This window comes from Streptomyces spororaveus, from assembly GCF_016755875.1.
GTDB classification, from domain to species: Bacteria; Actinomycetota; Actinomycetes; order Streptomycetales; family Streptomycetaceae; genus Streptomyces; species Streptomyces spororaveus.
Map to the genome: position 1 here is coordinate 7,529,159 of NZ_BNED01000005.1, position 54,651 is coordinate 7,583,809.

General features: G+C 73.3%; 55 protein-coding genes and 3 pseudogenes (2 of these 58 only partly in view). 23 read left to right on the top strand and 35 right to left on the bottom strand.

The genetic code is table 11. The features are described 5' to 3' along the window. A protein-coding gene (locus Sspor_RS36375) for a SpoIIE family protein phosphatase (RefSeq protein ID WP_202202907.1) crosses the window boundary here: on the top strand, positions 1-699 show its final stretch. Its footprint begins 1,374 nt before the window's first position; 699 of the gene's 2,073 nt are visible here — the last part of the coding sequence; its start codon lies beyond the left edge, outside the window; it ends in the stop codon at positions 697-699. Between the two features lie 99 nt (positions 700-798). Here Sspor_RS36375 and Sspor_RS36380 read toward each other — a convergent pair whose 3' ends face one another. The 3 genes from Sspor_RS36380 to Sspor_RS36390 form a co-directional block, all read right to left on the bottom strand. Next, a complete protein-coding gene (locus Sspor_RS36380; protein ID WP_202202908.1) occupies positions 799-2,799 on the bottom strand; it encodes an ABC transporter permease in 2,001 nt (666 codons plus the stop codon). A 144-nt stretch (positions 2,800-2,943) separates the two neighbouring features. Beyond that, positions 2,944-3,735 (bottom strand): molybdate ABC transporter substrate-binding protein, encoded by a 792-nt coding sequence (modA, locus tag Sspor_RS36385; RefSeq protein ID WP_202202909.1) that lies wholly within the window; start codon positions 3,733-3,735, stop codon positions 2,944-2,946. Positions 3,736-3,892: 157 nt separating this feature from the next. Then, the gene (locus Sspor_RS36390; RefSeq protein ID WP_030772813.1) at positions 3,893-4,288 is read right to left on the bottom strand and encodes a TOBE domain-containing protein; all 396 of its coding nucleotides are present in this window, start codon (positions 4,286-4,288) and stop codon (positions 3,893-3,895) included. A gap of 134 nt (positions 4,289-4,422) precedes the next feature. Between Sspor_RS36390 and Sspor_RS36395 the strand changes: the two genes are divergently transcribed. Continuing rightward, complete coding sequence (locus Sspor_RS36395; RefSeq protein WP_202202910.1) at positions 4,423-4,809, top strand: RNA-binding S4 domain-containing protein; 387 nt, start codon at positions 4,423-4,425, stop codon at positions 4,807-4,809. 23 nt (positions 4,810-4,832) lie between these two features. Here the strand turns inward: Sspor_RS36395 and Sspor_RS36400 are convergent, their stop codons facing one another. The 11 genes from Sspor_RS36400 to Sspor_RS36450 form a co-directional block, all read right to left on the bottom strand. Then, positions 4,833-5,225, bottom strand: a complete 393-nt coding sequence (locus Sspor_RS36400) for a PTS-dependent dihydroxyacetone kinase phosphotransferase subunit DhaM (protein WP_202204071.1) — start codon at positions 5,223-5,225, stop codon at positions 4,833-4,835. 83 nt (positions 5,226-5,308) lie between these two features. Further along, positions 5,309-5,923 carry a dihydroxyacetone kinase subunit DhaL gene (dhaL, locus tag Sspor_RS36405; protein WP_202202911.1) on the bottom strand — a complete coding sequence of 205 codons (615 nt, stop codon included), beginning with the start codon at positions 5,921-5,923 and terminating at the stop codon, positions 5,309-5,311. Positions 5,924-5,974: 51 nt separating this feature from the next. Continuing rightward, the gene (gene dhaK, locus Sspor_RS36410) at positions 5,975-6,979 is read right to left on the bottom strand and encodes a dihydroxyacetone kinase subunit DhaK (RefSeq protein WP_202202912.1); all 1,005 of its coding nucleotides are present in this window, start codon (positions 6,977-6,979) and stop codon (positions 5,975-5,977) included. A 171-nt stretch (positions 6,980-7,150) separates the two neighbouring features. Further along, positions 7,151-7,753, bottom strand: a complete 603-nt coding sequence (gene thpR, locus Sspor_RS36415) for an RNA 2',3'-cyclic phosphodiesterase (RefSeq protein ID WP_202202913.1) — start codon at positions 7,751-7,753, stop codon at positions 7,151-7,153. Between the two features lie 62 nt (positions 7,754-7,815). Then, complete coding sequence (locus Sspor_RS36420) at positions 7,816-9,165, bottom strand: vWA domain-containing protein (protein ID WP_202202914.1); 1,350 nt, start codon at positions 9,163-9,165, stop codon at positions 7,816-7,818. Continuing rightward, positions 9,162-10,448 carry an AAA family ATPase gene (locus Sspor_RS36425; protein ID WP_202202915.1) on the bottom strand — a complete coding sequence of 429 codons (1,287 nt, stop codon included), beginning with the start codon at positions 10,446-10,448 and terminating at the stop codon, positions 9,162-9,164. The genes Sspor_RS36420 and Sspor_RS36425 overlap by 4 nt, the downstream gene beginning before the upstream one ends. A gap of 78 nt (positions 10,449-10,526) precedes the next feature. Continuing rightward, entirely contained in the window at positions 10,527-11,957 is a 1,431-nt protein-coding gene (locus Sspor_RS36430; RefSeq protein WP_202202916.1) for a hypothetical protein, read from the bottom strand. Between the two features lie 52 nt (positions 11,958-12,009). After that, positions 12,010-13,395, bottom strand: coding sequence for an MFS transporter (locus Sspor_RS36435; protein ID WP_202202917.1), 1,386 nt, complete (start codon positions 13,393-13,395; stop codon positions 12,010-12,012). A gap of 149 nt (positions 13,396-13,544) precedes the next feature. Continuing rightward, on the bottom strand, positions 13,545-13,958 hold the full coding sequence (locus Sspor_RS36440; RefSeq protein WP_202202918.1) for an ArsR/SmtB family transcription factor: 414 nt from the start codon (positions 13,956-13,958) through the stop codon (positions 13,545-13,547). 95 nt (positions 13,959-14,053) lie between these two features. Then, positions 14,054-14,887, bottom strand: coding sequence for a CbtA family protein (locus Sspor_RS36445; RefSeq protein WP_202202919.1), 834 nt, complete (start codon positions 14,885-14,887; stop codon positions 14,054-14,056). Positions 14,888-14,899: 12 nt separating this feature from the next. Continuing rightward, positions 14,900-15,127, bottom strand: coding sequence for a CbtB domain-containing protein (locus Sspor_RS36450; protein ID WP_189733983.1), 228 nt, complete (start codon positions 15,125-15,127; stop codon positions 14,900-14,902). Positions 15,128-15,493: 366 nt separating this feature from the next. On the opposite strand from Sspor_RS36450, the gene Sspor_RS36455 reads away from it, so the two are divergent. Both Sspor_RS36455 and Sspor_RS36460 read left to right on the top strand, forming a co-directional pair. Then, entirely contained in the window at positions 15,494-16,801 is a 1,308-nt protein-coding gene (locus Sspor_RS36455; protein WP_237404184.1) for an MFS transporter, read from the top strand. A gap of 62 nt (positions 16,802-16,863) precedes the next feature. Further along, positions 16,864-17,499, top strand: coding sequence for an alpha-ketoglutarate-dependent dioxygenase AlkB (locus Sspor_RS36460; protein ID WP_202202920.1), 636 nt, complete (start codon positions 16,864-16,866; stop codon positions 17,497-17,499). A gap of 42 nt (positions 17,500-17,541) precedes the next feature. On the opposite strand, the gene Sspor_RS36465 is transcribed toward Sspor_RS36460, so the two are convergent. Both Sspor_RS36465 and Sspor_RS36470 read right to left on the bottom strand, forming a co-directional pair. Then, entirely contained in the window at positions 17,542-17,838 is a 297-nt protein-coding gene (locus tag Sspor_RS36465) for a DUF1232 domain-containing protein (protein WP_202202921.1), read from the bottom strand. Between the two features lie 55 nt (positions 17,839-17,893). After that, complete coding sequence (locus tag Sspor_RS36470) at positions 17,894-18,358, bottom strand: MarR family winged helix-turn-helix transcriptional regulator (protein ID WP_202202922.1); 465 nt, start codon at positions 18,356-18,358, stop codon at positions 17,894-17,896. Between the two features lie 122 nt (positions 18,359-18,480). On the opposite strand from Sspor_RS36470, the gene Sspor_RS36475 reads away from it, so the two are divergent. After that, positions 18,481-19,044, top strand: a complete 564-nt coding sequence (locus tag Sspor_RS36475) for a DoxX family protein (RefSeq protein WP_202202923.1) — start codon at positions 18,481-18,483, stop codon at positions 19,042-19,044. A gap of 73 nt (positions 19,045-19,117) precedes the next feature. Here Sspor_RS36475 and Sspor_RS36480 read toward each other — a convergent pair whose 3' ends face one another. Beyond that, positions 19,118-19,753, bottom strand: coding sequence for a VOC family protein (locus tag Sspor_RS36480; RefSeq protein ID WP_202202924.1), 636 nt, complete (start codon positions 19,751-19,753; stop codon positions 19,118-19,120). A 277-nt stretch (positions 19,754-20,030) separates the two neighbouring features. On the opposite strand from Sspor_RS36480, the gene Sspor_RS41205 reads away from it, so the two are divergent. Beyond that, entirely contained in the window at positions 20,031-22,586 is a 2,556-nt protein-coding gene (locus tag Sspor_RS41205) for a galactose oxidase family protein (RefSeq protein WP_272934858.1), read from the top strand. A gap of 60 nt (positions 22,587-22,646) precedes the next feature. After that, entirely contained in the window at positions 22,647-24,431 is a 1,785-nt protein-coding gene (locus Sspor_RS36490) for a glycoside hydrolase family 15 protein (protein WP_202202925.1), read from the top strand. A 15-nt stretch (positions 24,432-24,446) separates the two neighbouring features. Here the strand turns inward: Sspor_RS36490 and Sspor_RS36495 are convergent, their stop codons facing one another. Further along, positions 24,447-26,672, bottom strand: a complete 2,226-nt coding sequence (locus tag Sspor_RS36495) for a SpoIIE family protein phosphatase (protein WP_237404440.1) — start codon at positions 26,670-26,672, stop codon at positions 24,447-24,449. 187 nt (positions 26,673-26,859) lie between these two features. On the opposite strand from Sspor_RS36495, the gene Sspor_RS36500 reads away from it, so the two are divergent. Next, the gene (locus tag Sspor_RS36500) at positions 26,860-27,597 is read left to right on the top strand and encodes a class I SAM-dependent methyltransferase (protein WP_202202927.1); all 738 of its coding nucleotides are present in this window, start codon (positions 26,860-26,862) and stop codon (positions 27,595-27,597) included. A 26-nt stretch (positions 27,598-27,623) separates the two neighbouring features. Here Sspor_RS36500 and Sspor_RS36505 read toward each other — a convergent pair whose 3' ends face one another. Further along, positions 27,624-28,532, bottom strand: coding sequence for an alpha/beta hydrolase fold domain-containing protein (locus Sspor_RS36505; RefSeq protein WP_237404185.1), 909 nt, complete (start codon positions 28,530-28,532; stop codon positions 27,624-27,626). Between the two features lie 212 nt (positions 28,533-28,744). Between Sspor_RS36505 and tdh the strand changes: the two genes are divergently transcribed. The 3 genes from tdh (at position 28,745) to Sspor_RS36520 (ending at position 32,087) form a co-directional block, all read left to right on the top strand. After that, positions 28,745-29,773 (top strand): L-threonine 3-dehydrogenase, encoded by a 1,029-nt coding sequence (tdh, locus tag Sspor_RS36510; RefSeq protein ID WP_202202929.1) that lies wholly within the window; start codon positions 28,745-28,747, stop codon positions 29,771-29,773. 142 nt (positions 29,774-29,915) lie between these two features. Further along, positions 29,916-31,124: a glycine C-acetyltransferase gene (locus tag Sspor_RS36515; RefSeq protein ID WP_033214013.1), complete on the top strand. Its 1,209-nt coding sequence runs from the start codon at positions 29,916-29,918 to the stop codon at positions 31,122-31,124. A gap of 48 nt (positions 31,125-31,172) precedes the next feature. Next, the gene (locus Sspor_RS36520) at positions 31,173-32,087 is read left to right on the top strand and encodes a LysR family transcriptional regulator (RefSeq protein ID WP_202202930.1); all 915 of its coding nucleotides are present in this window, start codon (positions 31,173-31,175) and stop codon (positions 32,085-32,087) included. 44 nt (positions 32,088-32,131) lie between these two features. Here the strand turns inward: Sspor_RS36520 and Sspor_RS36525 are convergent, their stop codons facing one another. Further along, positions 32,132-32,959, bottom strand: a complete 828-nt coding sequence (locus Sspor_RS36525; RefSeq protein WP_202202931.1) for an MBL fold metallo-hydrolase — start codon at positions 32,957-32,959, stop codon at positions 32,132-32,134. Beyond that, entirely contained in the window at positions 32,956-33,735 is a 780-nt protein-coding gene (locus Sspor_RS36530) for a DeoR/GlpR family DNA-binding transcription regulator (RefSeq protein WP_202202932.1), read from the bottom strand. Before Sspor_RS36530 ends, Sspor_RS36525 begins: the two co-directional genes overlap by 4 nt. Before the next feature lie 236 nt (positions 33,736-33,971). Between Sspor_RS36530 and Sspor_RS36535 the strand changes: the two genes are divergently transcribed. From Sspor_RS36535 to Sspor_RS36545, 3 genes are read left to right on the top strand one after another with little or no spacing between them, the layout of a single operon-like run. After that, positions 33,972-34,874 carry an SIS domain-containing protein gene (locus Sspor_RS36535; protein ID WP_202202933.1) on the top strand — a complete coding sequence of 301 codons (903 nt, stop codon included), beginning with the start codon at positions 33,972-33,974 and terminating at the stop codon, positions 34,872-34,874. Then, on the top strand, positions 34,871-35,707 hold the full coding sequence (locus tag Sspor_RS36540; RefSeq protein WP_202202934.1) for a class II fructose-bisphosphate aldolase: 837 nt from the start codon (positions 34,871-34,873) through the stop codon (positions 35,705-35,707). Before Sspor_RS36535 ends, Sspor_RS36540 begins: the two co-directional genes overlap by 4 nt. A 21-nt stretch (positions 35,708-35,728) precedes the next feature. After that, entirely contained in the window at positions 35,729-36,268 is a 540-nt protein-coding gene (locus Sspor_RS36545) for a hypothetical protein (protein WP_202202935.1), read from the top strand. Positions 36,269-36,301: 33 nt separating this feature from the next. Here Sspor_RS36545 and Sspor_RS36550 read toward each other — a convergent pair. After that, a pseudogene (locus tag Sspor_RS36550) lies at positions 36,302-36,850 on the bottom strand (DinB family protein); the annotation flags it as partial. Positions 36,851-36,972: 122 nt separating this feature from the next. On the opposite strand from Sspor_RS36550, the gene Sspor_RS36555 reads away from it, so the two are divergent. After that, a complete protein-coding gene (locus Sspor_RS36555) occupies positions 36,973-38,163 on the top strand; it encodes an acyl-CoA dehydrogenase family protein (RefSeq protein WP_202202936.1) in 1,191 nt (396 codons plus the stop codon). Positions 38,164-38,330: 167 nt separating this feature from the next. Here Sspor_RS36555 and Sspor_RS36560 read toward each other — a convergent pair whose 3' ends face one another. From Sspor_RS36560 to Sspor_RS36570, 3 genes are read right to left on the bottom strand one after another with little or no spacing between them, the layout of a single operon-like run. Further along, positions 38,331-39,428, bottom strand: coding sequence for a hypothetical protein (locus tag Sspor_RS36560; protein ID WP_202202937.1), 1,098 nt, complete (start codon positions 39,426-39,428; stop codon positions 38,331-38,333). 27 nt (positions 39,429-39,455) lie between these two features. Further along, complete coding sequence (locus Sspor_RS40845; RefSeq protein ID WP_237404186.1) at positions 39,456-40,025, bottom strand: hypothetical protein; 570 nt, start codon at positions 40,023-40,025, stop codon at positions 39,456-39,458. Positions 40,026-40,059: 34 nt separating this feature from the next. Continuing rightward, positions 40,060-40,437 (bottom strand): hypothetical protein, encoded by a 378-nt coding sequence (locus Sspor_RS36570; protein WP_237404187.1) that lies wholly within the window; start codon positions 40,435-40,437, stop codon positions 40,060-40,062. A 190-nt stretch (positions 40,438-40,627) separates the two neighbouring features. On the opposite strand from Sspor_RS36570, the pseudogene Sspor_RS36575 reads away from it, so the two are divergent. Further along, positions 40,628-40,759: pseudogene (locus Sspor_RS36575) on the top strand (IS5/IS1182 family transposase); the annotation flags it as partial. A gap of 65 nt (positions 40,760-40,824) precedes the next feature. On the opposite strand, the gene Sspor_RS36580 reads toward Sspor_RS36575, so the two are convergent. From Sspor_RS36580 to Sspor_RS36605, 6 genes are all read right to left on the bottom strand, one after another. Further along, positions 40,825-41,394 (bottom strand): SMI1/KNR4 family protein, encoded by a 570-nt coding sequence (locus Sspor_RS36580; protein ID WP_202202938.1) that lies wholly within the window; start codon positions 41,392-41,394, stop codon positions 40,825-40,827. A gap of 366 nt (positions 41,395-41,760) precedes the next feature. Continuing rightward, positions 41,761-42,339 (bottom strand): hypothetical protein, encoded by a 579-nt coding sequence (locus tag Sspor_RS36585; protein WP_202202939.1) that lies wholly within the window; start codon positions 42,337-42,339, stop codon positions 41,761-41,763. 195 nt (positions 42,340-42,534) lie between these two features. Further along, positions 42,535-43,371, bottom strand: a complete 837-nt coding sequence (locus Sspor_RS36590) for an undecaprenyl-diphosphate phosphatase (RefSeq protein WP_202202940.1) — start codon at positions 43,369-43,371, stop codon at positions 42,535-42,537. Then, complete coding sequence (locus Sspor_RS36595) at positions 43,368-44,069, bottom strand: phosphatase PAP2 family protein (RefSeq protein WP_202202941.1); 702 nt, start codon at positions 44,067-44,069, stop codon at positions 43,368-43,370. The genes Sspor_RS36590 and Sspor_RS36595 overlap by 4 nt, the downstream gene beginning before the upstream one ends. Before the next feature lie 76 nt (positions 44,070-44,145). After that, the gene (locus Sspor_RS36600) at positions 44,146-44,691 is read right to left on the bottom strand and encodes a TetR/AcrR family transcriptional regulator (RefSeq protein WP_202202942.1); all 546 of its coding nucleotides are present in this window, start codon (positions 44,689-44,691) and stop codon (positions 44,146-44,148) included. 152 nt (positions 44,692-44,843) lie between these two features. Further along, positions 44,844-45,494 carry a DedA family protein gene (locus Sspor_RS36605; protein WP_237404189.1) on the bottom strand — a complete coding sequence of 217 codons (651 nt, stop codon included), beginning with the start codon at positions 45,492-45,494 and terminating at the stop codon, positions 44,844-44,846. A 129-nt stretch (positions 45,495-45,623) separates the two neighbouring features. Here Sspor_RS36605 and Sspor_RS36610 point away from each other — a divergent pair, with 129 nt between their 5' ends. The 4 genes from Sspor_RS36610 (at position 45,624) to Sspor_RS36625 (ending at position 48,435) form a co-directional block, all read left to right on the top strand. Beyond that, positions 45,624-46,007 (top strand): BlaI/MecI/CopY family transcriptional regulator, encoded by a 384-nt coding sequence (locus Sspor_RS36610; RefSeq protein ID WP_202202944.1) that lies wholly within the window; start codon positions 45,624-45,626, stop codon positions 46,005-46,007. Positions 46,008-46,015: 8 nt separating this feature from the next. Beyond that, the gene (locus Sspor_RS36615; protein ID WP_202202945.1) at positions 46,016-46,954 is read left to right on the top strand and encodes a M56 family metallopeptidase; all 939 of its coding nucleotides are present in this window, start codon (positions 46,016-46,018) and stop codon (positions 46,952-46,954) included. 135 nt (positions 46,955-47,089) lie between these two features. Next, positions 47,090-47,467: a BlaI/MecI/CopY family transcriptional regulator gene (locus tag Sspor_RS36620; protein WP_202204074.1), complete on the top strand. Its 378-nt coding sequence runs from the start codon at positions 47,090-47,092 to the stop codon at positions 47,465-47,467. Next, positions 47,467-48,435: a M56 family metallopeptidase gene (locus Sspor_RS36625; RefSeq protein ID WP_202202946.1), complete on the top strand. Its 969-nt coding sequence runs from the start codon at positions 47,467-47,469 to the stop codon at positions 48,433-48,435. Before Sspor_RS36620 ends, Sspor_RS36625 begins: the two co-directional genes overlap by 1 nt. 195 nt (positions 48,436-48,630) lie before the next feature. Here Sspor_RS36625 and Sspor_RS40850 read toward each other — a convergent pair. The 3 genes and pseudogenes from Sspor_RS40850 to Sspor_RS36635 form a co-directional block, all read right to left on the bottom strand. After that, positions 48,631-49,108 (bottom strand): annotated as a pseudogene (locus Sspor_RS40850) (DUF1062 domain-containing protein). 246 nt (positions 49,109-49,354) lie between these two features. Further along, positions 49,355-49,780: a VOC family protein gene (locus Sspor_RS36630; protein WP_202202947.1), complete on the bottom strand. Its 426-nt coding sequence runs from the start codon at positions 49,778-49,780 to the stop codon at positions 49,355-49,357. Then, positions 49,777-50,340 (bottom strand): MepB family protein, encoded by a 564-nt coding sequence (locus Sspor_RS36635; RefSeq protein ID WP_202202948.1) that lies wholly within the window; start codon positions 50,338-50,340, stop codon positions 49,777-49,779. The genes Sspor_RS36630 and Sspor_RS36635 overlap by 4 nt, the downstream gene beginning before the upstream one ends. Positions 50,341-50,530: 190 nt before the next feature. Between Sspor_RS36635 and Sspor_RS36640 the strand changes: the two genes are divergently transcribed. Next, the gene (locus Sspor_RS36640; protein ID WP_202202949.1) at positions 50,531-52,390 is read left to right on the top strand and encodes a glycoside hydrolase family 15 protein; all 1,860 of its coding nucleotides are present in this window, start codon (positions 50,531-50,533) and stop codon (positions 52,388-52,390) included. 29 nt (positions 52,391-52,419) lie between these two features. On the opposite strand, the gene Sspor_RS36645 is transcribed toward Sspor_RS36640, so the two are convergent. Next, complete coding sequence (locus Sspor_RS36645; RefSeq protein ID WP_189748212.1) at positions 52,420-52,812, bottom strand: TOBE domain-containing protein; 393 nt, start codon at positions 52,810-52,812, stop codon at positions 52,420-52,422. A gap of 160 nt (positions 52,813-52,972) precedes the next feature. Here Sspor_RS36645 and Sspor_RS36650 point away from each other — a divergent pair, with 160 nt between their 5' ends. Further along, the gene (locus Sspor_RS36650; RefSeq protein ID WP_202202950.1) at positions 52,973-53,878 is read left to right on the top strand and encodes an oxygenase MpaB family protein; all 906 of its coding nucleotides are present in this window, start codon (positions 52,973-52,975) and stop codon (positions 53,876-53,878) included. Positions 53,879-53,904: 26 nt separating this feature from the next. Beyond that, positions 53,905-54,651 carry the beginning of a serine/threonine-protein kinase gene (locus tag Sspor_RS36655; RefSeq protein ID WP_202202951.1) on the top strand. It continues 1,365 nt past the right edge of the window, so 747 of the gene's 2,112 nt are visible here — the first part of the coding sequence; it begins with the start codon at positions 53,905-53,907; the stop codon falls past the right edge of the window.

The following is a 54,651-nucleotide window of genomic DNA, read 5'->3' on the forward strand; positions in this document are numbered from 1 at the left end:
GGCGGGCTGCCGCTCGGCCTGCCGCCCCGCGAGCAGACCGGCACCGGCTCCGGCTACCCCGTCACCAGCCTCGAACTGCACCCCGGGGACACCCTGCTGCTGTGCACCGACGGCCTGATCGACCGTCCCGGCGCCGCCGACCAGGAGAGCGGCATGCGGGAGCTCATGGCGGCGGTCCACAGCGGCCCGATCGACGTGGAGGAACTCGCCGACGTGCTGTGCGACCTGGTGGGCGACTCGGGCGGCGGGGACGACATGGCCATGCTGGTGCTGCGCCGCCGCGGCACCCCCACGGCGCGCGGTGGCGGTCCGCTGGAGCAGCGGCTGGAACCGGGCGACACGAAGGCCCCGGCGCTGGCCCGGCACCTGATCCGGGCGGCGGTGGCCGCCTGGGGCGCGCGGCACCGGGCCGACGAGATCGAACTGGCGGCGGACGAGCTGATGACCAACGCCCTGGTCCACACGGACGGCGGCGGCCACGTCAGCATGCGGCTCACGGCGCAGGGCCGGATCCGGATCGAGGTGGAGGACAGCAGCAGCGCCCTGCCGAGGCGGCGCGAAGCGGGCGACTGGGCGGTGTCCGGGCGCGGGCTGATGCTGGTGGACCGGCTCGCGGACGAGTGGGGCGTGGAGCCCCGGGGCGGTGGGAAGTGCGTGTGGTGCGAGTTCGCCCTGGCCGCCCCGGAGGACGCCGGCTGAGGGCCGGGTGCGGCCGGGCGCCAAGGCCCGCCCGCAGCCTGCCCGGCCCTCGGACCGGCCCGGACCGGCCCCGGGCCTCGGGGCAGCGCGGTCACCGGGTCAGAGGCGTACCAGCGTGACCTCGGTGGCCTTCACGCTCGTCCACACCGCGGCGCCGTCCACGAGGCCCAGTTCGGCGGCCGCGTCGGGGGTGATCTCGGCGACCAGGTCGGGTGCGGCGGCCGAGGCGATCAGCACGCGCAGCCGGCTGCCGACCGCGGTGATCTCCCGTACGGTGCCCGGCCAGACGTTGCGGGGGCTGCCGCCGGGGCGGTCCCGGTGGACCGAGACCGCTTCCGGAGCGATGATCGCCAGTGCCCTCGCCCCCTCGGGCAGCGTCTCGGCGACGACCAGCCGGCCGCCCGCGGCGAGGGCCAGCCCGTCGGCCGACGCGGTGCCGGGCCAGGCGTTGCGCCCCAGCATGCGGGCCACCCACGGGGAACGCGGGTGCCGGGTCACCTCCGCGGGCGGTGCGTCCTGCAGGGCCCGGCCGTCGGCCAGTACGAGGACCCGGTCGGCCAGCGACACCGCCTCGACGGGGTCGTGGGTGACGATGAGGCAGACCCCGCCGAAGCCGGCCAGGTGGGTGCGCAGGGTGTGCCGCACCCGGGCCCGGGTGGTCTGGTCGAGCGCGGCCAGCGGCTCGTCCAGGAGGAGGAGCCGGGGGCGGGCGGCCAGTGCCCGGGCCAGCGCCACCCGTTGGGCCTGGCCTCCGGACAGCTGCGCGGGCCTGCGGCCGGCGAGGTGCCCGACGCCGAGCCGGTCCAGCCAGACCTGGGCCTCGCGGCGGGCCTCCGCGCGCGGCACCCCGCGGGCGCGCAGCCCGTACGCGGTGTTGGCCAGGGCGGTCAGGTGCGGGAACAGCGCGCCGTCCTGCGGCACCCAGGCCACCTGGCGCTTGTGCGGGGGCAGGGCGGTGACGTCGGTGTCGCCGAGCCGCAGTGCGGCGTGGGCCCGCGGGGTCAGGCCGAGCAGGGCGCGCAGCAGGGTGGTCTTGCCGGCGCCGTTCTCGCCGACCACGGCGATCGTGGTGCCGGGTTCCGCGTCGAGGGTGAGCTCGTTGAACCCGGTCACGGTGGCGTGCAGGGGCCAGCGGCCGCTGTCGGGCGGCAGGGCGGTGCCGCCGGCCTCGGTGGCGGGGCCGCCCTCGATGGTGGCCCCGGGGTCGGAGGCGGGCGCTTCCTCGGCGACCGGAGCCGAAGCGGCCTCACGGGCGACCGGGGTGCCCGTCCAGCGTCCGCGCAGGGCGATCAGTACGCCCATGGCGATCGCGAGCAGCAGGAGCGAGACGGAGGTGGCGGCCTCGGGCTTGTCCTGCAGCAGCAGGTACACCTGGAGCGGCAGGGTCTGGGTGGTGCCGGGCAGGTTCCCGGCGAAGGTGATCGTCGCCCCGAACTCGCCCAGCGCGCGGGCCCAGGTCAGTGCCGCACCGGCGATCAGGCCGGGGGCCACCATGGGCAGGGTCACGGTGAAGAACACCCGGACCGGCGAGGCGCCGAGCGAGGCGGCGGTCTCCTCGTAGCTCTGCCTGAGGCCGCCGAGGGCGCCTTCGAGGCTGATCACCAGGAACGGCATGGCGACGAACGTGGCCGCGACGACGGCCCCCGAAGTGTGGAACGGCAGGGTGATCCCGAAGGTGCCCTCCAGCCAGGGCCCGAGCAGCCCGCGCCGGCCGAAGCCGAGGAGCAGGGCGACACCTCCGACGGTCGGCGGCAGCACCATCGGCAGCAGGACGAGGGAACGGACCAGGGCCTTTCCCTTGAACTCGACGCGCGCCAGCAGCCAGGCGAGCGGCACGCCGAGGAGCAGCGAGAGCGCCAGGGCCCACAGGGACACCAGGAGCGAGAGCTTCAGGGCCTCGACCACACCGGGGCTGGTGAGGTGGGCGCCGAGCTCGCCCCACTGCGTACGGACGAGGATGCCGATGAGCGGCAGCAGCAGGAACGCGACGGCGAGCAGGGCGGGGAGCGCCAGGGCCAGCGGGGGCCGGGTGCGGGCACGGGTACGGGTGCCGATGCGTATGCCGGTGCGCGTGCCGGTCCGGGTGCGGAGTCTGCTCATGGGGGTTCCTGGGCTGGGGGTGTCGGCTGCGGGGGAGGCGCGGGCGTCCGGTGGCGGGGCCGGGGGCCGTGCGGGAACACCGAGAGGGGCTGCCTGTCCCCCCGGTGCAGGCAGCCCCTCAGGGGGATGCGTGTCGTACGGCGGTTACGCCTTCTGGAAGCCCGCGTCCTGGAGGATCTTCTGCGCCTCGGGGGTGCTCAGCCAGGCCACGAAGGCGGCCGCGTCCGTGGCGTTCTTGGACTGCTTCAGCGTGGCGGCCGGGTAGGAGGCCACGGCGTTCTGCTCGTCCGGGATGTCCACGGCGACGACCTTGTCGCCGGACTTGGCGGAGTCGGTCTTGTAGACGAGACCGGCGTCGGCCTCACCGAGCTCGACCTTGCTCAGCACGGCACGGACGTTGGGCTCCTGGGAGACCGGCTTCACCTCGATCTTCTGGGCGTCGAGGATCTGCTTGCTGTAGCGGCCGACCGGGACCTCGGGCGCGGCGAGCACGACCTTGATCTTGGTGTCGGCGAGGTCCTTGAGCTCGTCGATCTTGAACGGGTTGGCCTTGCCGGCCGCGATGACCAGGCGGTTCTTGGCGATGATCGTGGCGTCGCCGGTCTCGGCCTTCAGCCCGTCCATGGTCTTGGTGTCGGCGGTGACCAGTGCGTCGGCCGGGGCGCCCTGCTTGACCTGGGCCGCGAGCTCCTGCGATCCGGCGAAGGAGAAGGTGATCTTCGTGCCGGGGTGGCTCTTCTGGTACGCCTCACCCGCGGTCTTGAAGACGTCGGTGAGGGAGGAGGCGGCCAGCACCGTGAGGTTCACGGCCTTCGGCTCGGGGGTGGGGTCGGCGGCGGCCTTCTTGTCGTCGCTCTTGCCGCACGCGGCCAGCGGCACGAGCAGGGCGGCGGTCAGCGCGGCGGCGGTGCGACGGCGGATCGTGATCGGGGACATGAGCAGATGCTCCTCGGTCGGGTCGGCGGCCGGCCTGGTGCCGGTACCGCGCGGTGGTGACCCGCGCCGGTGACGGGCGGAGCGGGTGGGGACCTTCGGTGATGCTGAGCGGGTGGTGCGGGGGACCGCGGGTGGACGGCGGCGGGCGCCGTCCGGATCAGGTGCGGTCGATGTGCACGCTGGTGGACTTCACGCGGGCGGTGGCCTGCATGCCGACCTCCAGCCCGAGCTCCTCGACGGCCTCACGGGTGAGCAGGGAGACCAGACGGTGGGGACCTGCCTGGATCTCGACCTGGGCGGCCACGTCGCCGAGTTTGACGGCCGTGACGATGCCCGGAAAGGCATTGCGAGCCGAGGTGTACGGCTCCCCGTCCTCGATGTGGGCGCCCTGGCCCACCTCGACGGAGAAGGCGGCCAGGTCGCGTCCGTCGATCAGGCGCCGGCCGCCTTCGTCGCGATGGGTCACGACCCGGCCGGCGTCGGCCCAGCGGCGGGCGGTGTCCGGGCTGACGCCCAGCAGGCGCGCCGCCTGTCCGATGGTGTAGGACTGCATGGGCGACAACGTATGGGTACGCGTGGCGCATTTGCAATTCTCTTGGCCTGATCTCCATGGCAGATGCGATACTTCTTGGCGCATCTGCCAAAACTCGTTCCGCTCCGCCGCGCCCGGCTCGCTAGAGTCGGGGCATGGCTGATGAGGTAACGGGGACGGGCACGGTGCGGGTCGACGCGTGGATCTGGTCCGTGCGCCTGACCAAGACCCGCTCGATCGCGGCGACCGCCTGCCGGGCGGGCCACGTGAAGGTCAACGGGGAGCGCGCCAAGCCGGCGCAGCCCGTGCGTGCCGGCGACGAGGTACGGCTCTTCCATGCGGGCCGCGAGCGGATCGTCGTGGTCAGGCGACCCGTGTCCAAGCGGGTCGGCCCCCCGGTCGCCGCCGAATGCCTGATCGACAACAGCCCGCCGCCGCCGACGCCCGTGGAGGCCGCCGTGGTCGGCATCCGCGACCGGGGAGCGGGCCGCCCGACGAAGCGCGAGCGCCGCGAGATCGAAACCCTCCGCGGCCGCCCGTAGCGGGCGTCCCCGCACGGCTGCGGTCAGGTCTTGCGATACGTGTACGCCTCGGCGGCGGCCGCCTCGACCGCCGCCAGGGGGGCTCCCGTGGACGCGGTCACCACGGCCGCCACCGCGCCCTCGACGAACGGCGCGTCCAACAACCGCGACCCCTGCGGAAGTTCGTCCTCCATCAGCAGGGCCTTCACCGTCAGCACCGAGCTCCCCAGATCGGCCAGCAGGGCCACCCCGGCGCCCCGGTCCACCTCGCGGGCGGCCGCGACGATCCGCTCCGCGCTCGTGCCGAGCCCGCCGACGGCCGTACCGCCCGCCGCGGCCACCGGGGCCACGGGTCCGCCCGCCGCCAGCTCGCGTGCCAGCTCGGCCACCGCCTCCGCGACCCGCGCGCTGTGCGACACCAGCACGACGCCGACCAGGGCCGGAGAGGAACCGGAGCCCGGACCGGAGCCGGGACCGGGGCCGGTTTCCGCGTCCTGGGCCGTCCCCGCGTCCTCGGCCGTCACCGCGCGTCCGCCGATTCCGCCACGTCCGCCAGCGCCGCCAGCAGGAGCGCCGAGGAGGTCGCCCCCGGATCCTGGTGGCCGACGCTCCGCTCGCCCAGATAGCTGGCCCGCCCCTTGCGCGCCCGCATCGGCACCGTCGCCAGCGCCCCGTTCTCCGCCGCGCTCGCCGCCGCCCGGTACGACGTGCCCAGCGCGGCCACCCCCGGCTCCAGCGCGTCCAGCATCGTCTTGTCCCCCGGAACCGCCCCGCCCAGCTGCGCCACCGCGCCGACCCCCTCGGACAGGGCCGCGCGCAGCTCCGCGTCGGAGACCTCGGCCGATGCGCCCAGCGCCTTGCCCGTGCGCCGCAGCAGGGTCCCGTACAGCGGCCCCGACGCGCCGCCGACCGTCGAGATCAGCGTCCTCCCGGCCAGCTGCAGCACCGGGCCCGGCGCGGCCGACACCGGCTCCGCCTCCAGAGCGGCGGCCACGGCCGCGAATCCCCGCCGCAGATTGCTCCCGTGGTCGGCGTCCCCGATGGGGGAGTCGAGCTCCGTCAGCCGGTCCGCCTCACGCTCCACCGAGGCGGCGGCGGCCGCCATCCAGCGCCGGAAGAAGTCTGCGTCACGCACCGGATCTCCTCGCCTCGCACCCGTCTGGCCACATCCACCGCCACCCTACGTTCACAGGCCCCAGCGCAGCGCCGCCGTCCGGACGGGCGCGTCCCACAGCCGCAGCAGTTCCTCGTCGGCCCGGCACAGCGTCACCGAACAGCCCGCCATGTCCAGCGACGTGACGTAGTTGCCGACGAGCGCCCGCGCCACCGGCACACCGCGCTCGGCCAGCACCCGCGCCACCTCCGCGTGGAACCCGTACAGCTCCAGCAGCGGTGTCGCCCCCATCCCGTTGACCAGCGCCAGCACCGGCCCGTCGGCCGGACCGATCCGCGCGAGCTCCTCCAGTACGGCGCCGACCGCGACCTCCGCGATCTCCCGCGCCGACATCATCGGGCGCCGCTCCCGGCCCGGTTCGCCGTGGATGCCGATGCCCAACTCCAGCTCCCCGTCCGGCAGGTCGAAGGTCGGGCTGCCCTTCGCGGGCGTGGTGCACGCACTCAGCGCCACCCCGAAGCTCCGCGAGCACTCGTCGACCTGCCGGGCGAGCGCGGCGACCCGCTCCAGCGGCGCCCCCTCCTCCGCGGCCGCCCCGGCGATCTTCTCGACGAACAGGGTGGCCCCGGTACCGCGGCGCCCGGCGGTGAACAGACTGTCGGTCACCGCGACGTCGTCGTCGACCAGGACGCGCTCGATCCGCAGGCCGTCCTCCTCGGCGAGTTCGGCGGCCATCTCGAAGTTCAGTACGTCCCCGGTGTAGTTCTTGACGACGAACAGCACCCCCTGGCCGGAGTCCACCGCCGCGGCCGCCCGCACCATCTGGTCGGGCACCGGGGAGGTGAACACCTCCCCGGGACACGCCGCCGACAGCATCCCGTGCCCCACGAACCCGGCGTGCAGCGGCTCGTGACCGGACCCGCCCCCGGACACCACCCCGACCCGCCCGCCGTCCCGCGCGTCCCGCCGTACGACGATCCGCCGCTCCACGTCGACGTCCAGCTCGGGATGGGCGGCCGCCATCCCCCGCAGGGCGTCGGCGACCACGGTCTGCGGACTGTTGATCAGCATCCTCATGCCACTCCATCCGGTCTCTCGGCGGGTGTTCGGCCCGGACCGGACCAGCGGCGGATGCGCGCGGACGGTCCGTCCGCCGCCACGATACGAGGCCGGGCGGCCCACGGGGAGGAGGCCGGGCGGCCCACGGGGAGGAGGCCGCGGCGCGCACGCGCGGCGGTGGTACCGGGGTCAGCCGCCTCCGCCTCCGCCGTCGTCGCCGTCGAAGGACCAGGCCTGGATGTCGCGGTAGTGGATGGGTCCGGGTCCGCGCCCGGTGTTGCTCCCGACGAGGTGGAGGCGCCGGGTCTCCCAGGGGCGCCCGGCGAAAGCGGCGAGTCCGGCGGCAGCCTCCACGGCGCTGGTGGTGTCGTGGCGGCGGGAGCGCGCCAGGGTCAGATGGGGCCGCAGCGGCCGGCCGTGGAAGGGGATCCCGCAGTCCGTGACCGCCGCGCGCACCTCGTCGGCGAGGAGGTGCAGCCCATCGAGGTCTCCGTCGATCCCCGTCCACAGGACCCGCTCGTCGAAGTGCCCGCCGCCGCGCAGCGCGAGCCGCAGCGGCCGCCGGGAACCGGCGAGCTCCGCGAGCGGCGCCCGCAGGAGTCCCACGGCGCCGACGGGCAGCTCGCCGAGGAAGGCCAGGGTGATGTGCCAGTCCTCGATACGGTTCCAGCGCATGCGCGGGTACGCGGCGTAGGCCGGCAGCAGCCGCTGCTCCAGCTCTTCCTTCGCGTCGTCGGGCGGGGCCAGCGCTATGAACACGCGGACGGTCGCCGCCTGGGTCTTCTCACTCACACGGGTCTTCGTATCCTGCCGGAGCACCTTCCGTCATCTTCGGCCCGGACACACCCGGCCGGTCACCGCGTGCCGTGGCCGGAGCCGATGGTCACCACGCGTGCCCACGCGGGCGGGGAGTCCGGCACGTACTCGGGGTCGTCCTCGCTCCAGCCGCTCCGCGCGTTCCGGTGGAAGAGACCCACCACCGTGCGGCACGGCGGTCGCGTGGCCGGCCAGTCCGTCTGTCCGTCCGTCAGGGCCACGATCACGTCGGGCCGGGCTCCCGAACCGAGGGCCTTGGCGAAGCCCGCACGCAGATCCGTACCTCCGCCGCCGATCAGCGGGATGCCCTCGCCGCTGCACAGCGGGTGCACGATCCGGGCCGCCGCGTCGCACGGCACCACGCTGACCATGTCGCTGCGGCCGCCCACGGCGCGGGCGATCGCGGCGACCTCCAGCAGCGCACTGCCCAGTTCGGTGTCGCTGACCGAACCGGAGGTGTCGATGACCACGCAGACCCGGGGCGGTCGGCGCCGCAGGCTCGGGAGTACGGCGCCGGGCACCGCGGCGGAGCGCCGGGAGGGCCGGGCGTAGCTGTAGTCCTCGCCCGCGCCCGCCCCCGAGGCCGCCGACCGGACCGCCGCGCCCAGCAACTCCCGCCAGGGCTGCGGCGGGTGGAACGCTTCCTCCGCCCACCGCCGCCACCCCGCCGGGGCGCTCCCCGGACGGCCGTTGATCCCCTGCGCCACCCGGAAGCGGACCGCGTCCTGCTCCTGCGCGCTGAGGCCGTGCGCGCCGTCCGGCCCCAGGTCCCAGGCGCGTTCCAGGCCGTCGGCGCCGCTGCCGCAGTCCAGCCAGACCAGGTCCTGCGTCAGCGCTCCGAGCGTGAACCGGCGCAGGTAGTCCTCCATGAGCTGTCCCGTGGGCAGCCCCAGGTACTCCGGTGTCAGCACCCCTTCGGGTTGCACCAGCCCCTCGCCGTACACGTCGTCGTTGATCTCGCAGTCCGCGGCGATGTTCATCCGCAGCCGTTCACCCGGGCCCGTCAGTCCGCGTTCGCGGGCCACCCGGTCCCCGCGCCCGTGGTGGTCGCGCAGCAGGTGCGACACCTCGTGGACCCAGACCCCCGCGAGCTCCTCCACCGGTGTCCGGTCCACGAACCCCGGCGAGACGTAGCACCGCCAGTGCCGGTCGACAGCCATCGTCGGTACCTGCCGCGACGCGACGGTGTGCAGGGCGAACAGGGCCGTCGCCAGATACGGCCGGACCCGCGCGGCATGCAGCCGGGCCGCGAACAGCTTGTCGAAGTCCAGAGCCGCCGCGGGGCGCGCCTTCGCCCTGTGCGTTCCGGCCGGCCGTGTCCCGGCGCCGTCCGTCCCCTCCGTCCCCTCCGTCCCGTCCCGGTCCGTCCCCGTCGTCGGCGCGCTCATCGGCCGGCCCCCGCGGTGACCCCGGTCCGGGCCGCCGCCCGCTCCTGCGACAGGTCGGCCCGCCGGGACAGGGCCACCACTCCGGCGAGCCGTTCGATCGACTCGGGGACGTCCCAGTCCTCCTGACGCAGCGCGGCGAGGGTGGTCGCGGGGACGACCACCAGGTCGGGGGCTCCGGTCTCCAGGGCCCGGACCAGCAGCGCCCATGCCGCGTCCCAGCGCGACCTGTCGGGGCGCCTGCGGACCGCCGCCACCACGCCGTCGAGCGTGGCCTGCCGCCGGTCCCCCCGCTCGGGCAGGTCGGCGCCCGCCGGGTCGGCGAGCAGCTCCTCGGGGTCCGGGAGGTCCATCCGGTCCAGAGCGGCCAGCAGCTCCAGCCCCGGACCGTCCCCCACGGCGCCCCTGACCAGCATGGAGAGCACCTCCCGGGAGGAGCCGGCCGCGTTCGCGAAGGCGAGCAGACGGATCGTCATGTCCCAGCTGCGGGGCGACGGCCACGCACCGCCCCGGCGGGTCTCGCCGCTGGGCAGCCGGTGCACGAGCGCGGGGCGGGCGGTGAGGAGCCCGCACACGGCACGGCGGGCGTGGTCCACGGCCGCCGGGAGGTTCCCGGCGTCGAGGCCCGGCAGCGTGGCCCGGGGCCAGGTCCCGCCGAGCCCGCGGATCACGACGTCGTGGTCGTGGGTCCACTGGAGATGGACGAACCGGTTGGCCAGGGGCGGGCTCAGCTCCCAGCCGTCGGCCGCCGAGCCCCGAGGGTTGGCGGCGGCCACGATCCGTACCCCGGGCGGTAGCTGGAGCGAACCGATCCGGCGTTCGAGCACGAGCCGGAGCAGGGCGGCCTGGACGGCCGGCGGCGCCGTGGACAGCTCGTCCAGGAACAGCAGCCCGCGCCCGGCGCGTACGAGTCGTACGGCCCAGTCCGGCGGGGCCATCGGGATGCCCTGCTCGGCGGGGTCGTCTCCGACGATCGGCAGACCGGAGAAGTCGGACGGCTCGTGCACGCTCGCGATCACCGTGGTCAGCGGCAGGTCCAGGCTCTCCGCGAGCTGTGTCAGGGCCGCGGTCTTGCCGATGCCGGGCTCACCCCACAGGAGTACGGGGAGGTCGGCGGCCACGGCCAGGGTCAGGGCCTCCAGTTGGTCGTCGGGGCGCGGCTCGGTGGTGGTGTCGCGCAGCAGGGCCAGCAGTTGTCCGGCGACGTCGAGCCGGGAGGGCCGGCCGGGCACCGGGAACGGGTCGGCGGGGGCGTCGGTGGCCGTGCGGGGAGTGTGTGAGGGCATGAGTGATCACCTGTGGGTTCGTGAGGAAGGAGTGGGCCGGGTCCGGGGGCCCGGGGGCGGGATTCCAGGGGGCAGCGGTCAGCGGGCGGCGTGCGCCTGGCGGGGGCGGAGCCGGAGGTCCCGTGGGCGGGCGGCTCCGGGGCGGATCCGGCCGGGTCCGGGTCCGACCAGCCCCGACCGGAACAGCCCGTAGGTGATCCGCCGGTGCGCGGCCGCCTCCAGTTCGTCCCGCAATGCCCCGGCGCGCAGCAGGGCGTCGGGGCCGAGCAGCCCTTCCACCACGGCCAGCGCGCCGGCGATGTCGCCGTGGTCCAGCCGTTCGCGGACCCCGGTGAGACAGTCCGGCTGACGGTGCGCGGTGTCGATGGCCCGCAGGCAGGGCAGGGGAGTGCCCGTCAGCGCGGCCAGCAGTTCCTCCCGGCGGATCTCCGCCGGGTCGTGGTCCAGTGCGGACAGCACCCCGTCGACCAGGCCGATACGGTGCCGGGCACCCCGGCAGTCGACGAGGCGGGGCCGCCCCGCGAGGTCGGCGGTTCCGGCCGGTCCGCCCGGCGCACGGCCCGGTACCAGTGCCGAGGCGACCAGCGGGTGCAGCCGCCCGGCCTCGATGGCCCCGGTGCGGATCAGCTCCAGGTCGGGAAGGGTCCGGACGGCCGCGTCGGGCAGGACCGGCAGCGCGGAGGTGCCGTGGGCGGGCGCCGCCCCGATCCGCAACGCGGGCGGCCCCGGGCCGTCCGCGACGAGGTCCAGCAGCAGCCGCTGCCGGGCCCCCAACCGTACGGCGACGGTTCCGGTGGTCCGGCCCCCGTCGCGGAGCAGGATCCCGGCCTCGGCGGCCCACCGGCCGACGGCGCACCGGTGCCCGGGCGGGAGCGCCCGCAGGATCTCGGACTCCTCTGCCGGAAGGGTGCCGGATGACGGCCGGTCGGCTCCGGACCGGACCCGCAACTCTCCGCTCCTGCGGGCGTCCCACAGGTGGCGGTGCAGGTCGAGGCGGAACCGGCGGCCGGGACGGGCCCGTCGGCGCGGGTCCCCCCAGGGGCCGTGCCCGGACCCGGATCCGTCCCACAGGGCGAGGCTGATCCGCTGACCACCGTCCGCCCAGGCGGGCGGAGTCCTGGCCACGAGGTGCAGGGGGTGCGCGGGGCGTTCGGGGTGCACGGCGTACGGGTCGTCCCGTGCGGCCGTGTCGTACCGGGCGAGGGTGACGGTCAGTCCGGGACGCAGCAGTCCGTCGGGAGCGATGCGCGGCATGTGCCAGCGCAACAGGTCGGGTGCCAGATGGCGGAGATCGGCCCGGATCCGGGCCGCGAGGTCGTGGCCGCGCGAGCGCGCCAGCGAACGGAGGTCGAAGTCGACGTCGAACCCTGCGGCGGCGCATGCCCCGGCCCAGTCCCCGGCGGAGCGGCGGGCGGTCGCAGTCTCGATCATGGAAGCCGGCACGGCGTACTCGCGTACGCGGAGCCAGAGGGAGAGGCGGGAATCCCCGTGCACGTCATCGGTGGGCATCAGCGCTCACCTTGCGTGGACGGGACCCCCGATCTGTGAAGGGAGTGAGTGGTCATCGCGGTGATCGTAACGCTCCCCGGTACGACCGGCCAGGCCTTTTCCCGGGCCAGCGGTGGTGGTGCCGGTCGATGACGTAGTGGTGCCCGTGCCGCCAACCGCCCGTGGCCGGGCGGGCGTCGGCGAGGTGCGGGTGACCGGGCGGCAGGTCCGGGTGCACGTGTTCCAGCCGGTACGGGTCCCGGGCCGGCCAGATCACCGCCGCGGCCGTGGCGGCGCTCAGGGCGACGACGGCCAGGACGAGCACGGTCAGCGGCAGCCCCGCCCCCGCGGCGAGCCACCCGGCCAGCGGGTAGGTGAGCAGCCAGCAGCCGTGGGAGAGGGAGAAGCGGGCGGCGAACGCGGCGGGCAGGTCCGCGTCGGCGGTGGAGCGGCGGATCACCCGGCCCCCCGGGGTCAGGACGGCGGAGCAGGCGGCGCCGATCGCGGCCCAGACGGCCAGCAGCGCCGGCCAGGACCACGGGCGGGGGCCGGTCGCCGTGAGCGCGGCCCCGGCCGCCAGGGCCACCGGCAGGGAGAAGGCGGCGCGGAGCATCACGGCGCGGTCGGTGGAGCGTTGCAGGAGCCGGGGCAGGAGCAGCGCGGTCGCCATGGATCCGGCGCCGTACGCCCCGAGGGCGAGCGGGACGGCACCGGCCGGGCGGTCGAGGTGGCCGCGTACCAGGGAGACGGTGTCGACGAGGACGACGGCTCCGGCCGCGGCGACCGCGAGGTCCAGCGCGAGGAGGGCCCGCAGGCGGGGCGTGGCCCGGAAGAGGCGGGTGCCGAAGACGGCCCTGGTGCGCAGTCCGCCGGTCCGCTCGACCGGGGCGGGCCGGGGCAGGGCCGTGGCGAGGATGAGCGCGGCGGAGGCGAGGAAGCCGAGGGCCGTGCCGGCGAACAGCCAGTCGTAGGAGACCAGGCTCAGCAGGGCCGTGGCCAGGACGGGGCTGAAGAGGCTCTCCAGGTCGTAGGCGAGCCGGGACATCGACAGGGCCCGGGTGTAGTCGCGTTCGGCGGGCAGGATCTCGGGGAGCGTGGCCTGGAAGGTCGGTGTGAAGGCCGCCGACGCCGCCTGGAGCAGGAAGACCAGGAGATGGATCTGCCAGATCTCGGTGACGAACGGAAGGGCCGCCGCCGTACCGGCGCGGGTCAGGTCCATGGCGGTCATCAGCACCCGGCGGGGAATCCGGTCGGCGAGCGCACCGATCACCGGGGCGATGGTGACGTAGGCGATCATCTTGATCGCGAGGGCGGTGCCGAGGACCGCCGAGGCGCGCGCGCCCGCGAGTTCGTAGGCGAGCAGGCTCAGTGCGACGGTGGCGAGGCCGGTCCCGGCCAGAGCGATGACCTGGGCGGTGAACAGGCGGCGATAGGGGCCGTTGCGCAGTACGGACAGCACGGTCGTCCCCGTCCGGGTCGGCGGATCGATGACAGCACGTCGGATTCAGCGTAATCAACATGTGCGCACCTGTGCACCTGTTGTGCGCCGTTCCGGGCCTGCGCCGCCGGGGTGCGGCCGGCGGCCGCCGGCGGCTCCGGGCGGCGCGGTCAGTCGTGCGGCGGGAGGGAACCGAGCTGGTGGTCGGCGGCGTTCAGGGCCTCGTCCACCAGCCGCCGCACATGTCCGTGACCCAGGGCGTAGACGACCCGGCGGCCGTCCTTGCGGGTGGTGACCAGCCCGGCCAGACGGAGCTTGGCGAGGTGCTGACTGACGGAGGGGCGGGCGGCTCCGCACGCCTCGGTGAGGGTGGTGACATCGGCCTCGCCCCGTCCGAGGCGCTCCATGAGCGCCAGGCGGGTGCGGTCGGCGAGCAGGGCGAGCACGGACGCGGCGGCCTCCAGCCGGTCACCGCGCTCCTGCGCGCCCGGTGCGACCCGCGCCACCGGTGCGATCCGGGCGGCGGGAGCGACGCGCGCCGACCGCGCCTCATGTGCTCCTGCCGGATGCCTGCCCGCACTCATGCCCACATCGTAGGGCGCCCGTACGCGCCTGTGCCCGGGCCCCGCCACCCCCACAGGGGGTCGGCGGGGCCCGGGCACAGGCGTCGCGGTCCGCGTCAGCCGAGCGCGGGCGCCTCCTGCTGAGCCGGAGCCTTCACTTCCGCGCCCTCGGCACGCGTGGCCAGGAGCCGCTGGGCGAGCACGCCGAAGACGATGGCGAACACCGTCCACAGCACGAGCTGGACGGCGAGCGAGGCGACCCGGAACTCCCACAGCAGAGCCGCGGGGAATCCGGGCTGGACGGCGTCGCTGTTGTCCGGCAGGAACGCGAACGCCAGGGCGGCGGCGACGATGAAGCCCGCGCCCGCGGTCAGCGTCGCGTTCCAGTTGCCCAGGCGCGGTGCCAGCCGTCGCCCGAGGATGATCGCGCCCACCCCGAGCAGCACGCTGAGCAGGATCATCAGGAAGAACAGCGTGGTGCGCTGCCCGATGGTGTCCGGGTTGCCGACCGCAGGCGGGGTGGCCGGGTACTTCAGGAAGGGCACCAGGTAGACGAGGGCGAAGGCGCCCGCCCCGGTGAGCGCGGCCGTGGCCCGCGGGCTGAACCCGCCGACACGGCCGAGGGCGAACGAGAACGCGAGCGAGGCGATGCCGCCCAGCGCGACCCCGTAGACCAGGACGCCGGTGGCCAGGCCGACGGTCGACTGGACCGGCCGGCTGACGAGCTCTTCCTCCTCGGCGGCCTCGCCCGACGCGGCGTCACCACCGTGCCCGGCGTGAGCGCTCGGGGCGCTCGCGGCGTCCTTGGCGGCTGCGGCCTCCTCCACGGCGATGGAGCCCCGTACCGGCGGCTCACCCACCACGTAGGCGACGGCGAAGGCGAACAGCCCTGCGATCAGGCCCGCGAGCATGCCGCGGACCAGAAGTCCTCTGACAGTAGAGGCGTACATGTACGTGGCCTCTCAGTGGCAGGGGAAGCCGAGCAGGTGACGGCCGTCGTGCACCCACTCGTGCACGCCTTCACCGGCGAAGACGGCCGTGGCGCCCTGTTCGGCGCCGACGAAGTACAGGGCGACGAGCATCAGGAGACCGACGAACAGAGCCCAGGGCAGCACCGCGCGCACGGGCAGCGGAGCCGACAGGGAGCCGGCGGGGGTGGATACGGCAGCGGAAGCGAGAGCCTCGGCCATGATGGAACCTCCTCGGGGAACAACGCGTCCCATGTGGTGGTGCAGGACGACGGTCCTCGGGTCTGACTCGCCGCGGCGCCATCGTGGAGATGCCGCCGCAGCACACAGTGGCGCGACCATGCCGGATTCTCACCGGGCTTCCGTCTCGCCGTCGTCGCTATGTGGAAATGTCGCCGTGACGCTACCGTGCGCAGCGCCTGCGGCCAAGACCGTGAGTTCCTGATCACACGCCTACGCTGCGGTAACGCGGGCCAGGCGTGACCCACGGGGCGCGAGATGTCCGTCAACTGGACCGGCAGACTGCTAAAATGACCTCGTCGGCCTTCGGTGACCGTGCCCCCGTGCACGTGCCCGGAGGCTTTTTTCATGCCTTCGTACCGGTCCACCCACCCCGCCGCGTCTCCCGATCCCGCCACCACCGGCTACCGCGCCCTGCTCCGCAACAAGGAGTTCGGCGGCCTCTACTTCAGCTTCACCCTCACTGTCGCCGCGAGTACTTTGTCCGGCTTCGCGCTCGGCACCCTGGTCGACCACCGCACCGGCTCCCCGTTCCTGACGGCCGTGAGCATGTACGGCGCCACCTTCGCGACGGTGCTCGGCGCGCTGACGCTGATGTCCGTCGCGGACGGGAAACGGCCCCGCCGGACCCTCCTGCTGCTCCAACTCGTCGCGCTGGCGGGCGTCGCCGCCCAGGCGATCCCGGGGCTGCCGCTCGCGGCCCGGTTCGCCCTGCTGCTGACGCTGGGCTTCTTCCAGTCCCTCGGCACCGGAACACGGCTGGGTCTGCTCGCCGAAGTCGTGCCCGCCTCCGCCTACGCGCCCGCCCGTTCGCTGATGAGCATCACCTCAAGCGGCACGGTGATCGTCGGCTACGCCGTCGGCGCCGTACTGCTGCACCACCTGAGCCCGTACGGGGTCTTCGTCGTCTCCGCGGCCCTGACCGCCCTCGGGTCGGCCGTGGTGGCCGCCACCGTCCGGGAACACTCGATCCGGCTCACCCGCCGGCCCGGGCTGCGCCGGACCCGGGCGGCGAACGCCGAGCTGTTCGCCCACCCCGGCCGCCGGATGCTGCTGCTGAACCTGTGGGTCCCGAACGGCCTGATCGTCGGCTGCGAGGCGCTGTTCCTCTCCTACGACCCCGGCCGGGCGGGCACCTTGCTCGCCGCCGCCTCGGGGGGCATGCTCCTCGGGGACCTGACCGTCGGCCGGCTGCTCACCGCCGAGCGGCGCCGCCGCCTCGCCTTCCCCCTGCGGCTGCTGCTCGCCGCCCCCTTCCTGCTGTTCGCCGTCCATCCGCCCGTCGCGGTCGCGGCCGTCGCGGTGTTCCTCGCCGCCGTCGGGTTCGCGGCCACCCTGCCCCTCCAGGAGGAGCTCCTCGAACAGACCCCCGAGGCCGTGCGCGGGCAGGTCCAGGGAGTCGAGTCGGCCGGCCGTATGACCTGGCAGGGCATCGGCGCCGCGATCGCCGGGGGCCTCGCCCAGTACGTCGCCCCGGGCACCGCGATCGCCGTCGTCGCGGGGGCCTCCGTGGCCGTCACCCTGCTGTACCGGCCGTCGCGCCGGACGGGGCGGGGCGACGGCGAGGAGTCGGTCGCCCGGTTCGGCCGCTTCCCGCTGCGCCACGACGACCAGGGGACGCCCTTCGGCGTTCACCAGCCACCGCCCGGCGGGTGATGCGGCACGCGCCCACCGCCGTATTCGTGCACATGTTCGATCGATGGGGTTAGGGTGGAGACATGCGCGCAGTCCAGGGCCTTCAGGGTTCCCTCTTCGACCAGGGTGACGAGATCCGGCTCGGCCCCCTCGGCGGCCTGCGGCGCACCGAGCTCGGTGCCGGCGCCTGGGTCGACCACCTGCCCGGCTGGCTGAGCGGCGCCGACACGCTCTTCGAACGGCTGGCCGCCGACGTGCCCTGGCGTGCCGAGCGGCGGCAGATGTACGAGCGCGAGGTGGAAGTCCCCCGGCTGCTCGCCTTCTACGCCGCGGACGAACCGCTGCCCCACCCCTCGCTCACGGCCGCCCGCGAGGCGCTGACCGGCCACTACGCCACCGAGCTCGGCGAGCCCTTCACCACCGCCGGCCTGTGCCTGTACCGCGACGGCCATGACAGCGTCGCCTGGCACGGGGACCGGACCGGCCGCTCGTCGACCGAGGACACGATGGTGGCCATCGTCTCCGTCGGTGACCCGCGGGACCTCGTATTCCGTCCTCGCGACGGCGGGGCCACCCTGCTGCGGCTGCCCCTGGGGCACGGCGACCTCGTCGTCATGGGCGGCTCCTGCCAGCGGACCATGGAGCACGCCGTACCCAAGTCGGCACGCGCCGTCGGCCCCCGCATCAGCATCCAGTTCCGGCCCCACGGCGTCCGCTGATCACGCGGTCGCTGCATGGGCGGTCCGGGCGGCCCGGGCGGCTCAAGCGGCGGCGCCGGGCTCCTTCGTGGCCCCGACGGCCCCGGCGGCCGCGTGCAGCGAACGCAGTGCCAGCAGCAGGAGCCCGATGTCGTCCAGGTACACCGGGTCCGGAATCAGGTCCACCGGCGAGACGGTGTAGGCGACGGCCACCCAGAACAGGGCCTTGTCGCGCAGCGGGATGCCCGCGTCGAGCAGCAGCCGCCGGGCCGCGAAGACCCGTACCAGCAGCACGGCCGCGGCGATCGCGAGTCCCACCGCGACCACCGTGCCCAAAACGAGCCAGACCTTTCCGTCCATGGCGGCCCTATACCCCGAAAACGGTCCGTGCTACCGCGGCGGTGGCCGGATCCGTTCAGGCGCCCTCTCCGCGCAGCCGGCGGCCGACCTCGCCCAGCCCGTCGGCGAGCGCATCGAGCTGCCCGGGGGTGAGGACGTCGACGAGGATCTCCCGGACCGTCGCCACGTGCCCCGGCGCGGCCTCCTCCAGCTTGGCGTGGCCGGCGTCGGTCAGGACGGCGAAGACCCCGCGCACGTCGGAGGGGCAGCTGCGGCGGCGGACCAGGCCGGCCTTCTCCATCTGGGTGACCTGGTAGGTCAGCCCGCTCTTGGAATTGATCAGACCGTTGGCGAGCTCGGTCATCCGCAGCTCGCGCCCGGGCGCCGCGGCGAGGCGTACGAGGATCTCGTACTGGGGGTGTGAGAGCCCGGCGTCGTCCTTGAGCTGTTGGTCGAGACGGCGGTTCACCAGGGCCGATGCGGCGAGGAAGCCGCTCCAGGCGCGCATCTCGCGGTCGTCCAGCCATCTCGGTTCAGCCATGGCCCCAGACTACACGGGTTGTTCCAATTTGAATCAATGGTTAGGGTCGGGGCCTAGCGGTTCGAATTTGAACAACTCTCCTGCCTCCCCACCGAGCCGCCCGACCGGAAGGACCCCCCTCGATGACCAGCCCCTCCGCCACCGCGACGAAGCCGCAGGCTGCCGCACCGGCCGCCGGCCCCGAGCGCACCGCCCTCTCCACCCCGGGTCACGACACCGGCCTGCTCCTCCTGCGCCTGGTCCTCGGTCTGACCATGGCGGCGCACGGCTCGCAGAAGCTCTTCGGCTGGTTCGGAGGCGGCGGGATCAGCGGCACCGGCCAGTTCTTCACCGCCAGCGGCTACCCCGCGGGTGATGCCATGGCGGTCCTCGCCGGCCTCACCGAGACCCTCGGCGGGCTCGGCCTCGTCCTCGGACTGCTCACCCCGCTCGCCGGGGCAGCCGTCGTCGGCACCCTGATCAACGCGATCGCCGTCCACGGCACCGGCGCCTTCTTCGCCCCGAAGGGCATCGAGTACGAGCTGCTGCTGACCGCGGGCGCCGCGGCCCTCGCCCTCACCGGCCCCGGCCGGTACGCCGTCGACCGCTTCCTCCCCGTCCTGCGCGGCCACCGCCTCGCGCACGGCGCCCTCGCCGTCACCCTCGGCGTGGTCCTCGCCGCCGTGCTGCTCCTCGTACGCGACTAGGTTCTGCCCCGAAGAGGCACGCGCCGGCCGGGAGACCCCGGCCGGATGCTCACGCGGGGCGGTCGGGCCCTGGTCAGATCGTGACCGGGCCGTGGGCGGTGGCGAACTCGACCGCGACCAAGCCCGGTTCCTCATCCTCGACCCAGGTGACGTCGATCTGGTCGAGGGGGTGGTCGGCCGGTTCGCCGAGGAATTCGGCGATGGAGGCGGCGTCGCCGGCGATGGAGACGCCGTGGATAGTGGTGGGGGTGCGCGGGTCGGCGCTCGGGCGCTCCTCGACGGGGACCGACCACTGGAGGAAGTAAGGCAGTTGCGGGTCCTCCAGCAGTTCGAGCACGCCGATCTGCTTCCACCTCAGGTCGAACCCGTCGGGGCGGACACGGTGGCCCTCGGCCGCGGTGCGGCCGAGGCGGGCCTCGACCGGGGCGATGTCGTCGACGGAGACCACCCAGCCGAGCCAGCCGCCGCCCTCGGCGGCGCGGCGCGCGACCGCCTGGCCGAAGGGTGCGCGGTCGGCGGCGGGGTGGTCGAGGGTGGTGACGACCTCGACGTAGGTGCCGCCGCTCAGCGGGAGGATGAAATTACGGGTGCCGAACCGCGGGTGCACGCCCCCGTCGACGAACCCGGCTCCGAGGGCCGATCCGATCCACTGGACGGTCGAGACGAAGCTGTCGCGGGCCACCGCATAGGACACGTGATCAAGTCTCACCGCGCCATCATCACCCGGCGACCCGCACAAATCCCGACGCCACGCCCGCCGCCCGGCCGCGTCCGCCGTGGACCAGCCGTGGAACGGATCGGTCACCGCCGTCCCGGCGGGGGAGGCCCGGCCGAAACCGGTCAGCGCGCTGCCGCCTCGTCGAAGCCCACGACCCGCTCGATCGGCCCTTGCGAGGATTTGCGCCAACTCTCTTTGACTCCAGGCGAGTTCATGTGCCGCTCACCTATGTTCTTCGGGGCACACCGGCTCGCCCCAGGAGGTCAGATTGCAGTCCAGGCGCTTCCTCGCCTTTCACCGCGCGATACGCCGCTCCCACCTGCTCATCGCTTTCGGCCTCGGCTCGCTGCTGATCGGCCTGACCCCCTGGATCGGGGTCACGAGCACGGCGGCGGCCGGTCGCGCCCCGGCTCCCCGTCCCGGATCCGTGCCGGTCGGCCAGGAGACGGCGAAACAGTCACCGCACCACGGCATCGCCCCGGCGAACGCGATGGAGCCGATGGCTCCGACCCTCGACCGGGCCGGATGGACGGCCACGGCCGGCGACGAGGAGACGGGCCGCGAGAACGGCCGCGCGGCCAACGTCCTCGACGGGAACACCGCCACCATCTGGCACAGCAAGTGGGCTCCCGCCCCCACCCCGCTGCCGCACGTCATCACCATCGACATGCACCGCACGGAGGTCGTCTCCGCCCTCGTCTACCGGCCCCGCGCCGACGGGGCCAACGGGCGCGTCGGTGAGTACAGCATCAGCCTCAGCACCGACGGGCTGAACTGGGCGACCCCGGTCGCCACCGGCACGCTCGCGGACGACGCCAGTCCCAAGACCCTCGGATTCGCCCCCCAGGGCGCCCGGTTCGTCCGGCTGACCGCGACCAGCGAGGCCGGCGGCCGCGGACCCTGGTCCTCCGCCTCCGAGATCGACCTGCTCGGCGACCCCGGCACCCCTGCGGCCACCGTCGACCTGTCCCGCGCCGGATGGACGGCCGCGGCGAGCGACGAGGAGACGGGCAGCGAGAACGGCCGCGCGGCCAACGTCCTCGACGGCAACGACAGGACCATCTGGCACAGCAAGTGGGCGCCGACCGCCACCCCGCTGCCGCACAGCATCACCATCGACATGCACCGCACCGAGGCCGTCTCCGCCCTCGTCTACCATCCCCGCCCCGACGGCCCCAACGGACGCGCGGGCGCGTACACCATCGCCACCAGCACCGACGGCGTCACCTTCGGCACGGCGGTGGCCGCGGGCACCTGGCGGGACGACGGCACCGTCAAGACCGCGACCTTCACGCGCGCCGTGTCCGCCCGCTACGTCCGGCTGACCGCGACGAGCGAGGCCGGCGGCCGCGGGCCGTGGACCTCCGCGGGCGAGATCCGCCTGAGCGGTCCGGCCAACCCGGCCGTCCACGGCTCCTGGGGCCGGGTCACCGGCTTCCCGCTGGTGCCGGTGGCCACCGCCGCCCTGCCCGGCGACAAGCTGCTGGCCTGGTCCGCGTACGCCGTCGACCGCTTCGGCGGCAGCAACGGCTACACGCAGACCGCGATCCTGGACCTGAAGACGGGCAAGGTCACCCAGCGCCGCATCGACAACACCGGACACGACATGTTCTGTCCCGGCATCGCCATGCTGGCCGACGGCCGGGTCCTGGTCACCGGCGGCAGCAACGCGGAGAAGGCGAGCATCTACGACCCGGCCACCGACAGCTGGTCCGCCACCGCGAGCATGAACATCGCCCGCGGGTACCAGGCCATGACCCTGCTCTCCACCGGCGAGGCCTTCGTCCTCGGCGGATCCTGGAGCGGACCGGCGGGCACCGACAAGGCCGGCGAGGTCTGGTCCCCGGACACCCGCACCTGGCGCAGCCTGCCCGGCGTCCCCGCCGCCCCGGCGCTCACGGCCGACCCGGCCGGCCCCTACCGCGCCGACAACCACATGTGGCTGCACGCCACTTCGGGCGGCAAGGTACTGCAGCTGGGCCCGAGCAAGCAGATGAACTGGATCACCACCGGCGGGCAGGGCGGCATCACCTCAGCCGGCCCCCGGGCCGACAGCCAGGACGCCATGACCGGCAACGCCGTCGCCTACGACATCGGCAAACTGCTCACCCTGGGCGGCTCGCCCGCCTACCAGGACACCCCCGCCACCCAGCGCGCCTACACCGTGGGCATCTCGGGCAGCCAGGTGCAGGCCGCCCGCACGGGCGACATGGCGCACGCCCGCGCCTTCGGCAACAGCGTGGTCCTGCCCGACGGAAAGGTGGCCGTCTTCGGCGGTCAGGCCTATCCGGTGCCGTTCAGCGACGCCACCTCCGTCCTGACCCCCGAACTGTGGGACCCGGCGACCGGCGCCTTCACCCCGCTCGCCACCATGGCCGTCCCGCGCAACTACCACAGCGTGGCCAACCTGCTGCCGGACGGCCGGATCTTCTCCGGCGGCGGCGGTCTGTGCGGCGACTGCGCGACCAACCACGCCGACGGTGCGATCTTCACGCCGCCGTACCTGCTCAATGCGGACGGTTCCCCGAAGCCGCGGCCCGCCATCACCGCGGGCGTGCCTCCCCGGGCGGCGCCCGGCGCCTCGCTCACGGTGAGCACCCAGGGCTCGGTGGCGTCCTTCGTCCTGATGCGGGCCGCCGCCGCGACCCACTCCACCGACAACGACCAGCGCCGGGTTCCCGTGGTGTCCACGGCCGCCGGAGGCGGCACGTACCACGTGTCCGTCCCCGCCGACACCGGTGTGGTCCTGCCGGGGACCTACATGCTCTTCGCCCTCGACGCCCAGGGCGTACCGAGCATCGGCCAGTTCGTCACGATCTCCTGATCGGATCCTGCCCGGGGCCTGCCCTGATTGGCCCCGGGCATTCAGGGGAATAGCGCACAAATGACACAACCCATCGAAGACTACGCACTCATCGGCGACCTGATGACCAGCGCGCTGGTCGGCCGTGACGGGTCCATCGACTGGCTGTGCCTGCCGCGCTTCGACTCGGCGGCCTGCTTCGCCAAGCTCCTCGGCGAAGAGGACAACGGCCACTGGCGTGTCGCACCTCTCGACGCCGCCGACGGCGAGCCCTGCACCCGCCGTGCCTACATCGACGGCTCACTGATCCTGGAGTCGTACTGGGAGACCGAGACCGGGACCGTCAAAGTCACCGACTTCATGCCCCAGCGCGAGGTCGCCCCCGACGTCATCCGCATCGTCGAGGGCATCAGCGGCACGGTCCGGATGCGCAGCACGCTGCGCCTGCGCTTCGACTACGGTCACGTCGTGCCCTGGGTGCGCCGCAGCGACGGCGACCGGGTCGCCGTCGCCGGCCCCGACTCCGCCTGGTTCCGCAGCGAACCCCCGGTCCGCACCTGGGGCGAGGCGAACAGCACCTGCTCCCAGTTCCCGGTCACCGCCGGCCGCCGCGTCGCCTTCGTCCTGACCTGGCACCCCTCGCACCAGCCGCGCCCCGAGCCCTGCGACCCCTTCGACGCGCTGGACCAGAGCCTCGCGGACTGGGCGGAATGGACCTCGCAATGCCGCTACGAGGGCCCCTACCAGGAGGCGGTCACCCGCTCCCTGATCACCCTCAAGGCCCTCACCTACGCCCCGACCGGCGGCATCGCCGCCGCGGCCACCACCTCCCTCCCCGAGGAACTCGGCGGCGTCCGCAACTGGGACTACCGCTACTGCTGGCTCCGCGACTCCACCCTCACCCTCGGCTCGCTGCTGTCCACCGGCTTCCTCGACGAGGCCCGCGCCTGGCGCGAGTGGCTGCTGCGCGCGGTCGCGGGCGACCCCGCCGACCTCCAGATCATGTACGGGATCGGCGGCGAGCGACGGATCCCCGAGAGCGAACTGCCCTGGCTGCGCGGCTACGACGCCTCCGCCCCGGTCCGCGTCGGGAACGCCGCCGTCGACCAGCTCCAGCTCGACGTGTACGGGGAGGTCATCGACTCCCTCTACCTGGCCAGGTCCGCCGGGCTGCCCTCCGAACGCCACGCCTGGCGGATCCAGCTCGCGCTGCTCGACTTCCTCGAACGCAACTGGCACCGGCCCGACGAGGGCCTGTGGGAGGTCCGCGGCCCCCGCCGCCACTTCGTGCACTCCAAGGTGATGGCGTGGGTCGCGGCCGACCGGGCCGTCCGCACCCTGGAGAGCGACCCCTCGCTGGACGGCGAGGTGGAACGCTGGCGGACCATGCGCGACGAGGTGCACCGCGACGTGTGCGCCAACGGCTACGACCCCGAGCGGGGCACCTTCACCCAGTACTACGGCTCCGCGGAGCTCGACGCGGCGACCCTGCTCATCCCCAGGGTCGGCTTCCTGCCGCCCGACGACCCCCGGGTCATCGGCACGGTCGACGCGGTGCGCGCCGAACTCGGCAGCAGCGGACTGGTCCGCCGCTACAGCACCGCGGACTCCACCGTCGACGGACTGCCCGGCGACGAAGGAGCCTTCCTGGCCTGCTCGTTCTGGCTGACCGACGCCCTGCACATGACGGGCCGGCGCAAGGAGGCCCGCGCCCTGTTCGAGCGGCTGCTGACCGTACGCAACGACGTGGGCCTGCTCGCCGAGGAGTACGACCCGCTCGCCGGACGCCAACTGGGCAACTTCCCGCAGGCGTTCAGCCACGTCGGCCTGGTGAACAGCGCGCTCACCCTGGCGAGCCCGGCCTGACCCGCCGGACACCTCCTAGGGGTCCCCGCCGGTACGGCAGGCCAGCAGCAGGGCGATGTCGTCCGGCCGGTCGGCACTGTCGCCCGCCTCGCCGATCAGCCGGTCGGCGGTCTCGGTCAGCGGGGCCGGCCGGGCCGCCTGCAAGGCCCTCCGCAGGCGCTCCACCCCGGCGTCGATGTCGAGGCCCGGCTTCTCCACCAGCCCGTCCGTGTAGAGGGCGAGCACCGACCCCGTCGTCAGCCGCAGCTCCGTGACCGGGTACGAGGCCTCCGGGTCGATGCCGATCACCACCCCGCCCGCCAGGTCCAGCACCTCGGTCCGGCCGTCCGGATGGCGCAGCAGCGGCTGCGGGTGCCCGGCCCGGGCGGCCGTCACGGCGCCCGACGCCGGGTCGAGCAGCATGTAGCAGCAGCTCGCGAACTGGCCCGGATCCAGGTCGATGAGCAGCCGGTTGGTGCCGCTCACCACCTGCTCGGGGGTGCTGCCGCTGAGCGCGAAGGCCCGTACCGCACTGCGCAGCTGGCCCATGGTCGCCGCGGCCGCCACACCGTGGCCCTGGACGTCCCCGATGACCAGGGCCAGCAGGCCGGAGCCCGTCTCGACGACGTCGTACCAGTCGCCGCCGACGTCCATGCCCAGGGTGCCGGGGAGGTAGCGGCCGACGGTGTCCACATGCTCGCGCACCGGCAGCCGGTGGGGCAGCAGGGCCGACTGCAGACCGCGGGCGACCTCCACCTCGCTGTCGTAGCGCCGGGCGCGCGCGAGGGCCTGTGCGATCAGGCCGGCCAGCGCCGTGAGCACCGTACGCTCCTCCGGGCTGAAGCCGCGGGGCGCGTCGAAGCCGAGGATGCACGAGCCGACCGGCCGCCCGGAGGCGATCAGCGGCAGGAAGGCGCGGGCGCCGACATCGGCGTCCAGCGGAATGCCCGGATAGGCGGCGGCCAGGTGCTGCATCGACTCGAAGAACATCGGCCGGCCCGTGGTCAGCGTCTCCACGCCCGGCAGCCGCACATCGAGGGAGACCCCGTCGAACCGGTTGAGGAAGCCCTGGGGGAAACCGGTCTCCCAGGCCAGGTGCAGATGCCGCTCGTCCAGCAGGTAGATGGCCAGCTGGCGGCCGCCGAAGGCGGGCAGCAGCTCCTCGGTGACCACGGCCGACACCTGCCGGGCCGTGATCGCCTCCGTCAGCGCGATGGCGAGGGCCACCGGCCGGTACAGCGCGGAGGCCTCGTCGGCGGACGCGTCGAGACCGGTGGCCGTGTCCATGCCCGGATCCGTGTCCGTGTTCGCGTCCGCGTGCGCCTCCACGGCGGCGTCCGGCCCGCGCCGGGCCCGTGACTCGGGCGCGTAGGCCGGTTTCGCCGAGGTGTTCAGCGTCAGGGTCACGCCGTCCGCCGCGGGGTACAGGTCAACCGACAGCCACTGCCCGGGCGGGTGCCGGCCACGCCGGGCGGAGAAGTGCACCGGCTCGCCGGACATGAAACCGGCCCGGAAGTGGTCCTCGTAGGCGGAATGCCCGAGCCACGGCAGCGCCTCCCACAGCAGCCGCCCCCGCAGACGGGGCCCGTCGAGACCGAGCAGCTCCTCCGCCGCGGTGTTCACGTAGCCGATCCGGCCCTCCCGGTCCAAGGAGATCATCGCCTGTGCGAGCCGGTCCGCGGCCCTGCGGGCGCCCTCGGCCCCGGCCTCGGGCGGCGGCGCCGGCACGCCCACCGGGTCGCCCTCCCACAGCACCGACCCCCCGGCCGCCATGACCGCGGTGAGGTCGGCGGCCAGCCGCTCCGCGGCCAGCCGAAGCCGTTCGCGGTCCGCGGCCCCGACCGGGATCCCCGGGGTCGCCTCGCGCAGCACCACCAGCACGCCGAACCGTTCCGTCCCGGCCGTCACCGGCTCGTACAGCGAGCCGAAGGGGAACGGCAGCCCGGCCATCAGCTGCGGGAAGCGGCTCATGGCCGACTCCGCGTCGGGCAGGTGCACGGCCTGCCCGGAACGGTAGGCCTCGGCGACCGGGTACGGGCGGTACACCTGCATCCGCCACCACGGCCGGAACAGCTGCAGCGGCAGCCCGGTGAACACGGCCATCAGGAGCAGCCCGGTGGTGGGGGAGCGCAGGTAGACGCCGGCCGCGTACCCACCGACGGCCTCCATCGCGTTCACGGCGGCCCGTGCGAGCACCCGGGCCGTCGCATCAGGGGCATCCGTGGTGTCAGAGGCGGCGCCGACGCCGTCCGCTCTCGCCATCACACAGCCAGGATGCGCCTTCGGCCGCGGGCCCTGCATCCCGGCCGGTCGGGGCCCCGCTCCGGCCGATAGGCCGACCGCTTCCCTCGTCCGGGGGACGCACGGGTGTGCGGGACACCCCCGGGACGGCGCCGCGGGGCACGATACGCAGGCGTCCCACCCCCGGTCGGCCCCCGGAAGGCAGAGCATGCGGTTCCAGTACGACACCATCGGCGAGCGCTACGCGGAGTCCACGAGCACGGCGGCCTTCTCCGCGGCCGACACCTACACCCTGCACGGAGCCCTCGACGCCCTCGGCGGGGTGCGCGGGCTCGACGCCCTCGACCTGGCCTGCGGATACGGATACAACACCCGGCTGCTCGCCCGCGGCGGCGCCCGCCGGACCGTCGGCGTCGACGTCTCCGAGGAGATGATCCGGCGGGCCCGCGAGCACGAGGCGACCAAGGACCGGCCCGACGTCGAGTACCACGTCGCCGACGCCGCCGGCCTGCCCCACCTGGGCCCCTTCGACCTCGCGACCGCCGCGTACGTCTTCAGCTACGCGCCCGACCGCAGATCCCTGCACGCGATGTTCCGCTCCGTCCGCGCCCATCTGCGCGCGGGCGGAAAGCTGCTCGCCATCGTCCCGAACGCGGGGGCGTTCCCGCGCGTGGACTGGTCGCCGTACGGGGTGCGCATCCTCGACCGGGTCCGGGACGGCGACGCGCCGCTGCTCAAGGCGCATTTCCTGACCGAGCCGCCGGTGCCCTTCGAATTCCGCGAGTGGGCCCACGCCGACCTCGCCGAGGCCGCCGTCGAGGCGGGCTTCGTCACCGTCGGCTGGCAGCCGAACCGGACCCCGCCCGCCGACGCCGTACGCGACGAGGCGTACTGGACGGCGTACCGCGCCTGGCCGATCAGCTCACTGATGACCTGCACGGCGTAGCGGCGGCAGCCGTCACCGCCGTGCCCTCAGAGCTCCGCCGCGGACCTGATCAGCTCGACGATCCGCTCGCGCGCCGCCCGGCCCTCCGGCACGGGCAGCAGCGGGTACCCGTGCGGCAGCCCCGCCGCCTCGTGGAACTCCACCTCGGCCCCGTCCGCGCGGGCCCGGCGCAGCAGCTCCCGGCTGTCCGTGGTCAGTACGTCCCGGGTCCCGGTGAACACCGTCATCGGGGCCAGCCCGGCGAAGCCGCCGTGCAGCGGGCTCACCCGCGGATCGTCCGCGGCCAGGGTCCCGGCGTACAACCGCCCGGCCTCCAGGAGTCCCGGAACGGCCAGCAGCGGATCGGCCGCCCCGATGGCCGCCTGGTCGGGATGGCTCATGCTCAGGTCCAGCCAGGGCGAGATCAGCACGATCCGGGAAGGCTGGTCCCCGGTGCGGTCGCGCAGCCGCTGAGCGGCCGCGAGCGCCAGCCCCGCCCCGGCCGAGTCCCCGATCAGCACCGTCCCGCCGGAGCCGCCGCTCGCGATCAGACCGCTCAGCAGGTCGGCGGCGACCGGGACGGTCCGGTCGGCGGTACCGCGCGGCGCGAGGATGTACGCCGGTACGACGACCCGCGCCCGCGCCTGCGTGACCAGGGTCCGGATCAGCGCCCAGTGCGGGCGCTCCAGCTCATGGACGTAGCCGCCGCCGTGCACGTACAGCACGTGGGCCGCGGGCTCCGTCCCGAGCGGGGAGACGTCGTACACCGGCCAGGCTCCGACGAAGGTCCGCGAGATGTCGGCGACCCGCCCCAGCCGGCGCGGCGGCAGATGGGAGGCGGGCCGCCGGGCGGACTCCGCGACCCGGGCCCGGACCGCCTCCGCGCTCGCGTAGCGTCTTCGCCGTCCCGCCGCGGTCAGCGCCGCCGACAGCGCTCTGCTGCGCAGACTCGGCACGCCCCTCACCTCCCCTTTTCCCCCGCGCCGTCGCCAGCGCGAGCCCCTTCCCCGTCACGGGAGGAGCATAGGCGTGAAGCTGCGCTGTCGACCCGCTTAAGAAAGTCTCGATGGACTGATCACCGCGCCGATCGGCAGATTGGTGCACGTCACCGCCGCCGTTCGGGCTCATCCGCCCGCGGCGTACCCTTCCGCATGCCTGGAGCCACCCCATGAAGGCACTCGTCAAGCACAAGGCAGAACCCGGCCTGTGGCTCATGGACGTCCCCGAGCCCGAGTACGGCGCCGGCGACGTGCTGATCAAGGTGCTGCGCACCGGCATCTGCGGAACCGACCTGCACATCCGCGCCTGGGACGGCTGGGCGCAGGGCGCCGTCAAGACCCCCCTGGTCCTCGGCCACGAGTTCGTCGGCGAGGTCGCGGCGCTGGGCGCGGACGTCCAGGACATCGAGATCGGCGCGCTGGTCAGCGGCGAGGGCCACCTGGTGTGCGGCAAGTGCCGCAACTGCCTGGCAGGCCGCCGCCACCTGTGCCGCAGCACGATCGGCCTCGGGGTCGGCCGCGACGGCGCCTTCGCCGAGTACGTGGTCCTGCCCGCCCAGAACGTGTGGGTGCACCGCACCGCCGTGGACCTGGACGTCGCCGCGATCTTCGACCCCTTCGGCAACGCCGTGCACACGGCGCTGTCCTTCCCGCTGGTCGGCGAGGACGTACTGATCACCGGCGCCGGACCGATCGGGATCATGGCGGCGGCCGTGGCCCGGCACGCCGGTGCGCGCAACGTGGTCATCACCGACGTCAGCCCCGAGCGCCTGGAGATCGCCCGCAAGGCGGGCGCCACCCTCGCCGTCAACGTCGCCGAGTCCTCGATCGCCGAGGCGCAGACCAAGCTCGGCCTGCGCGAGGGCTTCGACATCGGCCTGGAGATGTCCGGCCGCGCCGAGGCCATGCGCGACATGATCGACAACATGACGCACGGCGGCCGCATCGCCATGCTGGGCCTGCCCGCCCAGGAGTTCCCGGTGGACTGGGCGAAGGTGGTCACCTCGATGATCACGATCAAGGGCATCTACGGCCGTGAGATGTTCGAGACCTGGTACGCGATGACCGTGCTGCTGGAGGGCGGGCTCGACCTCAGCCCGGTCATCACCGGCCGCTACTCGCACCGCGACTTCGAAGCCGCCTTCGACGAGGCGTCGACCGCCCGCAGCGGCAAGATCATCCTGGACTGGACGGCGTAACCACCCGCCGCACCGGCCCCGCCAGGCCGGCCGTCACCCCCACCGAACCATCTCCCTCGGGCCGGGCCCCGCACACCCTCCCCCCTCCGCGGGGCCCGGCCCCCTCCCTCGTCGCCCTCCGCCGCACAAGGAGAACCGCACCATGTTCGAGACCGTCCGCGAGGACCTGCGCTCCACCCTCGACGAGATCCGCGCCGCCGGCCTGCACAAGCCCGAGCGCGTCATCGGCACCCCGCAGAACGCGGCCGTCGCCGTCACCTCGGGCGGGGCCGCCGGCGAGGTGCTCAACTTCTGCGCCAACAACTACCTGGGGCTGGCCGACCACCCCGAGGTCGTCGCCGCCGCGAAGGACGCGCTGGACCGCTGGGGCTACGGAATGGCCTCCGTCCGCTTCATCTGCGGCACCCAGGAGGTGCACAAGGAGCTGGAGGCGCGGCTCTCCGCCTTCCTCGGCCAGGAGGACACGATCCTCTACTCCTCCTGCTTCGACGCCAACGGCGGCGTCTTCGAGACCCTGCTCGGCGCCGAGGACGCGGTCATCTCCGACGCCCTCAACCACGCCTCTATCATCGACGGCATCCGCCTCTCCAAGGCCCGCCGCTTCCGCTACGCCAACCGCGACCTGGCCGAGCTCGAGGCCCGCCTGAAGGAAGCCACCGAGGGCGGCGCCCGCCGCAAGCTGATCGTCACCGACGGCGTCTTCTCCATGGACGGCTACGTCGCCCCGCTCGCGGAGATCTGCGACCTGGCCGACCGCTACGACGCCATGGTCATGGTCGACGACTCGCACGCCGTCGGCTTCGTCGGCCCCGGCGGCCGCGGCACCCCCGAGCTGCACGGCGTCATGGACCGCGTCGACATCATCACCGGCACCCTCGGCAAGGCCCTCGGCGGCGCCTCCGGCGGTTATGTCGCGGCCCGCGCCGAGATCGTGGAGCTGCTGCGCCAGCGCTCGCGCCCGTACCTCTTCTCCAACTCCCTCGCCCCCGTCATCGCGGCCGCCTCCCTCAAGGTCCTCGACCTGCTGGAGTCCGCCGGCGACCTGCGCGAACACCTCGCGGCCAACACCGCGCTCTTCCGTACGAAGATGACCGAGGCAGGCTTCGAGGTGCTGCCCGGCGACCACGCCATCGCCCCCGTCATGATCGGCGACGCGGCCGAGGCGGCCAGGATGGCGGAGCTGCTCCTGGAGCGCGGCGTGTACGTGATCGGCTTCTCCTACCCGGTGGTGCCGATGGGCGCGGCGCGCATCCGCGTCCAGCTCTCCGCGGCCCACTCGACGGCCGACGTGGAGCGCGCGGTGGCCGCCTTCATCGACGCCCGCGCCGCCCTCGGGACCGCCGGGGCCTGAGGGGAACGTGAGGTCGGAGGGGTCTGCGCACCCTGAGACAATGGTGGGGTGATCGACCCCCGCCGGCTGCGCATCCTGCGGGCCGTGGCGGACCACCGTACGGTGACCGCCGCGGCCGCAGCCCTGTACCTCACCCCCTCCGCCGTCTCCCAGCAGCTCGCGGCGCTGGAACAGGAGACGGGCCACGTGCTGCTCACCCGCAGCGGGCGCGGAGTACGGCTCACCGCGGCCGGTGAGATCCTGCTCGGCCACGCCCACGAGGTGCTCGCGCAGCTGGAGCGGGCGGAGGCGGAACTGGCGGCGTACGCGGGCGGTTCGGCGGGCGAGGTCACCGTCGCCGCCTTCGCGACGGGCATCGCGGAAGTACTCGCCCCGGCCATCGCCCGGCTCGCGCTGGAACAGCCGGGCATCCGGCTGCGGGTGCGGGACGCGGAGGGTGACCAGAGCCTGCCGCTGCTGCTGGACGGCGAGGCGGACCTCGCGCTGGCCGTCGAGTACCGGGGCGGCCCGGGCGCCGACGACGCGCGGCTCTCCGTCCTCCCGTTGTACGCGGAACCCTTCGACGCGGTCCTGCCCTCGGGGCATCCGCTGGCCGACCTGCCCGCGGTGTCGCTGGCCGACCTCTCCGACTCGGACTGGGTGGGCCAGTACCCCGGCAACCCGTGCCACGACGTGACGCTGCTCGCCTGCGAACTGGCGGGCTTCCAGCCGCGGTTCATGCACTCCTCGGACGATTTCCGGGCCGTTGCGGCGCTGGTGGGCGCCGGGGCCGGAGTGGCCCTGGTCCCGCGCTCGGCGCTGCGCGGCATGGACCTCAAGGAGGTCCAGGTCCGCCCGGTCACCGGCCCGGCGGCCACCCGCCGCGTCTTCGCCGCCACCCGCCGGGGCGGCGAGACCCACCCGCTGATCGCGCCCGTCCTGGCGGCGCTGGTCCGCGAGTCGGAGCGGCTGCCGACGCACTGAACGGCGCGGCGGGAACACGAACCCGTACGCGGGTGCCGGCCCCGTCAGCCGACCGGGAACACGGCCCCCGGTGCGGCGTGGTCGACGGGACCGCCGTAGTGCGCCGATGCGCGGGCCACCGCCTCGTCCGCGCCGAGGCCGCGGCCCACGTGGGTGACGACCAGCCGGCCGGCGCGCGCGGCCGCCGCCGTCCGCCCGGCCTCCTCCGGCGTGTGGTGCAGGTGTTCGCCTTCGTCCGGGGCCGGCCGGCGCGCGCTCTCGGCCTCGCAGAGCAGTACGTCGCACCCCTCGGCGAGGGCCGTCAGCGCGGGACAGGGCGCCGTGTCCCCGGAGTAGACCAGCGAGTGGCCGCCGGCCTCCACGCGCACGGCGAAGGCGGGCATGCCGTGGGCAACCGCCCTGCTGGTGAGGGTGAGCGCGCCCACCCGCGCCCGGTGCCCGTCGGACAGTTCGTGCACGGCGAAGGCGGACTCGACCGGGCTGCGCTCCGTCCCGTGGGTGAGGAACCCCGCCAGCCGGTCGGCGGTGCCCGGTGGGCCGAACAGCGGCAGCGGCGCCGCACGCTCGACATCGGCGAAGAGCAGGCCGTAGTACGCCGTGAGGAGATCCGCGCTGTGGTCGGCGTGCAGATGCGAGATCCAGACGGCGTCCAGCTCGCCCAGCCCGACGTACCGCTGCAGCGGCCCCAGGGTCCCGCTGCCGGCGTCCATCCAGAGCCGCGTGCCGCCCCCGGACACCAGGTAGCCGGAGCAGGGGTTGTCCGCTCGCGGATACGGCGTCGCACTGCCGAGGACGGTGAGGCGCAGCGGATCGGCGCCCCTCGCGCCGCCGCTCGCCGGGCCGCTCACCGCTCCGCCGGTCGGGTCGCTCATACCCGCACGACCTCCACGCCGGCCGCCGTGAACTCCCGCGCGACCGCCGCCGTCAGGCCCGTGTCCGTCACGAGGACGTCCACCGACGAGGTCGCGCAGATACGGGCGAACGCGCGGACGCCCAGTTTGCTGGAGTCGGCCGCGACGACCACCCGGCGGGCGCGCTCGCACAGCAGCCGGTTGACCGAGGCCTCGTCCTCGTGACGGGTCGCCGCGCCGTCCTCCGGGTCGAAGCCGTCCACGCCGAGCACCGCCGTGTCCACCGCCAGCTGGCCCAGTACCTGCTCGGCGAGCGGGCCCGTCAGCTCGTACGACTGGGGGCGGGCCACCCCGCCGGTCAGTACGATCTTGAACTGCGGCCGGATCACCAGCTCTCCCGCGATGTTGAGGGCGTTGGTCACCACGGTGAGCGCCGGCGAGCCCTGTGCCAGGTCCGGGCGCCCGGCCAGGGCGCGCGCCACCTCGGTGGTCGTGGTCCCACCCGTCAGGCCGACCACCTCGCCCGGGGCGATCAGGGCCGCCACCGCCTCGCTGATCCGCTGCTTCTCGGCGGCGCGGCGCGATGTGCGGTAGCGCAGCGGGAGTTCGTACGAGACCCCGTGCAGCACGGCCCCGCCGCGCGTGCGGACCAGCAACTGCTGCTCGGCGAGCTGGTCGAGGTCGCGGCGGATGGTCGCGGCGGACACGCCGAGGGCCTCCGCCGCGGGTTCCACCTCCAGTTCGCCCCGTTCCACGAGCAGGTCCAGCAGTGTCTGCCAGCGCTCCTTGCGGGTCATCGGCCGCCCCCTTCGGTGTCGTGCGACATGCGTTCCACGGTGTTCCACGGTTCCACGGTCTTCCCCGCGTTCCGCAGGGTTCCGCGGCGTTTCCCGGCGGTCTCCGCCGGTCCACCCGGCGACACTAACTCAGCCGCTCCAGCCGTGGATGCTTGAAGTTGCGTGAAACAGACCGCTACCTTGCAGGAAAACGCATTCAGCGCCATTCAGCCCGTCTGTCGCACGAGGGAGCCTGTATGAGTCACGTCGCGTACGAGTTGGGCACACAGCCCGCATGCTGGGAGCGGGCCGCCGAACTGGCCCCGGCCCGGCGGGCGGTGCTGCCGCAGCCGGGGGAGCGTACCGCGATCGTCGGCTGCGGGACCTCGTACTACATGGCCCAGGCGGCCGCCGTGCTGCGCGAGGAGGCCGGCCAGGGCGAGACCGACGCCTTCGCCGCCTCCGAGTTCCCGCGCCACCGCCGCTACGACCGGGTCGTCGCCCTGACCCGGTCCGGCACCACCACCGAGGTGCTGGACCTGCTGGCCGGGCTGCGGGACGCGGGCGTGCCCACGACGGCGGTCGTGGGCGATCCGGCCACCCCGGTGATGACCGCCGCCGACGAGCTGGTCGTCCTCGACTTCGCCGACGAACAGTCCGTCGTGCAGACCCGTTTCGCGACCACCGCCCTCACCCTGATGCGCGCCCACGCCGGGCTGCACACCCCCTCCGTGGTCGCCGACGCCCGCACCGCCCTCGTCGAACCGCTGCCCGCCGAGGTCGCCGGCCGGGGGCAGTTCACCTTCCTCGGCCGCGGCTGGAGCGTCGGGCTCGCCCACGAGGCCGCGCTGAAGATGCGCGAGGCCTCGCTGTCCTGGGCCGAGTCCTACCCGGCGATGGAGTACCGGCACGGGCCCATCAGCGTCTCCGGGCCCGGCACCGTCACCTGGTCGCTCGACGAGGCCCCCGACGGGCTCGCCGAGCAGGTCCGCGCCACCGGCTCCCAGTGGGTGCCCGGGCAGCTCGATCCGCTCGCCGAACTCGTCCGCGTACACCGCCTGGCCCTGGCCGTGGCCGCCCAGCGGCAGCTGGACCCGGACGCGCCGCGCAACCTCACGCGCTCGGTGATCCTCACCACCGGCGAGGAGGCGGTCCGATGAGCCTCGTCCGCGCCGGCGACCTGGTCCTGGAGGCGGCCGCGGCCGGCCGGGCCGTCGCCGCCTTCAACATCATCACCCTGGAGCACGCCGAAGCCGTGGTCGCCGGGGCCGAGGCGGCGGGCCTGCCGGTCATCCTCCAACTGAGCGAGAACGCCGTGAAGTTCCGCGACGGGCGGCTGCTGCCCATCTCCCGGGCGGCCGGCGCGTGCGCGGAGGCCGCCGGGGTCCCCGTCGGCCTGCACCTCGACCACGTCAAGAGCCCCGAGCTGCTCCGGCAGGCCTGCGAGGCCGGATACAGCTCGGTGATGTACGACGCCGCGCAACTCCCTTACGCCGAGAACCTGGAGGCCACCCGGTCCGCGGCCGACTGGGCCCACGCCAACGGGCTGTGGATCGAGGCCGAGCTGGGCGAGGTCGGCGGCAAGAACGGTGCCGCGCCGCTGGACCCGCACGCGCCCGGCGCCCGTACGGACCCCGACGAGGCGCGGCGGTTCGTCGCCGACTCCGGGGTCGACGCCCTCGCCGTCGCCGTCGGCAGCAGCCACGCGATGACCAGCCGGACCGCGGCCCTGGACCACGTCCTGCTGGCCCGGCTGGCCAAGACCGTCGACGTACCGCTCGTCCTGCACGGCTCCTCGGGCCTGCCGGACGCCGAACTCGCGGCGGCCGTCGCGGGCGGCATCCGCAAGGTCAACATCGGCACCGCGCTCAACGTGGCCATGACCGAGGCCATCCGCACCCATCTGACCCCGGCGGACCCCCGGCCGTACCTGACGGCGGCCCGCACGGCGATGGCGGCGACGGCGAAGGCTATGATCGGCGCCCTGAACTGACGGGCGGCGGGGGCGGCGATCATGGACATGCAGCGGGGACGTACGAACCGCCGCCGGTTCCTGCTGATCGCCGGCCTCCCGCTGCTGACGGTGGGCGCGGGCACGACGTACCTGATGTGGCCGGAGCCGTCGCGTCCGCCCGAGGTCCGTACCGACCTGGAGCCGCTGAACCGGCGGCTCGGGCCGTTCCTGGGCGAGCTGACCGACGCGCACTGGCTCGGCTACGACATCGACGACAAGGGCGGCGACCGGGGCATCCCGAGCCCCGACTCCCGTATCCGGGTGGTCGGTGTCGCCCACCTGCCGCCCGGCGGCGCGGCCGCGATCACCGGCAGACCCGACCACGCCTTCGCCCCCGGCGAGCCGTCCGGCCCGCCCGCCGCGCTGAAGAAGCACCTGCCCGCCGCGGCGGTCTGGCAGCACAGCCCGGGCTTCGACGCGTACGCGAACGGCCGGGGCGCCGCCGCCGGCCAGGCCGACGACGGGATCCCCTCGGGCCGGTACCTCTTCGACACCGCCCGCGACCTCGTCCACTTCGACGTCGTGTACCTCTTCACCTGACAGGCCGGCCGGGGATGAGGGCCGGCTCCCTCCGATGCCGATGGCCCCGTCTATCCGCTCGCGCAGGAGGTCGGCGTGCCCGTTGTGCCGCGCGTACTCCTCGACCATGTGGATCAGCACCCAGCGCAGTGACACCTTCCCGCGCCACACGTCGACGGCCTCGACGTCCAGATCGGGCGCCTCGGCCACGAGGCGTTCGGCGAAGGCCACTTCGGCGCGCCACGCCTCCCAGGCCGCCTCCACCGCCGCCGGCTCGGCCAGGGCGCCGTCGAAGTCCCCGTCGGGGTCGTCCGCCGAGGAGAACAGCGGCGGCGCGTCCTGACCCGCCAGGACCAGCCGGAACCAGCGGCGCTCCACATCCGCCAGGTGCCGTACCAGCCCCAGCAGGGAGAGCGTGGACGGCTCCACCGACCGCCGCGCCAACTCCGCTCCGAGACCTGCGCACTTGAGTTCCAGAGTGGCGCGGTGGTCCGCGAGGAAGGCGACCAGCATCTGCCGCTCGTCACCGGTCGCGGGTCCGGCGAAGCGGCCGTGCCGCTCGGGTTCGACAAAGAAATCCGCTCTGCTGCGTGGGCTCGTCATGGTCGCGATTATGAACTCCGGTCCCGAACGGCCGACACCCGGGCTTCCGAATTCTTGTAACAGGTTCTACTCTGACCGCCGCCACGCAGAGACCGGCTGGACCGCGAGACCCCGGAGGGGCCGTGCATCTCGAATACACGCCTGAGCAGCAGCAGTTGCGCACCGAACTGCGCGCCTACTTCGCCGAGCTCGTACCGCAGGACGTCTACGCCCGCTACCAGGACCCGGCCGCCCAGAAGCGCTTCTACCGGGACGCCATCCGCCGGCTCGGCGCGGACGGCTGGCTCGGGGTCGGCTGGCCCAAGGAGTACGGCGGCCGCGGGATGACCCCGATGGACCAGTTCATCTTCTTCGACGAGGCCGCGCAGGCCGTCGTACCGCTGCCCCTGATGGCGCTCAACACGGTCGGGCCGACCATCATGCAGTTCGGCACCGACGAGCAGAAGGCGTACTTCCTGCCGAAGATCCTCGCCGGGGAGATCGACTTCGCCATCGGCTACAGCGAACCCGACGCCGGCACCGACCTCGCCGCGCTCAAGTGCAAGGCCGTCCGTGAGGGCGACGAGGAGACCGGCACCTACGTGGTGAACGGCCAGAAGATCTGGACCACCAACGGGGACACCGCCGACTGGGTCTGGCTCGCCGTCCGCACCGACCCGGACGCCCCCGCGCACCAGGGCATCACCATGCTCCTGGTCCCGACCTCGGACCCCGGCTACTCGTGCACCCTCATCAACACCCTGGCCTCGCACGACACCACCGCCAGCTACTACGAGAACATCCGCGTCCCGGCGAGCCGCCGCGTCGGCCGGGAGAACAAGGGCTGGCGCCTGATCACCAACCAGCTCAACCACGAGCGCGTCACCCTGGCCGCACACGGCACCATGGCCATCCGGGCCCTCCACGACGTCCAGCGCTGGGCCGCCGCGACGAAACTCGCCGACGGCCGGCGGGTCATCGACCTCTCCTGGGTCCGCGGCCGCCTCGCCCGCACCCACGCCCGGCTCGACGCGATGAAGCTGCTCAACTGGCAGATGGTGGGCGCGGTCCAGGCCGGCACCCTCACCCCGCAGGACGCCTCCGCGGTCAAGGTCTACGGGTCGGAGGCCCGCCGGGACGCGTACGCCTGGCTGATGGAGATCGTCGGCGCGGCCGGCTCCCTCAAGGACGGCTCGGCGGGAGCGGTCCTGCACGGCGAGCTCGAACGCGGCTACCGCAGCGCCGTGATCTTCACCTTCGGCGGGGGCAACAACGAGATCCAGCGCGAGATCATCTCGTGGATCGGCCTCGGCATGCCGCGCGTACGCCGCTAGACGGTGGTGACAAGGAGCAGGCGTCGACCGCCGTCGCCGACCAGGCAGGTGGGGCCGGTGGGCCGTACCCTGTCGCCGCAGGAGGTTCCACGGTGGGGTGCCGGTCGCAGTCGATGTGGGCATCGTCATGGGACGCGCAGAGCCGGCGTACGAGGTCGCTGTCTCGCTCAGGAGCGACGAGCCACCGCAGGCCGTCGGTGGTCAGCACGGCGCTGCTGATGTCCGAGACGAGCCCGGCCCCAGCCGCCTGTTCCAGACGGCCTGGCCAACCGCGAGGTGTCAGGGCTGATCTCACGGTACGCGCTGAGTGCGCTGCGTTCGGCTTTGGCGAGCACTCCCTGCTGGGTTTGTTCATCCATCTTCCGGTCCTGGGCCCACGTACGGGTCATGTCGACACCTTGCGTACGCAGCCGGTCGAAGCGCTCCCCCTCGGGGGCGTTCTTCAGGATCTGGAGCCATACCGCCGAGAGTTGGGCCGCCCGGGGATCCTGATTGCTCTTCGGGGAGTCCTGTCCGTTCAGCAGCCGGTCCAGAACGGCCCCGCGCCACGCCCGTGCCTGCTCCTCGTTCTTGCCGTGGGTGACCGCGTCGGCGATGCCGTCGAGGATGCCGAGTGCTCGCGCGCTCTCGGCCGGGGGGACGGTGAGGGCGTAGCCCGTGGCGTCGGCGGGGACCGCCGCGAGCCGCTGCGCGGTGGTCCGGGTCTCCGCGATGCGCAGCAATGCGTATGCCCCGGGGTCCTGCGCGACAGCGTGTACCGCGCCCCTGAGGGTGTCGGGCAGCACGGTGAGGTGGTGGGTGCCGTCGGACTGCCACGGCGGCGCCTGGGGTGCGGCCTTGGCCAGGAAGTCGGTGATGCCGATACCGCCGAGCATCGCGTGCAGATCGGGTGCGTAGTCGGCGAGGGCGGTGGCGAGGGGGACACGCAGTGCGGGATCCAGGGTGAGTTTCGCCGGGTCTCCTGATCCGAGGGAGACGAGCACGTCCTTCAGTGCCTGGGCCTGGGCCTGGGTGTGACGGCCGGTCGCGTCCCCGGCCGACGCCTTCACGATGGCCTGAGCGACAACCGCGCAGCTCGTGCCCGGGTGGACGGCCGCGCCCACTGCCTTCTGCACCCGTTCGTCCCCGGCCAGGCCGTTGCACGGTTCAGCGGTGTCCCTGCCGAGCAGCAGCCATGCTCCGACACCTCCCAGCAGGGCCAGACAGAGCCCGAGCACGATGAATGCCCTGGCTGGTGTCGTGCGGCGTGGGGGCATCTGCGGCATGGCTGCCTTTCCTGGACGAGGTGGGCGTCAGTTGGTGGTGTCGGTCAGGTACTTGTGCGTGGTGTTGCTTCCCCGGTCGTGACCGTCCAAGATCGCGTTCTTCAGGCCGGCCCTCACATCGGCGTTGATGTCCTGTCGGCCGTCCGCCCAGGAGTCGACCATGAGCCCCATCTGGTTGCCGGCGTCGAGGTAGAGGTCGGCGATGCCCGCGTTCGCCGTGACGTCCGCCTCCGCCTTCAGGTTGTTGCCCATGACCCAGGCCCAGGTGTCCACACCGCGCGGCATCGAGTCGCCGATCGCGAGGGACATGCCTCCGGCTGTCGTGAAGTACAGCGGTGTCACCGCGCCACCGATGACGTGGTAGGCCATCTTCGACTTCCAGTCCGCAGCACTGTATGCGGCCATACCGTCGTCGTTGTCGCGCAGCAACTCCGCGATGGCCTTGGCCTGAATCTGGGCGGCGGAGTACTCGTAGCGGGTGGCCGCGAAGCTCGTATGGGCTGCTCCGGCACTGATACCGGACCAGCTCTGCCCCACGGTGATCTTCTGGACGCTGTCGCCGTAACGGCTTTCGACCTTCTTCAGCTCGCCGGCCATCGAGTCCCATTTAGTACGTCAGCACCCGCTCCCCCTAAAGCCCGTTGAGCTTCGACGGGGAACCGATCGGCCGGAACTGGTCACCCAGGCCGATGTCATTGCGTACGAACAGGCCTGATGCGCCCCGCAACGCGCTCTTCTCCGACCCCAGGCGGCCCATCAGGACCTTCACCTGCTTGTCCCAGGTATCCGATACCTTCTTCAGGCCCGGGGCGGTGTCCCAGCCCTCGAAGCCCTTCACCGCGGTGCTCGTCGCCTCGTCCGCGTGCTCCGTGGCCGTCTTGGTGTTCGGCTCCAGCTCGGTCTCTATGGTGTTGGCCGCCGCCGTCTTCTCGGCCGGGGTGGACGCGAAGGTCCCCGGACCCCCGGGGGCTAACGGCCCGGCGGGAGCACCCGCGCCGTTCAACCGCATGTCCACCCCCTCAGCGACCGCGCCCGAGAGCGACCGACCCCACTCGCGATCGAAATTCCCTGACATGATCCGTCCCCCCCAGTTCGAGGCAAGATCATTCATCGTATGGAGAGCCCCTGAGGTCGAAAGGAACGCCAGGGCGTCCCCGTGCTCGCCGACCGCGCCTACACCGGGGCCGGCCCCTGGGTGAGCGGCACGAGCGCCGGTCGAACGAAGTATCGCGCGACGCACGTCCTGGCAGATCCTCCGCCGGGCCCGCTGCAGCCCCAACCGGATGGCCGTCATCGCCGCAGCCGTCCTCACGCTGGAACGTCAACGCTGACGAGGCTCATTGCCGTTCCAGGGTGGGGGCGGCGGGCAATGGCCGTCATCCAGTGGAGAACCGTCTCACGACCAGACAAGTCGGCCTTCGGTGAACCGACAGACCGGGGAGCTTCCGTCGGCGATCCTCGTCAGCGTCTCCGCCACGGAGTCGAAGTACTGGGCCATCGACTCGTACTCGCCCGTGACCGTGATCTCACCCACGAACCAGCTGCCGACACGCCCGTCCCGCACATCGATGAACTTTCCCCTCCAGCCGTCCTGGTCCGACAGGAACGGGATCCACTCGTTACGCCAGAACGGGTAGTCCGGCTGGTCCGGAGGGTCGAATCCGCAGGACGTGGAGCGGTTCGCGTAAAGCCTCTCCATCGCCCGGATGCCCAGAAAGAAGCTTCCCTCGTCGGGGAACCCGTCGAAGCCGCAGCATGCCACTTCGTCGTCGACGTCCTCCTCCGGCAGATCCGGATTGTTCTGCAACAGCCACGTCCGCAGGTCCCCATGCAGGGAGATCCCCATCCGCTCTTCGGCTGCCGCGAGCATCTGCTCCGTAGCGGGCCCCGGCAGATCCGCGTGATCGGCCGGCGCGTGCTCCCGAAGAAGACTCATCACACGCGACCAACTCTCAGCCACACTCATCGCCCTCTGCCCTCTCTACCACTGCGGAGACCCCGGAGTGGCGAAGCTGAAAACGTTCACTGATCCGCCGCGCGGCCCGGATCACGGCCGAACGAGTCGGTCGTGCATTCCTGCAGTCCTGAGCGTGATGGGCGTCTTGATCTGCACCTTGCAGCTCGGGTGGGCTGCTGGCGCGCCTCTGGTCGTCGACTGTGCCCACGGCGGCGTACTGCGCCCCGAGTTCTGCTGAGCCGCTGTACCGAAGTGCCAAGAACAGTGCGTCCCTCCGGTCGGAGACGGGGAGGAACGGGTGGCATCGATGCAGCTCAGGGCGCATCCCCGGTGCCGACTGGCGACCTTGGTCGCACCGGTTCCCCGGCGGGGCGATCAGTGCTGGCTGTTCAGGAAGCCGATCGCGACCGCACCCCACCAGGCGGCTTGTGAAACAGAGGCGGTCACGGCACCGCGGATCATCAGCCGACGGCTGACGGGGCCGCCGTCGACGGCGGCCAGCCGGTGGTGCAGGGCGGACGCCTGGACGCCGTTGAGGGAGAGCAGCAGGACGAGGCCGAGCTTGACGCACGTCAGGGGTGAGCTGAGGTCGGGGTGGAGGAACGCGCCGCTGAAGAGCAGGCCGCCGAGGCCGGCCCAGACGGGGATGTGCAGCGGGGCCGTGAAGTCGAGCACTTCACGGAGGGTCTTGCGGCCCGTGAGCCACAGCGCGCCGTAGTAGTCGATGGCGAGCACCGCGCCGAAGCCCAGCACCAGGGAGGCGAGGTGCACGAAGAGTGCCACGGTGTGGAGGGTGACATCGGCGCGCAGGTGCAGGGCGATCCACGTGGTCACTGCCCAGCCGACGCACACCGCCAGCGACGCCGCGGCGGTCCCGCACCAGGAGGGGAGCTGGAGGAGTTCTGCTTCCCGTCCGGATCTTCGTACGGTCGCGGTGGCGTCGGCGGCGGACATGGGTGCTCCAGGGATGTTCTGCAGGGTGTGCCCACACATGCAAGGAGTGAGCGAAGGTAAGGCTGGCCTAAGTGTCGATCGTCGTCAAGGTGACCGTCCACACAGTGGCCACGACCCTCTCGGGGCACGGCTTGCGCCTGGGGAGGAGGGCGAAGCATCGCGGCGTCGACGGGAGCGGACGGGTCTGCCTGATGGTCAGGCGTGCAGGACGCCGGTGCCCAGCAGTCCGAAGAGGAGTACGCCGATGGCGATCCGGTAGACCACGAAGGCGTTGAACGAGTGCTTGGCGACGTACTTCAGGAGCCAGGCGATCGAGGCGTAGGCGACGGCGAAGGACACGGCGGTGCCGATGACGAGGGGCAGGGGGTCGATGCCGGCGCCGACGGCGTCCTTGAGCTCGTAGAGGCCCGCGCCGGTCAGGGCGGGGATGCCGAGGAAGAAGGACAGGCGGGTGGCGGCGACCCGCTCCAGGTCGAGGATGAGGCCGGTGGACATGGTGGCGCCGGATCGGGAGAAGCCGGGGAAGAGCAGGGCGAGGATCTGGGAGGAGCCGACGAGCATGGCGTCCCTGAGGTCGGTGTCGTCCTCGCCGCGCTTGTGGCGACCCATCCGGTCGGCCGCCCACATCAGGCCGCTGCCGACGATCAGCGATCCGGCCACCACCCACAGGGAGGCGAGCGGGCCTTCGATCAGCGGCTTCGCCGCGAGCCCCACGGCCACGATGGGGAGGGTGGCGTAGATGACCCACCAGGCGAACTTGTAGTCGTGGTGGTACCGCTCCTCGCGGTCGGCCAGTCCGCGGCCCCAGGCGGAGACGATGCGCACGATGTCGCGGAAGAAGTAGACGAGGACCGCCGCGATCGCGCCGACCTGGATGACGGCGGTGAAGGCCACGACGGACTTGTCGTCGACGGGGATGCCCATCAGCCCTTCGGTGATCTTGAGGTGGCCGGTGGACGAGACCGGCAGGAACTCCGTCACCCCTTCCACGATGCCCAGGACCACGGCCTGCCCCACACTGATCGCGCTCACGTGTTTTCGCCTTCGTTCGACGGGACGGCGCCGGATTTCCGGCGCCGGAGGAGAATCAGGAACATCCCGAGCAGCCCGGCCCACAGGGCGGTCAGCAGCCATCCCGCCAGGACGTCGGTGGGCCAGTGCATGCCGAGGTAGAAGCGGCTGACGCCCACGGCCGCCGCCCAGAGTGCCGGTACCACCAGGAGCGGCCGCCGCGCTCGGCCCCGCACGGCTCGGTGCACCGCGGCGGTGAGGAGGACCGCCACGGCCGCGGAGGTCGTGGTGTGCCCCGAGGGCATGGCGTATCCGTCGGCCGACCACGCCCAGTCGTCGGCCGACGGCCGGGGCCGGGCCAGCCACGACGCCAGGGCGATGCGCGGCAGTTGCACCGACACCAGTGCCAGGGCCCCCGCCAGTGTCCCGCGCCAGCGGCGGGTCCTGACGGTCATGGCCCCGGCGAGCATCGCGAGCAGGTAGGCGGGCACTCCGCTTCCCGTCACGGTGATCGCCACGGCCAGGCCGACCGCCCAGCGAGGGCGGTGTTCGAGCACCCAGCGGTGCAGGGTCTCGTCCACCCCGAACGGCGTGCCGTGCGCCGCGGAGGCGGACGCGACCAGCGCCGCCAGCAGCATCGAGCACATGAGCACCGGTATGGCGGGCCACCACCACGGCTTGCCGGGCGCGCCGGGTGCGGCCACGGGCAGAGGGAGCATCTGACGTCCTGTCCGGACAGACCGCCACGGCGGCACGGTTGGCAGGGCATGGGCGCGGAAGGCGTACTGCTTTCGGTCAGGGAGGGGCGAGTGAGCCCCACAGGAGCAGCGACACGAGCTCTTCGGTCGGCAGGGATTCCGCGGGGCCGGACGGAGCGTCGGACAAGACCATCGACAGGAAGACCCGGGCGAGGCGCTCCGGGGGGATGCGGAGGAGCTCACGTTCCGGTGCGAACAGGGCCGTCAGTGCTTCTCGGAGCGACGCGAGTTCTTCCTCGTGCCGGGCGTGCTCGTCGATGTTCTCCGTGGGCCCGGGGAGCCGGGGCCGGCGTGAGGGCATGGCATCGGCGAGCAGGAGCAGGCGGGTTGCGTAGCTGCGCAGATGGGCGGCGGCTGATGTCAGCCGGGTTTCGAGTGGCTGGGTCGGGTCGATCGCCGAGAGAGCGGCCACTGCTTCGTCCGCTCTCAGGGCTGCGGCGGCGCAGGCTTCGAGCAGGGTGGCTTTGTCGGGGAACGCGGTGAAGACCGCCGCTGTCGGAACTCCCGCGGCCCGGGCGACCATCGAGGTGGTGACCGAGGTGCCGTGCCGCACGACCAGGGGCAGTGCTGCGGAGACGATCACCGCGTGACCGGAGTGCGGGGTCGTCTCAGGTCCAGAGGAGTCAGGGGCGGGGGTGGGCCGGCCGGCGAGTGGAGGTGGCGGGTTCGGGCGACCGCCCGCCGTCCACAGGGGTCGCAGCGCCTTCTCGGCGGGGCCGTTCGGGGCGACCGGGCTCACCGCGTACCTCCGTCCGGGGTGCGGGGGCCCCGTCGGCGGACCATTTCGACGGCCACCGGGGTGAGGGACACGAGGACGACGAGGGCCACGATCGGCAGGAGGTAACGGTCGACGTCGGGCACGGAGGAGCCGAGGGCGTATCCGGCGAGGATGAGGCCCACGGTCCAGAGGAGCCCGCCAACGACCTGCCAGAGGGTGAAGACACGGGCGGGCACGCCCAGGGCTCCGGCCAGGGGATTGAGCACGGTGCGCACCACCGGTACGAAGCGGGCCAGTACGACGGCCTTGGCGTGCCCGTAGCGGTGGAGGAACTCCTCGGCGCGCTCGGCTCCGTCGTGGAGTTTGCGGCTCCGGCTGCGGGCGAGCAGGGAACGGCCCCCGCGTCGGCCGATCAGGTAGCCCACTTGCGCTCCCAGGAGCGCGCCGATGACCCCGAAGGCCAGTACCTGCGGCAGTGAGAGGTGGACGGGGCGGTTCCCGCCCGGCACGCAGAGCAGGCCCGCGGTGAACAGGAGGGAATCGCCGGGTAGGAAGAAGCCGACCAGGAGGCCGGTCTCCGCGAAGAGGACGACGGCGATGCCGAGCGCGCCGAACGCGGACAACAGGGATCCGGCGTCGAGCAGGTTCACGGCCTGTGGCGCTGCCATGTGGGCGGATAGGGCCATGGTGGACGGCTCCCCTGAGGTGAGTGGACCGGGGCGGTGACGACATCGTCGACTACAGTCATGTAGACGGTCTACGACACTGTAGACGATTGTTGCGGTGAGGAGATTCCCATGGGGGATGCGCGTGCGGAACGGCGCCCCGCCGGTGAGCTGGGGGCGAGCGTCCTTGCGGCGCTGTGGGCGGCCGGAACGCCGCTGACGCCGGGGCAGGTCCAGGAGGCGCTCGGTTCCTCCCACGCCCGTACGACGGTGACGACGATCCTGTCCCGGCTGTACGAGAAGGGCGTGGTCAGCCGTACCCGGTCCGGCCGAGGGTTCGCCTACGTGCCGACCGAGGACGCGTCGGGGCTGACCGCGCGCCGCATGCACGCGGAGCTGGCCGGGACCGAGGACCGTGGGACGGTGCTGAGCCGCTTCGTCTCGCAGCTGAGCGACGAGGACGAGGCGTTGCTGCGCGCCCTGCTGGAGGGCGACGGCGCAGGGGGTGTCGCATGAGCCGGCCGGTGTCGTTGCCACTCCTGCTGCCACTCCTGCTGCCCTTCCTCGCCGGTCCGGTATGCCGCGTGCTGGTCGTGCGCCTCCCGCCGAGGCGGGCCGTCCGGCTGCTGGCCTGTTCGGCAGCCGGGCTCGCGGCGGGCAGTATCGCGGCCCTTGCCCTGCTGGTCGTCCCCGGGGCCACGCACCTCCGGCCGGTGGCCGCGCTGGGCCACCTGCTGACGCCGCTGGCGTCCGATGCGCCGGGCACGGCCGTCGCGGTCACCGTCGTGGCCGCCTCGCTGCTCGCCGTCGGCGGCGCCCTGCTGCTGCGCGATGCGCACGGGTGGTGGCGCCGGCTGCGGCAGGCGCGGGCGCTTGCCGCGGGCAACCCCAGCGAGCTCGTGGTCCTGGACGAGGAATACCCGGACGCTTACGTGCTGCCGGGCCGTCCCGGCCGTATCGTGATCACCTCAGGGATGCTGCGCGCGCTCTCCGCGGCGGAACGTGAGGTCCTGCTCGCCCATGAACGAGCCCATCTGAAGGGCCGTCACCACCTTCTGGTGGCGACGGTGGAGCTGGCCGCACACTGCCATCCGGGGCTGCGCGCCGTGCGCGAACCCCTCCGCTTCGCGCTGGAGCGCACCGCGGACGAATACGCCGCGCAGGCGGTGGGCGACCGCCGCCTCACGGCCCGGGCCATCGCCCGGGCGGCTCTGGCCACCCGTACGTCCCCTGCTCGGTGCCGGCCCGGCTTCGCGCTGGCCGCCACAACGGGCCCGGTGCCTCTCCGGGTGGCGGCCCTGCTCGGGCAGCCGGCGCTGACGCGTGTCCCCGGAGTCCCGCCCCGCCTGGCGGCGCTGATGCTGCTGGCCTCTCTGACCGTGTCGGCCGGCGCGGCCTTCCAGGCGGCCGACAACCTGCACACCGGCATCGAAATCGCACAGGGCGAGACCGGCGGGGAATGAAGTGTCCCTGTCCCGTCGGTGCCCGCAGGCGTATGTATGAGGGGCTCGATTCGGGCCCCGTACAGTGAGATAAGGCAAACCTATTTTTCGATGACCGGGCGTGCGAGTCCGGGGCGGCGGCAGGGCGGGAGCGGGATGGTGGAGGACGGCGGGGACGCGAGGCGTCCGCACGGTGGACTCGTCGCGGATGTGCTGTCGGTCCTGTGGGCGGCCGAGGGGCCGTTGACGCCGCAGCAGATCAACGCCGCGCTCGACCGGGACCTGGCCAGGACGACGGTGACGACGATCCTCACCCGCCTCTACGAGAAGGGGACGGTCGTCCGGACCCGCGAGGGCAGGGGCTTCGCCTACGCCGCGGCGGACGATGCCGCCGGCCTGGCGGCCGACCGCATGCGCCGCGAGCTGGAGAAGGGGCCGCAGCGCGACCTTGTGCTGAAGCGGTTCGTTTCGTCCCTCTCCGGGGACGACGAGGAAGCGCTGCGGCGCCTGCTCCTGGAGTCCGGGGAGAGCTGATGACCCTGGCCCTGGCCGTGGTCGTGCTGACCCTGGCGCTTCCGTGGGGCGCGGTGCCGGCCGCCCGCCGGCTGGCCGGTCTCCTGCCGCCGCGGGAAGCGTGCGCTGCGCTGACCGGGGCCGCCCTGTTGCTGGCCGGAGGCACCGTGGCAGCGCTCATCGGCCTGCTCCATGTTCCGTTCCTCGCCTCCCTGGAGCGGATTCCGCTGTCGCATGCGGCTGCCGAGTGGCCGGCCGCCGTGCCGGTGGCCGCGGTCGCCGGTGCGGTGCTGGCCTTCCAGGCGGTGCTGCTGGTCCGCCGCTGGTACGAGCGCCGCTCGCTGCTCGCCCGAGCCTGGGCGTCCACCGGCGGCGCGGTGCCCGACGGCGATCTTCTGGTCGTACCGGATGCCGAGCCGCAGGCGTTCGCGCTGCCGGGATGGCGCGGGCGCGGTGGCCGGGTCGTGGTGACGACGGGCATGCTCAAGACCCTCGGTCCGGCGGAGCGCGAGGTGCTGCTCGGACACGAGCGGGCCCATCTGACGGGCCGCCACCACCTGTGGTCCGTCACCGCCTACCTGGCGGCCGCGGTGCACCCCGCGCTACGGTCCCTGCGCCCGGCGCTGGACTTCCACCTGGAGCGGTGGGCGGACGAGTCGGCGGCCTCGTGGGTGGGCGACCGGCGACTGGCCGCGACCGCGATCGCGCGCGCGGCGCTGGCCGCCGCGTCCGCCGAGAAGGCGGGCAAAAGCCGCGGCCCCTTGCTGTCGGTGAATACCGGGCCGGTCCCGCAGCGGGTCGAAGCCCTGCTGAGGCCGGTGCCGGTCCGCCCGCGGGCGCGCAGGACCCAGGCAGCCGCGGCGGGCCTGATGACGGCCGTGACGGTCTCCGCCCTGCTGGGTCTTGGTCTGGCGTACGGACTCCACGAGTACGTGGAATGCGCCGCCCGGGACCTTCTGGGTGGATGTCGACCGATCGGCTGGGTGTAAGCAGGCTGAGCCCGGGTCTGCTTCACCTGTCCCTCCAGGCCCGGCATGCCGGGTGGTTCCGCAGACCCCCCTCCTGATCGTGACCGGCTTCCTGCGAGCTGCCGGAAGGCGAGGAGCCAGGCGGCGGGGAGGCCGACGGCCCCAGCGGATCGGATACCGCCGGATACCGCCGGACAGGCCCCGCGTCGGTAGGACTCAGCCTTTGAGCCTGAAGGTGAAATCGCCCGAGCGCCAGCCGTTCAGGCGGACCGTCGACACGAGGTTCCCCTCGGTGAGCAGCCTGCCGACTCGGCTGGCGCACAGCCGAAACCTTCGATGATCAGTCGCACCGGCCGCACAGGTATTCGCGCGGCAAGGAGGAGCGAGGGTTGGCCACGCCCGGCACGGGGGCCCACCGGCCGCGGTGCGCCCGGTGCGACGGCGGACCGTACGGCGACTGCCACGCCGGACGGTCGCTTCGACCCGGGACACCCAGGTCGCGGCGCCGTAGGACCGGCACGTGGAGCAGTTCGAAGGCCAGTCCGGCGGCCGGTCCGGAAGCGTTGGCGGGCAGCAGGTCGTGGTTGGCGTCGACGCGCGATGTGCCGTGCCGGAAGCGCCCGGAAGGGCACCCGTGGCAACGGCGGAGAACGATCGGCAGGCAGGTGGGAACGACCACCCAGGTTCTGGACATGGAGATACACCGGTTCCAGTGAGAAGACCGCAGCGAAAAGGGGCACGGCGCACAGGTGCGACGCGCGACGGTTCAGCGCTCGGGGAGTCTCACTTGGTGTACAACGGCATGTCCTTGCCTGGGGCGACTGCGGGTGCGAGCACGGTAACGGACCATGGGAGCACGGTTCCACTGGTATTCGGGCGGCCGGCGACGGCCGACGGCGTGCCCAGAACAGTGCCGACCACCGACCTCGGCCACAACCGTCTAGCCGGTCCGGCGTCCGGGGGAGGGGAGCGCGACGAGTTCGACCTCGAAGCCGTCGTCGTTCTCCAGGTAGGCGGCATGGTGCTGGGGGCCGCCGGCGTGCGGATGCCGGTCCGGGAACATCAGGTGCCAGCCGTGGCGGGTCGACTCCTCGGCCAGGCGCTCGACCGCGGCCGCGTCCTCGACGTGGAAGGCCAGGTGGTTCAGCCCCGGCCGACAGCGGTCGTGCCGGTCGGCGGTGAGGGCCGGGGAGCGTTCGACGACCAGGTACGTCGGCCCCAGCCGCCAGCTGCGGCCGTCCGCCCAGTTCTGGTAGGGGGTGTGACCCAGGGCCTCCAGGAGCCAGCCGAGCGAGGTGATCGCGCGGTCGAGGTCCGGCACCCACAGTTCGATGTGGTGCAGCGTGCCGCTGACCGGCCGGCTCACGTGTACAGCTCCCGGGCGCGGTTCAGGTCGACCGGCCCGTCCTGAGTCACGGGCAGGGGCAGGAAGTGGTCCAGCTGCCACGCCTGCGCACGGTCGGCCTGGCGGTTGGTGGTGGTCACCCAGGGCGGGTAGACGCGGAAGGCGCGCTTCCCGCCGGAGCCGTCCGTCGATACGACGCCGTGCCGGCGCAGCGCGTCCAGGGGGAGGACGAACTGGCCGAAGTGGTGATCCTGGCGGCTACTGATGACGAAGAGCTCCACCGGGTCCGTGCTGTCGAACGGCTGGATGGGGCCGGCCGGGGAGCGCTTCCAGACGGTGACGAACTGGCCGACCTTCGTGGGGGTCGTCTTCGCCACGCGGAACCGGACCTCGCGGCCGTCCAGGGTGAAGGAGTGGGCGGCGTAGTCGGCGCCCTCGGCCTCGGGCACCGGCAGCGAGCAGGTGAAACCGCAGGGGTCGTAGACGAGTGCCTTCGCCGCGGCCAGGGCCGCGTGGGTCGTGGCGGTGTCCGGCCACGGCCGGGGGAGGGAAGGGGAGAAGGACTCGCGGCGCGTCGTCATGCGTTCACCCTGTCACGCCCCGGACCGGACCCGCGGCCCGGCCCGGCCCGGACCGGACCCGCGGCCCGGAGTCCGCATGGCGATCACCGGCGCGGGACCCGAGAATGAGAGCCGGCCCGGGCCACGCCGGGCCGGGCCGAAGCCACGGTCCTCGCGGCCCGAGGGCCGCCCCGCGCACCGCGGAGAGCCGATGCGTCCCTATCCGCCCATCGCCGAGCACGGTCTGATCGGGGACCTGCAGACGTGTGCGCTGGTCTCCTCCGAGGGCGTGCTGAACTGGTTCTGCTCGCCCCGCTTCGACTCGCCCAGTGTCTTCGCCGGGCTCCTCGACCACGACCGCGGTGGATACTTCGCCATCACCGCGGACACCCCCGCGCCCGACACCGAGGGCGCCGATGTCGTCACCCGTCAGCTCTACCTCGCCGACACGGCCGTCCTGATCACCCGGTTCCTCACGCGCGAGGGCGTGGGGGAGGTGGTCGACTTCATGCCCGTCCACGATCCGCACACCCGCACCGACCGGCACCGGGTGGTACGGGTGCTGCGCGTCGTACGGGGTTCCGTGCGCTTCGCCCTGGAGTGCCGGCCCCGCTTCGACTACGGGCGGGCACCCCACGACCTCGTCCTGGACGGCGCCGCCGCGCGCTTCGAGGCCCCGGGCACCACCGCCCACCTGCAGGCCGTCGGCGGCCTCGCCCTGGAGGCCGACGGGAGCGACGTACGGGCCACGACGACCCTGTCGGCCGGTGAGCGCGCGGCCGTCGTCCTGACGGTCTGTGACGAGGGCGGCGAGCCGCCACGGCCGCCGACCCCCGACGACCTGGTGGAGGAGTTCGCCGCCGTGCGCCGCTACGGGCACGACTGGATCGGGCACTGCACCTACCGGGGCCGCTGGCAGCAGATCGTCAACCGCTCCGCGATCACCCTCAAGCTCATGACCTACGCGCCCACCGGCGCGCCGATCGCCGCCGCGACCATGGGCCTGCCCGAGGGCGAGGGCGGCGAGCGCAACTGGGACTACCGCTACACCTGGGTCCGCGACGCCTCCCTGGCCGTGCGCGCCATGCGCGACCTCGGCTTCACGCAAGAGGCGGACGCTTTCCGCGGCTGGCTCCAGAGGCGGCTGACGGACGGCGGAGCCCCCAACGGCGAACCGCTGCAGATCATGTACCGCGTCGACGGGGACCCGTACCTGTCCGAGGAGATCCTCGGCCACCTGGCCGGGTGGCGCGGCTCGGCCCCGGTGCGCGCGGGCAACGGCGCCGCCGGACAACTGCAGTTGGACATCTACGGCGAGGCCGTCTACGCCCTGGTCCAGACGGGCCACTCCGCCGAATCGGCCGGCTACGACGGCTGGCGGCACTTCTCCGGCATCCTGGACTGGCTCTGCGACAGCTGGGACCGCCCCGACGAGGGCATCTGGGAGACCAGGGGCGGACAGAAGGACTTCACCTACAGCCGCGTCATGTGCTGGGTCGCCCTGGACCGCGGCATCCGCCAGGCCACCGCCCTCGCCCGCCCGGCGGACATCCCCCGCTGGACCGCCGCCCGGGACGCCATCCTGCGGCAGATCATGACCCGCGGCTGGAGCGAGGAGCGCCGGGCCTTCGTCCAGCACTACGGAACCACCGTCCTGGACGCCTCCCTGCTGATGATGCCGCTGGTCGGCTTCATCACCCCGAAGGACCCCCGCTGGCTGTCCACCCTGGAGGCGATGGAAGGCGAGCTCGTCTCCGACAGCCTCGTCTACCGCTACGACCCCGCCGCCTCACCCGACGGCCTCCAGGGCTCGGAGGGCACGTTCTCCCTCTGCACGTTCCTGTACGTCTACGCCCTCGCCCGGGCCGGTCAGGTCGAACAGGCCCACTACGCCTTCGACAAGATGCTCACCTACGCGAACCACGTGGGCCTGTTCGCCGAGGAGATCGGGCCCACGGGCGAGCAGCTGGGCAACTTCCCGCAGGCCTTCACCCACCTCGCCCTCATCGTCGCGGCCCTCGCCCTCGACACGGAGCTCGACGCGGGAGACGCGGGCCGGGGCAAGGCCTGAGCGCCACGCCGGGGCCGGGGCCCGATCGGTCAGTCGAGGTCGATGTGGACGCTGGTGGACTTCACGCGGGCGACCGCCTGCACACCGACCGCGAGCCCGAGCTCCTCGACGGCCTCACGGGTCAGCAGGGAGACCACGCGGTGCGGTCCGGCCTGGATCTCGACCTGGGCGGCGACCTCGCCCAGCGTCACCGCCGTCACGATCCCGGGCAGCGCGTTGCGCGCCGAGGTGGCGGACTCGCCGTCACCCTCGGCCGCCTCCTGGGCGAGCGCCACGCAGAAGGCGGCCAGGTGCACGCCCTCGACCATCCGCTTGTTGCCCTCCCGCAGGGTGGGGAAGCGGCCCGCGTCCGCCCAGCGGCGGGCGGTGTCGGTACTGACGCGGAGGAGTTGGGCGGCCTCGCCGATCGTGTAGAGCTGCACCCCGCAACTCTATGCCGCCTGCGCCCCCGGGGGGTGTCCGGCGGATCACGGCCGGGCTCGGCCCGCCCGGCGCACCGACCCCGATCCGCCGACGGCCGCCGGCCGCCGCCCCGGATCGGTAGGCTGGAGACGCCGGGCGCCTGCGACGGGGAGGTACGGGATGGGGACCACCGCGACCGGATCGCGTCCCGGCGCCGACCCGGGGCTGTACGGCCCGTCGTCCGTCACCTGGCAGTGCCACGGCGACCCGATGATGTGGATCGCCGGGCTCCGCGCGCTCTACCTCCAGGCCCTCCATCCGCGCGCCGTCCGCGGAGTCATGGAGAACTCCGACTTCCGGCGGGACGCCTGGGGACGGCTGCTGCGCACCGCCGACTTCGTCGGCACCCTCACCTACGGCACCACCGAGGCCGCCGAGCGTGCCGGTCTGCGGGTCCGTACGATCCACCGCAGTCTGTCCGCGACCGATCCGGACACCGGCGAACGCTTCCCCGTCGACGACCCCGAGCTGCTGCTGTGGATCCACTGCGCGCAGATCGACAGCTTCCTGCACGTACTGCGCCGCTCCGGCGTCCCCCTCACCCCCGCCCAGGCCGACCGCTACGTCGACGAGAACCGCGTCAATGCCCGACTCGTCGGACTCGACCCGGCCGGGGTCCCCGCCGACACCGCCGGGCTCGCCGCTTACTTCGACCGGATCCGCCCCGGACTCGCCGCCGGCCCCGACGCCCTCGCCGTGGACGACTTCCTGCGCGGCCCGCCCGTCCCTGCCCCTTTCGTGCGTGGCCGAAACCTGCTGTGGCCGCCCGTCGCCGGTCTGGCGTACGGTTCCCTCCCGGGCTGGGCGCACCGGCTGTACGGGCGGCCCGCACCGGCACCACGCAGCGTCACCCGGCGCCTGCGCCTCACCGGGCACGTACTGCGCTGCATTCCCGCAGGTCTACGCTGGCAACTGCCTCCAGGTCACATCTTGAAAGCGATGCGCCGCATGGGCCCCGGGAGCCGCCCCTCGCCGTACACACTGCGTACATCAGCGGCCATACTGGACCGGCCGGGGAGGGCGTAGCACGAAATCGGGGGCGGCTTTAAGACATGGCGGAGTCCAGACTGATCCAGGGCCGTTACCGGTCGCTCGATCTGATCGGGCGCGGCGGCATGGGCGAGGTATGGCGCGCCCGGGACGAATCGCTGGGCCGACAGGTCGCCGTGAAGTGCCTCAAGCCGATCGGCGCCGAGCAGGACGCCCACTTCACCCAGGTGCTCCGCGAGCGGTTCCGGCGCGAGGCGCGCGTGGCCGCGTCCCTCCAGCACCGCGGGGTGACCGTCGTCCACGACTTCGGCGACGACAGCGCCGCTGGCGGCCCCCTGTACCTCGTCATGGAGCTCCTCGAAGGCCGCAACCTCAGCCAGCTCCTGGAGGACAACGACGCGCGCCCGCTCCCCGTGGACGTGGTCGTCGACATCGCCGAGCAGATGGCCGCCGCCCTCGGCTACACCCACGACCAGGGCGTCGTCCACCGCGACCTGAAGCCCGCCAACATCATGCGGCTCACCGACGGCACCGTGAAGATCTGCGACTTCGGCATCGCCCGCCTCGCCCACGACATCGGCTTCACGGCCAAGCTCACCGGCGGCGGCATGGCCATGGGCACCCCGCACTACATGTCGCCCGAACAGATCGCGGGCGGCGAGGTCGACCACCGCAGCGACCTCTACTCCTTCGGCTGCGTCCTGTACGAGATCGCCACCGGCGCCCCGCCCTTCGACCTCGGCGACTCCTGGTCGGTGCTGGTCGGCCACCGCGACAACGCCCCCGTGCCGCTGCGCGAGCACCGCCCC

What these genes read in the sequence shown, in the direction of transcription:
- Sspor_RS36380 (WP_202202908.1), bottom strand. Translation starts at nt 2,799, where the DNA reads ATGAGCAGACTCCGCACCCGGACCGGCACGCGCACCGGCATACGCATC.
- Sspor_RS36475 (WP_202202923.1), top strand. Translation starts at nt 18,481, where the DNA reads ATGACCAGCCCCTCCGCCACCGCGACGAAGCCGCAGGCTGCCGCACCG.
- Sspor_RS36620 (WP_202204074.1), top strand. Translation starts at nt 47,090, where the DNA reads ATGGTGGAGGACGGCGGGGACGCGAGGCGTCCGCACGGTGGACTCGTC.
- Sspor_RS36640 (WP_202202949.1), top strand. Translation starts at nt 50,531, where the DNA reads ATGCGTCCCTATCCGCCCATCGCCGAGCACGGTCTGATCGGGGACCTG.
- Sspor_RS36460 (WP_202202920.1), top strand. Translation starts at nt 16,864, where the DNA reads ATGCGCGCAGTCCAGGGCCTTCAGGGTTCCCTCTTCGACCAGGGTGAC.
- Sspor_RS36560 (WP_202202937.1), bottom strand. Translation starts at nt 39,428, where the DNA reads ATGCCGCAGATGCCCCCACGCCGCACGACACCAGCCAGGGCATTCATC.
- Sspor_RS36455 (WP_237404184.1), top strand. Translation starts at nt 15,494, where the DNA reads ATGCCTTCGTACCGGTCCACCCACCCCGCCGCGTCTCCCGATCCCGCC.
- Sspor_RS36535 (WP_202202933.1), top strand. Translation starts at nt 33,972, where the DNA reads ATGAGTCACGTCGCGTACGAGTTGGGCACACAGCCCGCATGCTGGGAG.
- Sspor_RS36420 (WP_202202914.1), bottom strand. Translation starts at nt 9,165, where the DNA reads ATGAGCGCGCCGACGACGGGGACGGACCGGGACGGGACGGAGGGGACG.
- Sspor_RS36395 (WP_202202910.1), top strand. Translation starts at nt 4,423, where the DNA reads ATGGCTGATGAGGTAACGGGGACGGGCACGGTGCGGGTCGACGCGTGG.
- modA (WP_202202909.1), bottom strand. Translation starts at nt 3,735, where the DNA reads ATGTCCCCGATCACGATCCGCCGTCGCACCGCCGCCGCGCTGACCGCC.
- Sspor_RS36580 (WP_202202938.1), bottom strand. Translation starts at nt 41,394, where the DNA reads ATGAGTGTGGCTGAGAGTTGGTCGCGTGTGATGAGTCTTCTTCGGGAG.
- Sspor_RS36545 (WP_202202935.1), top strand. Translation starts at nt 35,729, where the DNA reads ATGGACATGCAGCGGGGACGTACGAACCGCCGCCGGTTCCTGCTGATC.
- Sspor_RS36515 (WP_033214013.1), top strand. Translation starts at nt 29,916, where the DNA reads ATGTTCGAGACCGTCCGCGAGGACCTGCGCTCCACCCTCGACGAGATC.
- Sspor_RS36465 (WP_202202921.1), bottom strand. Translation starts at nt 17,838, where the DNA reads ATGGACGGAAAGGTCTGGCTCGTTTTGGGCACGGTGGTCGCGGTGGGA.
- Sspor_RS36470 (WP_202202922.1), bottom strand. Translation starts at nt 18,358, where the DNA reads ATGGCTGAACCGAGATGGCTGGACGACCGCGAGATGCGCGCCTGGAGC.
- tdh (WP_202202929.1), top strand. Translation starts at nt 28,745, where the DNA reads ATGAAGGCACTCGTCAAGCACAAGGCAGAACCCGGCCTGTGGCTCATG.
- Sspor_RS36450 (WP_189733983.1), bottom strand. Translation starts at nt 15,127, where the DNA reads ATGGCCGAGGCTCTCGCTTCCGCTGCCGTATCCACCCCCGCCGGCTCC.
- Sspor_RS36500 (WP_202202927.1), top strand. Translation starts at nt 26,860, where the DNA reads ATGCGGTTCCAGTACGACACCATCGGCGAGCGCTACGCGGAGTCCACG.
- Sspor_RS36625 (WP_202202946.1), top strand. Translation starts at nt 47,467, where the DNA reads ATGACCCTGGCCCTGGCCGTGGTCGTGCTGACCCTGGCGCTTCCGTGG.
- Sspor_RS36425 (WP_202202915.1), bottom strand. Translation starts at nt 10,448, where the DNA reads ATGCCCTCACACACTCCCCGCACGGCCACCGACGCCCCCGCCGACCCG.
- Sspor_RS40845 (WP_237404186.1), bottom strand. Translation starts at nt 40,025, where the DNA reads ATGGCCGGCGAGCTGAAGAAGGTCGAAAGCCGTTACGGCGACAGCGTC.
- Sspor_RS36540 (WP_202202934.1), top strand. Translation starts at nt 34,871, where the DNA reads ATGAGCCTCGTCCGCGCCGGCGACCTGGTCCTGGAGGCGGCCGCGGCC.
- Sspor_RS36635 (WP_202202948.1), bottom strand. Translation starts at nt 50,340, where the DNA reads ATGACGACGCGCCGCGAGTCCTTCTCCCCTTCCCTCCCCCGGCCGTGG.
- Sspor_RS36430 (WP_202202916.1), bottom strand. Translation starts at nt 11,957, where the DNA reads ATGCCCACCGATGACGTGCACGGGGATTCCCGCCTCTCCCTCTGGCTC.
- dhaK (WP_202202912.1), bottom strand. Translation starts at nt 6,979, where the DNA reads ATGAGGATGCTGATCAACAGTCCGCAGACCGTGGTCGCCGACGCCCTG.
- Sspor_RS36650 (WP_202202950.1), top strand. Translation starts at nt 52,973, where the DNA reads ATGGGGACCACCGCGACCGGATCGCGTCCCGGCGCCGACCCGGGGCTG.
- Sspor_RS36390 (WP_030772813.1), bottom strand. Translation starts at nt 4,288, where the DNA reads ATGCAGTCCTACACCATCGGACAGGCGGCGCGCCTGCTGGGCGTCAGC.
- Sspor_RS36585 (WP_202202939.1), bottom strand. Translation starts at nt 42,339, where the DNA reads ATGTCCGCCGCCGACGCCACCGCGACCGTACGAAGATCCGGACGGGAA.
- Sspor_RS36440 (WP_202202918.1), bottom strand. Translation starts at nt 13,958, where the DNA reads ATGAGTGCGGGCAGGCATCCGGCAGGAGCACATGAGGCGCGGTCGGCG.
- Sspor_RS36495 (WP_237404440.1), bottom strand. Translation starts at nt 26,672, where the DNA reads ATGGCGAGAGCGGACGGCGTCGGCGCCGCCTCTGACACCACGGATGCC.
- Sspor_RS36490 (WP_202202925.1), top strand. Translation starts at nt 22,647, where the DNA reads ATGACACAACCCATCGAAGACTACGCACTCATCGGCGACCTGATGACC.
- Sspor_RS36595 (WP_202202941.1), bottom strand. Translation starts at nt 44,069, where the DNA reads ATGCTCCCTCTGCCCGTGGCCGCACCCGGCGCGCCCGGCAAGCCGTGG.
- Sspor_RS36530 (WP_202202932.1), bottom strand. Translation starts at nt 33,735, where the DNA reads ATGACCCGCAAGGAGCGCTGGCAGACACTGCTGGACCTGCTCGTGGAA.
- Sspor_RS36570 (WP_237404187.1), bottom strand. Translation starts at nt 40,437, where the DNA reads ATGCGGTTGAACGGCGCGGGTGCTCCCGCCGGGCCGTTAGCCCCCGGG.
- Sspor_RS36525 (WP_202202931.1), bottom strand. Translation starts at nt 32,959, where the DNA reads ATGAGCGACCCGACCGGCGGAGCGGTGAGCGGCCCGGCGAGCGGCGGC.
- Sspor_RS36610 (WP_202202944.1), top strand. Translation starts at nt 45,624, where the DNA reads ATGGGGGATGCGCGTGCGGAACGGCGCCCCGCCGGTGAGCTGGGGGCG.
- Sspor_RS36605 (WP_237404189.1), bottom strand. Translation starts at nt 45,494, where the DNA reads ATGGCAGCGCCACAGGCCGTGAACCTGCTCGACGCCGGATCCCTGTTG.
- Sspor_RS36445 (WP_202202919.1), bottom strand. Translation starts at nt 14,887, where the DNA reads ATGTACGCCTCTACTGTCAGAGGACTTCTGGTCCGCGGCATGCTCGCG.